Origin of the sequence: Sphingomonas sp. SAFR-052 (assembly GCF_051965015.1) — a bacterium.
GTDB lineage: Bacteria > Pseudomonadota > Alphaproteobacteria > Sphingomonadales > Sphingomonadaceae > Sphingomonas.
In genome coordinates, this window is record NZ_JBQCMO010000005.1 from 114,725 (window position 1) to 169,449 (window position 54,725).

The 54,725-nt window shown below is 67.1% G+C and carries 56 protein-coding genes and 1 tRNA gene (2 of these 57 running past the window's edge); 33 read left to right on the forward strand and 24 right to left on the reverse strand.

Annotated elements, in window-relative coordinates:
- The 3 genes in view from ACTHQV_RS10305 to ACTHQV_RS10315 are tightly spaced (at most 2 nt apart) and all read right to left on the reverse strand, a layout consistent with a single transcriptional unit that may run on beyond the window.
- Window positions 1-445, reverse strand: the start of a protein-coding gene (locus tag ACTHQV_RS10305; RefSeq protein ID WP_440490095.1) for a tetratricopeptide repeat protein. Its footprint begins 782 nt before the window's first position; the window shows 445 of its 1,227 coding nt (coding positions 1-445); the start codon lies at window positions 443-445; the stop codon falls past the left edge of the window.
- Window positions 442-813: a hypothetical protein gene (locus ACTHQV_RS10310; protein WP_440490097.1), complete on the reverse strand. Its 372-nt coding sequence runs from the start codon at window positions 811-813 to the stop codon at window positions 442-444. The genes ACTHQV_RS10305 and ACTHQV_RS10310 overlap by 4 nt, the downstream gene beginning before the upstream one ends.
- 2 nt (window positions 814-815) lie before the next feature.
- The gene (locus ACTHQV_RS10315; protein ID WP_440490098.1) at window positions 816-1,520 is read right to left on the reverse strand and encodes an AAA family ATPase; all 705 of its coding nucleotides are present in this window, start codon (window positions 1,518-1,520) and stop codon (window positions 816-818) included.
- Between the two features lie 153 nt (window positions 1,521-1,673).
- Between ACTHQV_RS10315 and ACTHQV_RS10320 the strand changes: the two genes are divergently transcribed.
- A complete protein-coding gene (locus ACTHQV_RS10320) occupies window positions 1,674-2,567 on the forward strand; it encodes an SPOR domain-containing protein (protein WP_440490100.1) in 894 nt (297 codons plus the stop codon).
- 4 nt (window positions 2,568-2,571) lie between these two features.
- Here ACTHQV_RS10320 and serB read toward each other — a convergent pair whose 3' ends face one another.
- Entirely contained in the window at window positions 2,572-3,453 is an 882-nt protein-coding gene (gene serB / locus ACTHQV_RS10325; protein WP_440490101.1) for a phosphoserine phosphatase SerB, read from the reverse strand.
- On the opposite strand from serB, the gene miaA reads away from it, so the two are divergent.
- From miaA to ACTHQV_RS10350, 5 genes are all read left to right on the forward strand, one after another.
- Window positions 3,452-4,384 (forward strand): tRNA (adenosine(37)-N6)-dimethylallyltransferase MiaA, encoded by a 933-nt coding sequence (gene miaA / locus ACTHQV_RS10330; protein ID WP_440490103.1) that lies wholly within the window; start codon window positions 3,452-3,454, stop codon window positions 4,382-4,384. The genes serB and miaA overlap by 2 nt on opposite strands.
- Before the next feature lie 88 nt (window positions 4,385-4,472).
- Entirely contained in the window at window positions 4,473-6,218 is a 1,746-nt protein-coding gene (locus tag ACTHQV_RS10335; protein ID WP_440490104.1) for an acetolactate synthase 3 large subunit, read from the forward strand.
- Between the two features lie 145 nt (window positions 6,219-6,363).
- Window positions 6,364-6,879: an acetolactate synthase small subunit gene (gene ilvN / locus ACTHQV_RS10340; RefSeq protein WP_056505494.1), complete on the forward strand. Its 516-nt coding sequence runs from the start codon at window positions 6,364-6,366 to the stop codon at window positions 6,877-6,879.
- A 122-nt stretch (window positions 6,880-7,001) separates the two neighbouring features.
- Window positions 7,002-8,021 (forward strand): ketol-acid reductoisomerase, encoded by a 1,020-nt coding sequence (ilvC, locus tag ACTHQV_RS10345; RefSeq protein WP_440490105.1) that lies wholly within the window; start codon window positions 7,002-7,004, stop codon window positions 8,019-8,021.
- A 251-nt stretch (window positions 8,022-8,272) separates the two neighbouring features.
- Window positions 8,273-8,878 (forward strand): YceI family protein, encoded by a 606-nt coding sequence (locus ACTHQV_RS10350; RefSeq protein WP_440490107.1) that lies wholly within the window; start codon window positions 8,273-8,275, stop codon window positions 8,876-8,878.
- Window positions 8,879-8,896: 18 nt separating this feature from the next.
- Here the strand turns inward: ACTHQV_RS10350 and ACTHQV_RS10355 are convergent, their stop codons facing one another.
- Window positions 8,897-9,280, reverse strand: coding sequence for a BLUF domain-containing protein (locus tag ACTHQV_RS10355; protein ID WP_440490109.1), 384 nt, complete (start codon window positions 9,278-9,280; stop codon window positions 8,897-8,899).
- Between the two features lie 257 nt (window positions 9,281-9,537).
- Between ACTHQV_RS10355 and leuA the strand changes: the two genes are divergently transcribed.
- Window positions 9,538-11,214 (forward strand): 2-isopropylmalate synthase, encoded by a 1,677-nt coding sequence (gene leuA, locus ACTHQV_RS10360; RefSeq protein WP_440490110.1) that lies wholly within the window; start codon window positions 9,538-9,540, stop codon window positions 11,212-11,214.
- Window positions 11,215-11,329: 115 nt separating this feature from the next.
- Here the strand turns inward: leuA and ACTHQV_RS10365 are convergent, their stop codons facing one another.
- From ACTHQV_RS10365 to ACTHQV_RS10380, 4 genes are all read right to left on the reverse strand, one after another.
- Window positions 11,330-12,061, reverse strand: a complete 732-nt coding sequence (locus ACTHQV_RS10365; RefSeq protein ID WP_440490111.1) for a TorF family putative porin — start codon at window positions 12,059-12,061, stop codon at window positions 11,330-11,332.
- Window positions 12,058-12,504: a hypothetical protein gene (locus ACTHQV_RS10370; RefSeq protein WP_440490112.1), complete on the reverse strand. Its 447-nt coding sequence runs from the start codon at window positions 12,502-12,504 to the stop codon at window positions 12,058-12,060. Before ACTHQV_RS10370 ends, ACTHQV_RS10365 begins: the two co-directional genes overlap by 4 nt.
- Before the next feature lie 215 nt (window positions 12,505-12,719).
- Entirely contained in the window at window positions 12,720-12,992 is a 273-nt protein-coding gene (locus ACTHQV_RS10375; protein WP_055761337.1) for an SWIB/MDM2 domain-containing protein, read from the reverse strand.
- 160 nt (window positions 12,993-13,152) lie between these two features.
- Complete coding sequence (locus ACTHQV_RS10380; RefSeq protein ID WP_440490114.1) at window positions 13,153-15,804, reverse strand: TonB-dependent receptor; 2,652 nt, start codon at window positions 15,802-15,804, stop codon at window positions 13,153-13,155.
- A gap of 204 nt (window positions 15,805-16,008) precedes the next feature.
- On the opposite strand from ACTHQV_RS10380, the gene folE reads away from it, so the two are divergent.
- The 3 genes from folE (at window position 16,009) to ACTHQV_RS10395 (ending at window position 17,335) form a co-directional block, all read left to right on the forward strand.
- Complete coding sequence (gene folE / locus ACTHQV_RS10385) at window positions 16,009-16,632, forward strand: GTP cyclohydrolase I FolE (protein ID WP_440490402.1); 624 nt, start codon at window positions 16,009-16,011, stop codon at window positions 16,630-16,632.
- 34 nt (window positions 16,633-16,666) lie between these two features.
- On the forward strand, window positions 16,667-17,212 hold the full coding sequence (locus ACTHQV_RS10390; protein WP_440490116.1) for a hypothetical protein: 546 nt from the start codon (window positions 16,667-16,669) through the stop codon (window positions 17,210-17,212).
- 46 nt (window positions 17,213-17,258) lie between these two features.
- Window positions 17,259-17,335 (forward strand) — tRNA-Arg (locus ACTHQV_RS10395).
- Window positions 17,336-17,353: 18 nt separating this feature from the next.
- On the opposite strand, the gene ACTHQV_RS10400 is transcribed toward ACTHQV_RS10395, so the two are convergent.
- Genes ACTHQV_RS10400 through ACTHQV_RS10415 form a run of 4 tightly spaced genes read right to left on the reverse strand, consistent with a single transcriptional unit; the run spans window position 17,354 to window position 19,621 of the window.
- Window positions 17,354-17,782 (reverse strand): DUF1178 family protein, encoded by a 429-nt coding sequence (locus tag ACTHQV_RS10400; protein ID WP_440490117.1) that lies wholly within the window; start codon window positions 17,780-17,782, stop codon window positions 17,354-17,356.
- Complete coding sequence (locus ACTHQV_RS10405) at window positions 17,779-18,606, reverse strand: carbon-nitrogen hydrolase family protein (protein ID WP_440490119.1); 828 nt, start codon at window positions 18,604-18,606, stop codon at window positions 17,779-17,781. The genes ACTHQV_RS10400 and ACTHQV_RS10405 overlap by 4 nt, the downstream gene beginning before the upstream one ends.
- Window positions 18,603-18,857 carry a glutaredoxin 3 gene (gene grxC, locus ACTHQV_RS10410; protein ID WP_440490120.1) on the reverse strand — a complete coding sequence of 85 codons (255 nt, stop codon included), beginning with the start codon at window positions 18,855-18,857 and terminating at the stop codon, window positions 18,603-18,605. Before grxC ends, ACTHQV_RS10405 begins: the two co-directional genes overlap by 4 nt.
- A 32-nt stretch (window positions 18,858-18,889) precedes the next feature.
- Window positions 18,890-19,621: a double zinc ribbon domain-containing protein gene (locus ACTHQV_RS10415; RefSeq protein ID WP_440490403.1), complete on the reverse strand. Its 732-nt coding sequence runs from the start codon at window positions 19,619-19,621 to the stop codon at window positions 18,890-18,892.
- Window positions 19,622-19,664: 43 nt separating this feature from the next.
- Between ACTHQV_RS10415 and ACTHQV_RS10420 the strand changes: the two genes are divergently transcribed.
- Window positions 19,665-20,495, forward strand: a complete 831-nt coding sequence (locus ACTHQV_RS10420; protein ID WP_440490121.1) for a class I SAM-dependent methyltransferase — start codon at window positions 19,665-19,667, stop codon at window positions 20,493-20,495.
- On the opposite strand, the gene ACTHQV_RS10425 is transcribed toward ACTHQV_RS10420, so the two are convergent.
- Window positions 20,488-20,922: a (deoxy)nucleoside triphosphate pyrophosphohydrolase gene (locus ACTHQV_RS10425; RefSeq protein WP_440490404.1), complete on the reverse strand. Its 435-nt coding sequence runs from the start codon at window positions 20,920-20,922 to the stop codon at window positions 20,488-20,490. The two genes, ACTHQV_RS10420 and ACTHQV_RS10425, sit on opposite strands and share 8 nt — an antisense overlap.
- Window positions 20,923-20,957: 35 nt before the next feature.
- Here ACTHQV_RS10425 and ACTHQV_RS10430 point away from each other — a divergent pair, with 35 nt between their 5' ends.
- Together ACTHQV_RS10430 and ACTHQV_RS10435 are read left to right on the forward strand one after the other, a co-directional pair.
- Window positions 20,958-21,149, forward strand: coding sequence for a Flp family type IVb pilin (locus ACTHQV_RS10430; protein ID WP_440490122.1), 192 nt, complete (start codon window positions 20,958-20,960; stop codon window positions 21,147-21,149).
- 131 nt (window positions 21,150-21,280) lie between these two features.
- The gene (locus tag ACTHQV_RS10435; protein ID WP_242117625.1) at window positions 21,281-21,460 is read left to right on the forward strand and encodes a Flp family type IVb pilin; all 180 of its coding nucleotides are present in this window, start codon (window positions 21,281-21,283) and stop codon (window positions 21,458-21,460) included.
- A gap of 64 nt (window positions 21,461-21,524) precedes the next feature.
- Here ACTHQV_RS10435 and ACTHQV_RS10440 read toward each other — a convergent pair whose 3' ends face one another.
- The 4 genes from ACTHQV_RS10440 to ACTHQV_RS10455 are packed head-to-tail and all read right to left on the reverse strand — an operon-like array spanning window position 21,525 to window position 25,303.
- The gene (locus ACTHQV_RS10440) at window positions 21,525-22,472 is read right to left on the reverse strand and encodes an acetyl-CoA carboxylase carboxyltransferase subunit alpha (protein ID WP_440490124.1); all 948 of its coding nucleotides are present in this window, start codon (window positions 22,470-22,472) and stop codon (window positions 21,525-21,527) included.
- 11 nt (window positions 22,473-22,483) lie between these two features.
- The gene (locus ACTHQV_RS10445) at window positions 22,484-23,383 is read right to left on the reverse strand and encodes a tyrosine-type recombinase/integrase (RefSeq protein ID WP_440490406.1); all 900 of its coding nucleotides are present in this window, start codon (window positions 23,381-23,383) and stop codon (window positions 22,484-22,486) included.
- 5 nt (window positions 23,384-23,388) lie between these two features.
- Complete coding sequence (locus tag ACTHQV_RS10450; protein WP_440490126.1) at window positions 23,389-25,185, reverse strand: hypothetical protein; 1,797 nt, start codon at window positions 25,183-25,185, stop codon at window positions 23,389-23,391.
- Window positions 25,166-25,303 (reverse strand): hypothetical protein, encoded by a 138-nt coding sequence (locus tag ACTHQV_RS10455; protein WP_200909539.1) that lies wholly within the window; start codon window positions 25,301-25,303, stop codon window positions 25,166-25,168. The genes ACTHQV_RS10450 and ACTHQV_RS10455 overlap by 20 nt, the downstream gene beginning before the upstream one ends.
- 91 nt (window positions 25,304-25,394) lie before the next feature.
- Here ACTHQV_RS10455 and ACTHQV_RS10460 point away from each other — a divergent pair, with 91 nt between their 5' ends.
- The 4 genes from ACTHQV_RS10460 (at window position 25,395) to ACTHQV_RS10475 (ending at window position 28,410) form a co-directional block, all read left to right on the forward strand.
- On the forward strand, window positions 25,395-25,946 hold the full coding sequence (locus ACTHQV_RS10460; RefSeq protein WP_440490127.1) for a shikimate kinase: 552 nt from the start codon (window positions 25,395-25,397) through the stop codon (window positions 25,944-25,946).
- Window positions 25,943-27,043 carry a 3-dehydroquinate synthase gene (gene aroB, locus ACTHQV_RS10465; RefSeq protein ID WP_440490128.1) on the forward strand — a complete coding sequence of 367 codons (1,101 nt, stop codon included), beginning with the start codon at window positions 25,943-25,945 and terminating at the stop codon, window positions 27,041-27,043. Before ACTHQV_RS10460 ends, aroB begins: the two co-directional genes overlap by 4 nt.
- A complete protein-coding gene (locus ACTHQV_RS10470) occupies window positions 27,043-27,204 on the forward strand; it encodes a DUF2256 domain-containing protein (protein WP_440490130.1) in 162 nt (53 codons plus the stop codon). Before aroB ends, ACTHQV_RS10470 begins: the two co-directional genes overlap by 1 nt.
- Before the next feature lie 87 nt (window positions 27,205-27,291).
- On the forward strand, window positions 27,292-28,410 hold the full coding sequence (locus ACTHQV_RS10475) for a diguanylate cyclase domain-containing protein (protein WP_440490132.1): 1,119 nt from the start codon (window positions 27,292-27,294) through the stop codon (window positions 28,408-28,410).
- A 4-nt stretch (window positions 28,411-28,414) separates the two neighbouring features.
- Here ACTHQV_RS10475 and ACTHQV_RS10480 read toward each other — a convergent pair whose 3' ends face one another.
- Window positions 28,415-28,819: a hypothetical protein gene (locus ACTHQV_RS10480; RefSeq protein WP_440490134.1), complete on the reverse strand. Its 405-nt coding sequence runs from the start codon at window positions 28,817-28,819 to the stop codon at window positions 28,415-28,417.
- A gap of 109 nt (window positions 28,820-28,928) precedes the next feature.
- Here ACTHQV_RS10480 and ACTHQV_RS10485 point away from each other — a divergent pair, with 109 nt between their 5' ends.
- From ACTHQV_RS10485 to lexA, 6 genes are all read left to right on the forward strand, one after another.
- Window positions 28,929-29,513 carry an anthranilate synthase component II gene (locus ACTHQV_RS10485; protein WP_440490136.1) on the forward strand — a complete coding sequence of 195 codons (585 nt, stop codon included), beginning with the start codon at window positions 28,929-28,931 and terminating at the stop codon, window positions 29,511-29,513.
- Window positions 29,510-30,502: an anthranilate phosphoribosyltransferase gene (gene trpD, locus ACTHQV_RS10490; protein WP_440490137.1), complete on the forward strand. Its 993-nt coding sequence runs from the start codon at window positions 29,510-29,512 to the stop codon at window positions 30,500-30,502. The genes ACTHQV_RS10485 and trpD overlap by 4 nt, the downstream gene beginning before the upstream one ends.
- Window positions 30,499-31,275, forward strand: a complete 777-nt coding sequence (trpC, locus tag ACTHQV_RS10495) for an indole-3-glycerol phosphate synthase TrpC (RefSeq protein WP_440490139.1) — start codon at window positions 30,499-30,501, stop codon at window positions 31,273-31,275. The genes trpD and trpC overlap by 4 nt, the downstream gene beginning before the upstream one ends.
- Entirely contained in the window at window positions 31,272-31,739 is a 468-nt protein-coding gene (gene moaC, locus ACTHQV_RS10500) for a cyclic pyranopterin monophosphate synthase MoaC (protein ID WP_440490141.1), read from the forward strand. The genes trpC and moaC overlap by 4 nt, the downstream gene beginning before the upstream one ends.
- 275 nt (window positions 31,740-32,014) lie before the next feature.
- Window positions 32,015-33,193: a molybdopterin molybdotransferase MoeA gene (locus ACTHQV_RS10505; protein ID WP_440490142.1), complete on the forward strand. Its 1,179-nt coding sequence runs from the start codon at window positions 32,015-32,017 to the stop codon at window positions 33,191-33,193.
- Window positions 33,194-33,246: 53 nt separating this feature from the next.
- On the forward strand, window positions 33,247-33,909 hold the full coding sequence (gene lexA, locus ACTHQV_RS10510; RefSeq protein ID WP_440490143.1) for a transcriptional repressor LexA: 663 nt from the start codon (window positions 33,247-33,249) through the stop codon (window positions 33,907-33,909).
- A gap of 344 nt (window positions 33,910-34,253) precedes the next feature.
- On the opposite strand, the gene ACTHQV_RS10515 is transcribed toward lexA, so the two are convergent.
- On the reverse strand, window positions 34,254-36,392 hold the full coding sequence (locus ACTHQV_RS10515; protein WP_440490145.1) for an alpha-glucuronidase family glycosyl hydrolase: 2,139 nt from the start codon (window positions 36,390-36,392) through the stop codon (window positions 34,254-34,256).
- A 209-nt stretch (window positions 36,393-36,601) separates the two neighbouring features.
- Between ACTHQV_RS10515 and ACTHQV_RS10520 the strand changes: the two genes are divergently transcribed.
- Window positions 36,602-37,828: an MFS transporter gene (locus ACTHQV_RS10520; RefSeq protein ID WP_440490407.1), complete on the forward strand. Its 1,227-nt coding sequence runs from the start codon at window positions 36,602-36,604 to the stop codon at window positions 37,826-37,828.
- Window positions 37,825-38,985: an endo-1,4-beta-xylanase gene (locus ACTHQV_RS10525; RefSeq protein ID WP_440490146.1), complete on the forward strand. Its 1,161-nt coding sequence runs from the start codon at window positions 37,825-37,827 to the stop codon at window positions 38,983-38,985. Before ACTHQV_RS10520 ends, ACTHQV_RS10525 begins: the two co-directional genes overlap by 4 nt.
- A 480-nt stretch (window positions 38,986-39,465) precedes the next feature.
- On the opposite strand, the gene ACTHQV_RS10530 is transcribed toward ACTHQV_RS10525, so the two are convergent.
- Window positions 39,466-43,692 (reverse strand): translocation/assembly module TamB domain-containing protein, encoded by a 4,227-nt coding sequence (locus tag ACTHQV_RS10530; protein ID WP_440490148.1) that lies wholly within the window; start codon window positions 43,690-43,692, stop codon window positions 39,466-39,468.
- Window positions 43,692-45,827, reverse strand: a complete 2,136-nt coding sequence (locus ACTHQV_RS10535) for a BamA/TamA family outer membrane protein (protein ID WP_440490149.1) — start codon at window positions 45,825-45,827, stop codon at window positions 43,692-43,694. The genes ACTHQV_RS10530 and ACTHQV_RS10535 overlap by 1 nt, the downstream gene beginning before the upstream one ends.
- A gap of 199 nt (window positions 45,828-46,026) precedes the next feature.
- Between ACTHQV_RS10535 and ACTHQV_RS10540 the strand changes: the two genes are divergently transcribed.
- On the forward strand, window positions 46,027-47,031 hold the full coding sequence (locus tag ACTHQV_RS10540; protein ID WP_440490151.1) for a YihY/virulence factor BrkB family protein: 1,005 nt from the start codon (window positions 46,027-46,029) through the stop codon (window positions 47,029-47,031).
- On the opposite strand, the gene ACTHQV_RS10545 is transcribed toward ACTHQV_RS10540, so the two are convergent.
- Window positions 47,025-47,423 (reverse strand): MarR family winged helix-turn-helix transcriptional regulator, encoded by a 399-nt coding sequence (locus tag ACTHQV_RS10545; RefSeq protein ID WP_440490152.1) that lies wholly within the window; start codon window positions 47,421-47,423, stop codon window positions 47,025-47,027. The two genes, ACTHQV_RS10540 and ACTHQV_RS10545, sit on opposite strands and share 7 nt — an antisense overlap.
- A gap of 166 nt (window positions 47,424-47,589) precedes the next feature.
- On the opposite strand from ACTHQV_RS10545, the gene gntA reads away from it, so the two are divergent.
- Together gntA and ACTHQV_RS10555 are read left to right on the forward strand one after the other, a co-directional pair.
- The gene (gntA, locus tag ACTHQV_RS10550) at window positions 47,590-48,276 is read left to right on the forward strand and encodes a guanitoxin biosynthesis heme-dependent pre-guanitoxin N-hydroxylase GntA (protein WP_440490153.1); all 687 of its coding nucleotides are present in this window, start codon (window positions 47,590-47,592) and stop codon (window positions 48,274-48,276) included.
- Complete coding sequence (locus ACTHQV_RS10555) at window positions 48,273-48,860, forward strand: DUF1989 domain-containing protein (RefSeq protein WP_440490155.1); 588 nt, start codon at window positions 48,273-48,275, stop codon at window positions 48,858-48,860. The genes gntA and ACTHQV_RS10555 overlap by 4 nt, the downstream gene beginning before the upstream one ends.
- Here ACTHQV_RS10555 and ACTHQV_RS10560 read toward each other — a convergent pair.
- Window positions 48,857-49,609 (reverse strand): prepilin peptidase, encoded by a 753-nt coding sequence (locus tag ACTHQV_RS10560; protein WP_440490156.1) that lies wholly within the window; start codon window positions 49,607-49,609, stop codon window positions 48,857-48,859. The two genes, ACTHQV_RS10555 and ACTHQV_RS10560, sit on opposite strands and share 4 nt — an antisense overlap.
- A gap of 95 nt (window positions 49,610-49,704) precedes the next feature.
- On the opposite strand from ACTHQV_RS10560, the gene ACTHQV_RS10565 reads away from it, so the two are divergent.
- From ACTHQV_RS10565 to ACTHQV_RS10585, 5 genes are all read left to right on the forward strand, one after another.
- Window positions 49,705-50,889 (forward strand): acetyl-CoA C-acyltransferase, encoded by a 1,185-nt coding sequence (locus tag ACTHQV_RS10565; protein ID WP_440490158.1) that lies wholly within the window; start codon window positions 49,705-49,707, stop codon window positions 50,887-50,889.
- Between the two features lie 64 nt (window positions 50,890-50,953).
- Window positions 50,954-53,233 carry an FdhF/YdeP family oxidoreductase gene (locus ACTHQV_RS10570; RefSeq protein ID WP_440490160.1) on the forward strand — a complete coding sequence of 760 codons (2,280 nt, stop codon included), beginning with the start codon at window positions 50,954-50,956 and terminating at the stop codon, window positions 53,231-53,233.
- A gap of 10 nt (window positions 53,234-53,243) precedes the next feature.
- Window positions 53,244-54,023 carry a formate dehydrogenase accessory sulfurtransferase FdhD gene (gene fdhD / locus ACTHQV_RS10575; protein WP_440490162.1) on the forward strand — a complete coding sequence of 260 codons (780 nt, stop codon included), beginning with the start codon at window positions 53,244-53,246 and terminating at the stop codon, window positions 54,021-54,023.
- Complete coding sequence (mobA, locus tag ACTHQV_RS10580) at window positions 54,020-54,559, forward strand: molybdenum cofactor guanylyltransferase (protein WP_440490163.1); 540 nt, start codon at window positions 54,020-54,022, stop codon at window positions 54,557-54,559. The genes fdhD and mobA overlap by 4 nt, the downstream gene beginning before the upstream one ends.
- Window positions 54,560-54,592: 33 nt before the next feature.
- Window positions 54,593-54,725 carry the 5' end (the start) of a chemotaxis protein CheW gene (locus ACTHQV_RS10585; RefSeq protein ID WP_440490164.1) on the forward strand. 341 nt of this gene lie beyond the right edge of the window, so 133 of the gene's 474 nt are visible here — the first part of the coding sequence; the start codon lies at window positions 54,593-54,595; its stop codon lies off the right edge, out of view.

Below are 54,725 nucleotides of genomic sequence, written 5' to 3' on the forward strand. Positions count from 1 at the left end.
CCGCCAGCGCCAGGGCGAGCCCGCGATCCCCGTCAGTCATGCGCGCGGCATGGGCGGTCAGCGTCTCTCGCGCCGCGACCCATTCGCCGGTCGCCGTCTGCGCCAGCGCAAGGTTCAGCGCGGCCCGACCATCGGCGGGGTTCAGCGCCAGCACGTCGCTGAACGCCTGCGCCGCCGAGGCGAAGCGACCCGCCTGCAGATAGGCCTTGCCGAGCAGCGTGCGATACCCGGCATCGCGCGGCAGCAGCGCCACCGCCTGCTCGGCTAACGTCACCGCTTCGTCGCCGCGGCGCTTGGCCAGCGCCTTCGCCGCCTTGCCGGCCAGCTTCTGCGCCATGCCCTGCTCGGACGACGCCACCGCCATGGTGCCGCTGGCAACGAGCGCCAGCGAACCGCCAAGCATGGTTGCCGCAAGGCCGATCGATACGAACAAATGGGTCTTCATTGCGTGCCCTTTGCGGCCCCATCGGGGGCTAGGCGCTGAACGAGCGCCGCGATGTCGGAAGTCGACGGGAGGGACCGATCGAGCGCTTCGCGAACGAAGGCTTCCGGGGAAAGGTTGCAGACCGTCGCCGCCAGCCGCAACCGCAGCAGTCGGTCGGCGTCGAGCGACAGGGTGACGGTTTCGCCGCTTGCCGCCTGCAGTTTCGCGCGCTCCTGCAACACCGCCGGCACCGCCACCGTCTCGCCCAGGTCGTTCCAGCCGAGGTCGTCGGCCGCCCCCGTCCCATGCGGCCGCATTGCCGGGCGTGCCTCGCCCTTGCGCGCCAGCAGGCCGGGATTGATCTGCGACGGGTGGCGCGGGGTCGTCATGACTAGCCCCGCACCCGGCGGCCGAAGCCGCCCGCCGCGCGCGGACCGCCCGGCAGCGTCGGCACCGCGAACACGGTGCGACGGAAATTCTTTTCCAGCCGGTCGTGGATATAGCTCCACAGCGCCTCGATCTCGGCGCTCGACTTCGACGTCGGATCGATCTCCATGACCGTGCGCCCGTCGACCATCGACGATGCGAAATCGACGCGGTGATGGATCGTCACCGGCGCGACGGTGCCATGCTGCGACAGCGCCATGGTTGTCTCACCCGTGATCTTCGCCCCCGGCGTCGCGGCATTGACGACGAACACCAGCGGCTTGCCGGCACGGTCGCACAGGTCGACCGTCGCTCCCACCGCGCGCAGGTCGTGCGGGCTGGGCCGGGTCGGCACGACGATCAGTTCGGCGACGGCGATCACGCTCTGGATCGCCATGGTGATCGCCGGCGGCGTGTCGATCACCGCCAGCTTGAAGCCGTGCCCGCGCAGCGTCTCCAGATCGGCGGCCAGCCGTGCGACCAGCGTGTGTGCGAAGGCCGGTTCGTCGGAGACGCGCGCATTCCACCAGTCGGCCAGCGACCCTTGCGGATCGATATCGACCATAACGACCGGCCCGGCGCCCGCCCGTTCGGCCTGCACGGCGAGGTGCCCGGACAAGGTCGTCTTGCCCGATCCGCCCTTTTGCGATGCCACCGCCAGAACGCGCATGCCGCCAACGTCTCCCTTCTCTTGGCATCGGGAATCGCATGGTCGTCGCTAAAATGCGGTTAACGTCCGGTACGGGGACGACGAAACGCGAAAGCCGTTCCGCCGACGAACAAGCGCTGATAGTGAAGCGGCATGATCGCAAGGGGAATGTGGATGCGCGCTGCGACGGGGCTCGCGGTGGCGATGCTGGCGGCACCGGTGCTGGCCGATGTGAAGGCCGGGGTCGAGGCGTGGTCGCGCGGCGACTGGGCGACGGCGGTGCGCGAATGGCGCGAGCCGGCGGTCGCGGGCGACGCCGATGCGCAGTTCAATCTGGGGCAGGCGTACAAGCTCGGCCGCGGCGTGCCGATGAACCTGACCGAGGCCGAGCAATGGTATGCCCGCGCCGCGCAGCAGGGCCATCGGCAGGCCGAGGACAATTACGGCCTGATCCTGTTCCAGAACGGCAAGCGCGCCGACGCCGTCCAGTGGCTCGAGAAATCGGCGGATCGTGGCGAAGTCAGAAGTCAGTTCGTCCTCGGCACCATGCTCTTCAACGGCGATGCGGTGACCAAGGATTGGCGACGTGCCTATGCGCTGATGACGCGCGCGTCGTCGGCCGGATTGCCGCAGGCGTCGGCGACGCTGGCGCAGATGGATCGCTACGTCCCGCTGCCCGATCGGCAGGCGGCGTTGGCCATGGCCCGCGATCTGGAACGCAGCGCCGGACGTCCCGCCTTGCCGACCACGCCGATCCAGCAGGCACGACCGGTCACGGTGAGGCCAACGCCTGTCGCCAAGGCACCCCCCGCCCCCAAACCCGTCGCCGCATCGCCGGCTCCGGTCGCCGGCGGCAATTGGCGGGTCCAGCTCGGTGCGTTCCGCGATGCCGGCAATGCCCGGCGGCTGTGGGGCGAAGTCTCGGGCAAGTTCGCCGGTCGCCAGCCCTTTTACGACGATGCGGGCGGCGTCACCCGGTTGCAGATCGGCCCGTTCGCCAGTAGCGCCGAGGCGAGCCGCGCCTGCGCCGCGATCCGACCGACGACCTGCGTGCCGGTCAAGCGGTGATCGATTACTCCGCCACCCAATCGGCGGACGCGATCCCCTGCATATAGAGCAGCGCGGTCAGGTCGTTGTGATCGATCCGCACGCCGGCTTCGGCGGCGACGATCGGCTTGGCGTGGTAGGCGACGCCCAAGCCGGCGCGGCGGATCATCGGCAGGTCGTTGGCCCCGTCGCCCACCGCCAGCGTCGCCGCCGGATCGATCCCTAGTTCGTCGATCGCTTCGAGCAGTGTCACTTCCTTGGTCGTCGCATCGACGATCGGCTTGCGCACCTTGCCGGTCAGCCGCCCGTCCTCGATCAGCAGGCGGTTGGCGATCATGCGGTGGAAGCCCAGTTCGGTCCCGACCGGCTCGGCGAAGCGGGTGAAGCCGCCCGACACGAGAATCGTCGTGGCGCCACGTGCGCGCATCGTGCGGATCAGCGTCCTGGCGCCGGGCATAAGTTTCACCCGTTCGTCGAGGCAACGCTGGATCGCGCTTTCCTCCAATCCTTCCAGCAACGCCACCCGCGCATCGAGTGCCGAGGCGAAGTCGAGTTCGCCGCGCATCGCGCGTTCGGTCACGTCGGCGATCTGCGCCTTGATCCCGGCATAGTCGGCGAGTTCGTCGATGCATTCGACGGTAATCATCGTCGAATCCATATCGGCGACCAGCAGCTTCTTCTCACGGTTAGCGACGAGTTGGACCGCGACATCCGTCCCGGCGAAGACGCCTTCGATCGCGGTACGCGCGGCAACCGGATCGCTGGCGAAGCGGATATCGGCCGCGCGCCCTTCATCGATCCACGTCCAGCCCTCGACCAGACAGCCCGCCGCGTCCAGGCGGTCGGCGGCGGCGGAAATATCGCCCGCGGCGATCGATTCGGCTGCTATCAGCGTGGCGATGAACATGGCGAATTCTCCTGACCGTCCGAGGGTGGCGCTCATCGCAGGCCCGACCGCCAGCGGCAAGTCCGCGCTGGCGATAGCCATCGCCCGCGCCCATGACGGCGTCGTGATCAATGCCGACAGCGCACAGGTCTATCGCGACCTGCGCATCCTGTCCGCCCGCCCGTCGGAGGAAGAGGAGGCGCAGGCGCCGCACCGGCTGTTCGGGCATGTCGACGGCGCGGACAGCTATTCCGCGCCGGCATGGTCGAAGGACGCGACACGCGAGATCGACGCAGCCCACGCCGCGGGCAAGCTGCCGATACTGGTCGGGGGCACCGGCCTGTATCTGCGCACATTGATCGACGGGATCGCGCCAGTGCCCGAAATCGATCCCGCCATCCGCGACGTGGTCCGCGCAATGCCCGTGGCCGACGCCGCCGCAGCATTGCGCTCCGCCGACCCGCAGGCCGCCGCCCGACTGAACCCTGCCGACACGACCCGCATCGCCCGCGCGCTGGAAGTGGTGCGATCGACCGGCCGAACCCTCGCGGACTGGCAGCGCGACCGGACCGGCGGCATCGGCGATCGCATCGCCATTTCGGCGATGATCCTCCTGCCCCAGCGCGACTGGCTGACCGAGCGCTGCGACCGCCGCTTGTCTGCGATGTTCGATGGCGGCGCAGTCGAGGAGGTCGCGGCATTGCTCGCCCGTGACGACATCGCTCCCCAAGCGTCGGTCCGCCGCGCGATCGGCGTCATCGAGATCGAACGCTGGCAACAGGGCGAATGGACCCGCGACGATGCATTGCGCGAAGCCCGTTTCGCAACGCGGCAATATGCCAAACGGCAATATACCTGGTTCCGCAATCAGCCGCCCGCCGACTGGCTTCGCAGCAGCGAAACCGAAACATGCGCGCTTTCTTGCCAATTCGACACTTTATTACGCAAATGATGGTTGACACGTACATTTGTGACGACTAGCGACACCGCTCCAGCGGTGCTATTCGCGCCTGCGAAATTGCTTGAGGAGTTGAAGACCCATGACCGAGAAGAGTGGAGCCGCCATTTTGGTCGAGGCCCTCGTCGACCTCGGCGTGGAAGTCGTATTCGGCTATCCGGGCGGCGCGGTCCTGCCGATCTATGACGCGCTGTTCGAACATAGCCGGATCAAGCACATCCTCGTCCGCCACGAACAGGCGGCGACCCATGCGGCGGAGGGCTATGCGCGCTCGACCGGCAAGCCCGGCGTCGTGCTGGTCACCTCGGGCCCGGGCGCGACCAATGCCGTCACCGGCATCACCGATGCGCTGCTCGATTCGATCCCGATGGTCGTCATCACCGGCCAAGTTCCGACCGGCCTGATCGGCACCGATGCGTTTCAGGAGGCTGATACCGTCGGCATCACGCGTCATTGCTGCAAGCACAACTATCTGGTGAAGGACCCGGCCAAGCTCGGTCATGTCATTCACGAGGCGTTCCATATCGCCACCGCCGGCCGCCCCGGCCCGGTCGTGATCGATATCCCGAAGGACGTGCAGGTCGCGACCGCGCGCTATACCAAGCCCGGCCCGATCCAGCACAAGACCTATCGCCCGAAGGTGAAGGCTGACCGCGCGGCAATCGAACAGGTCGTCGACATGCTGGCCGCGGCCGAGCGTCCGGTGCTCTACACCGGTGGCGGCATCATCAATTCGGGTCCGGGCGCGTCGCAATTGCTGCGCGAACTGGCGCGGATTTCGGGTGCGCCGGTCACCTCGACGCTGATGGGTCTGGGCGCCCTGCCCGCTTCCTCGCCGCAATGGCTGGGGATGCTCGGCATGCACGGCACCTATGAAGCCAATATGGTGATGAACGAGGCCGATCTGGTCGTCGCCATCGGTGCGCGCTTCGACGACCGTGTCACCGGTCGGCTCGACGCGTTTTCCCCGCGCAGCCGCAAGGTCCATATCGATATCGACCGATCGAGCGTGAACAAGATCGTTCGCGCCGATCTCGGCATCATCGCCGATGCGGGGCACGCGATGGAGGACATGGTCCGCGTGTGGAAGGCACGGCAGCATCCCAAACCCGACCTGTCGGCCTGGTGGTCGAAGATCGAGGGCTGGCGGGCGAAGCGCTGCCTCGACTTCCCCGAAGGCGGCAAGGAGATCATGCCGCAGCGGGCGATCCGTGCGCTGTACGAGGCGACCAAGCATCGTGCGCCGATCGTGTCGACCGAGGTCGGCCAGCATCAGATGTGGGCTGCGCAGCATTTCGGCTTCGAAGCACCCAACAAGTGGCTGACGAGCGGCGGTCTCGGCACGATGGGCTATGGCCTGCCCGCCGCGATCGGCGCGCAGCTCGGCAATCCGGGGGCGCTCTGCATCGACATTGCCGGCGAAGCGTCAATCCAGATGAATATCCAGGAACTGGCGACGGCGACGCAGTATCGCCTGCCGGTGAAGGTGTTCATACTCAACAACGAATATATGGGGATGGTCCGCCAGTGGCAGGAACTGACCTATAGCTCGCGCTATTCGAACAGCTATTCGGACTCGTTGCCCGACTTCGTGAAGCTGGGCGAGGCCTATGGCTGGAAAGGCATTCGTATCGAGGACCCGGCCGATCTGGAATCGGGCATTCAGGCGATGCTCGACCATGACGGCCCGGTGATCGTCGACTGCCTGGTCGCGAAGCTCGCCAACTGCTTCCCGATGATCCCCAGCGGCGCGGCGCATACCGACATGATCCTGCAGGCCAACGAAGTCTCGGGCGAAATGGACGACGAGGCCAAGGCGCTGGTTTGACAGATTAGATCCTCCCCGCTCGCGGGGAGGGGGACCGCTCGAAGAGCGGTGGAGGGGGATCGCCTCATACGTATCGCCGGTGGAGGTCCCCCTCCACCAGCCTGCGGCTGGTCCCCCTCCCCGTGCCGGGGAGGAATTTTTCAGAATGCACATCAAGACCGAACAGACCGAACGGCACACGCTGGCCGTGCTCGTCGACAACGAACCCGGCATCCTCGCGCGTATCGCCGGGCTGTTTTCGGGGCGGGGCTACAACATCGAAAGCCTGACCGTGTCGGAAATCACCGCCGACAAGGCGGTCAGCCGCATCACCATCGTCACCAGCGCGTCGCCGCCGGTGATGGAACAGATCATCGCCCAGCTCGACCGGCTGGTGCCGGTGCACAAGGTCGTCGACCTGACCGTGCAGGGCGCGCATGTCGAACGCGAACTGGCGCTGGTCAAGGTCGTCGGGACCGGCGAGCACCGGATCGAGGCGCTGCGCCTGGCGGAAGTCTACCGCGCCCGCGTGGTCGATGCGACCGTGTCGAGTTTCGTGTTCGAGGTCACAGGATCGATCGAAAAGATCGACAAGTTCACCGAATTGATGGCCGAAGTCGGTCTGGTCGAGGTCGCTCGTACCGGCATCGCCGCCATCGCCCGCGGACGAGAGGCCGCCTGAAAACATTCGCCGTAAACCGTCACTCCAGCGCAGGCTGGAGTCTCTCTCCACGAACCCCGCACTTGCGGACGGAGACCCCGGCCTTCGCCGGGGTGACGAACCTGATCTGAAAGGGAACCCACATGCGTGTCTATTACGATCGCGATGCCGATCTGAACCTCATCAGCGACAAGAAGATCGCGATCCTCGGCTATGGTTCGCAGGGCCATGCCCATGCGCAGAACCTGCGCGATTCGGGCGTGAAGAACGTCGCCATCGCGCTCCGCCCCGGTTCGGCCAGTGCCGCCAAGGCCGAAGGTGCGGGCTTCAAGGTGATGCCGAACGCCGAAGCCGCCGCATGGGCCGATATCCTCATGATCCTCGCCCCCGACGAGCATCAGGCCGCGATCTATGCCGCCGACATCCACGAAAACCTGCGTCCCGGCGCAGCGCTCGCCTTCGCCCACGGCCTGAACGTGCATTTCGGGCTGATCGAGCCGCGCGCCGATGTCGACGTCATCATGATCGCGCCGAAGGGTCCGGGCCACACCGTGCGCAGTGAATATGTGAAGGGCGGCGGCGTGCCCTGCCTCGTCGCGATCCATCAGGACGCGTCGGGCAACGCGCACGACATCGCGCTCGCCTATGCATCGGGCGTGGGCGGCGGTCGTTCGGGCATCATCGAGACCAATTTCCGCGAGGAATGCGAAACCGACCTGTTCGGTGAACAGGCCGTGCTGTGCGGCGGCGTCACGCACCTGATCCAGGCCGGCTTCGAAACGCTGGTCGAGGCGGGCTATGCCCCCGAAATGGCGTATTTCGAATGCCTCCACGAAACCAAGCTGATCGTCGACCTGCTGTATGAAGGCGGCATCGCCAACATGCGCTATTCGATCTCGAACACCGCCGAATATGGCGATATCGTCACCGGTCCGCGCATCATCACCGAAGAGACCAAGAAGGAAATGAAGCGCGTGCTCGCCGACATTCAGTCGGGCCGCTTCGTCAAGAACTTCGTCCTCGACAACCGCGCCGGTCAGCCCGAGCTGAAGGCGGCGCGCAAGCAGGCGGCGGCGCATCCGATCGAAAAGACCGGTGCCGAATTGCGAGCGATGATGCCGTGGATCGGTGCGAATAAGTTGGTCGATCAGTCGAAGAATTGACGGAGCGCAGCGGCCACGCCGCTGCACTCGAAAATTCTTCGACCGGCCGGCGCGACAAAGCCCGCCCTTCGGGGCGCGGCTTTGCCGCGACCGACGGGCGGGCGGCGACTGGAAAGCGCATTCCGCACTTAAGCCCCCAACCCACGGCACCCAAACCGAAACCGATCGTTTCGCATCCGGTATTTGACCCGAAGCCCGGTGCCGCCGACAAGGGCGGCATCCCGACTTCGCCTCAACCGGAGAGCCAATCGATGCGCACCCCCCTGATCCTCGCCGCCGCCCTCTTCGCGGTCGCCGCACCGACCGTCGCCCAGATGCCCGGCGCGCCCGACAAGGCCCGCGTCACCGCCGGCAACTACACCGTCGACACCGCGCACACGCAGGTTGCGTGGCAGGTGAACCATATGGGCTTCACCATGCTTGATGGCCTGTTCGGCGCGACCGGCGGCATGGCGACGATCGATCCCAAGAACCCGGCGGCCAGCAAGGTCAGCATCGACTTCAACGTCGCCGATTCGCTGACCGTCACCAGCCCGCAATTTGCGAACCACCTCAAGTCGAAAGACTTTTTCGACGTCGCGACCTATCCGACCGCGAAGTTCGTCTCGACCCGCATCCAGCCGATGGGTGACCACTGGATGATGACCGGCAACCTGACGATCAAGGATCAGACGAAGCCGGTGCAGCTGACCGTCCGCTTCATGGGCGCGGGCGAGAATCCGATGAATAAGAAGAAGAATATCGGCTTCACCGCGACCGGATCGATCAAGCGCAGCGACTTCGGTCTCGGCATGGCCGCGCCGGTCGTGTCGGACAAGGTCGACCTGACGATCAACGCCGCCTTCGTCGCTGCCTGACCGGTCGCTGCGCGCGGTTCAGGCCGCGCGCAGCCCGGCAAATCCCTCGAAGGTGCCGCGCACGCTGGGTGCGGCACCTTCGACCAGGGTCGCCACCTGCGCGACCACGTCGCCGCTGCCGTCATCGGCGGCCATCGCCCAATCGCCGAACTCGCGCGCGGTGACCGAACGGCGCGACAAGATGACCAGCGCGAAATGTCGCGGATCACCGGCGATGCGGGCATAGGCCGCTTCGACCTTTCCGGCGTCGCCCTCCAGCGCCTGCAGAAACCGCCGTCCCTTCACGTGCAGCAGCCCGGTGATCCCGTCGCGCCGGTTGTTACGCCGCGACGTGGCAAGGATGTTGTCGAGATCGATCGCGTCGCCGTTCCGCGCCGTACTCACATAGATTAGTTGCAGCATGACATCCCGATGCGTTCAATTCCAAGATATTGGCTTTGAACCGGAAAATCTTACCAACTCGTATCGCCGTCATCGGCGCTGGACTTTCGGGCGGCTTTTGCCCACAGACGCGTTATGGTCCGCGCGTTCGCCAGCCTGCTACGACTTAGCCGCCCTTAGGGCAGGATCGCGCGCGCGTGCGCCTTCCCTGAGGGAGTATCGAACCTTTTCGGCAGATACCGGCGTCCGGACGACGCCCCAGACAGGCTGTAGACGACATGTTGCGCGATCCTTCGACCAAATACCGCCCCTTCCCGACCGTCGACCTGCCCGACCGGCAATGGCCGTCGCGCACCATCACCCGGCCCCCACGCTGGCTGTCGACCGATTTGCGCGACGGCAATCAGGCGTTGATCGACCCGATGGGCGCGGAGAAGAAGAACCGCTTCTTCGACTTGTTGCTCAAGGTCGGGCTGAAGGAGATCGAGGTCGGTTTCCCCTCCGCCGGGGCGACCGAATTCGACTTCATCTCGGGGCTGGTCCAACAGGATCGCATCCCCGACGACGTATGGGTCCAGGTGCTGACCCAGTCGCGCCGCGACCTGATCGAGCGCAGCTTCGAAAGTCTGGACGGCGCGAAGCAGGCGATCGTCCACCTCTATAACGCGGTCAGCCCGGCATGGCGGCGGATCGTGTTCGGCATGGAGCGCCCCGAGGTCAAGGCGATCGCGGTAGCCGGCGCCAAGGTGCTGCGCGACGAAGCGGCCAAGCGCCCGAACACCGACTGGCGGTTCGAATACAGCCCCGAAACCTTTTCGACCGCCGAGCTCGATTTCTCGGTCGAGGTATGCGCGGCGGTGATGGAGGTGTTGCAACCGACGCCGGACAAGCCGCTGATCCTGAACCTGCCGGCGACGGTCGAGGCCGCGACGCCCAACGTCTATGCCGACCAGATCGAATGGTTCTGCCGCAACGTGCCGAACCGCGACAGCGTCGTCATCTCGCTGCACACCCATAACGACCGCGGCACCGGCGTCGCCGCCGCCGAACTGGGGCTGATGGCCGGCGCCGACCGGGTCGAGGGCTGCCTGCTCGGCAATGGCGAGCGGACCGGCAATTGCGATCTCGTGACCGTCGCGCTCAACCTCTACACGCAGGGCGTCGACCCCGCGCTCGACCTGTCGGATATCGACGAGGTCGTGAACACGGTCAATTACTGCACCGCCCTGCCCGTCCATCCGCGCACGCCCTATGCCGGCGATCTGGTGTTCACCGCCTTTTCGGGCAGCCATCAGGACGCGATCAAGAAGGGCATGGCGGCACAGGCGGTGCGCAACGACGGGCTGTGGGAAGTCCCCTATCTGCCGATCGACCCCGCCGATCTCGGTCGCAGCTACGAAGCGGTGATCCGCGTCAATTCGCAGTCGGGCAAGGGCGGCGTAGCGTGGGTGCTGGAACAGGACAAGGGCCTGAAACTGCCCAAGCGGTTGCAGGCCGATTTCAGCCGTCATGTGCAGGCGATGGCCGATCATCTCGGTCGCGAACTCAACGCCGCCGACATCTGGACCGCATTCCACGACGCCTATCTGCCGCAGGGCAAGGATCGCTATGCGCTAATCGACTATGCCGAGACCCATGCGCCGGGCGGCGGCCCGCCGCGCACCTTCGTCGGCCGCGTCCGGCTGGACGGGGAGGAACGTTTGATCTCGGGCAAGGGCAATGGCCTGCTTTCCGGGCTGCTCGCGGCCCTGCGCGAGGAGGGCGGGATCGACATGGACGTCGTCGATTACAGCGAGCATGCAATCGGCCATGGCGCCGATGCGCAGGCCGCCGCCTATCTGGAATGCAGCCTGCCCGACGGCCGGCGCGTGTTCGGGGTCGGCATCGACGGCGACGTCGCGACCGCGACGGTGCGGGCGGCGCTGAGCGCGGCCAACGCGGCGGCGCGCGACTAAGGCGCAACTCCACCCCGGATTCCCGCGCAGGCGGGGATCCGGGGCCAAGATCGCTATCGTCGCGCTTGCTACTTTGGATCCCCGCCTGCGCGGGGATACGACTATCTCGCGAAGGTCAGAAAGTGACCCGTGCCCGCGCAAGCACGCGGTCGCCGCTGTTGCCGCGATCCCCGATAGCGCGGGCCGGTCGATCCGCATTTAGGTCGGTCCCGACATAATCGAGCGCCAGCGTCAGCGGTCCGGTCGTGTGCTCTACGCCCAGCCGCCAATCGGTATAGGTGCCACCGGGCCGTAGCCGGCCGGCTCGCGCGGGATCGTCGACGGTGCCGGACGATCGCCCGACCCCACCGACGACCGTGAACGGCGTCGCTGGTATGCCGACAAGAGCCAGTCCCGACAGATACAGGTTGCTGCCGCCGATCGCGTCTTGCGGCGGGGCGTAGAGCGCACCCGCCGTCAACTCGACCGGCCCCAGCGTGTAGCGGGCGTCCCCGCCGATCTCGCCATAGTCCATCGCGCTTCCGGCCCCGGCAAAGACATGGCCGATCGCCCGCGCGCGAAGCTGGAACGGGCCGACCCCGGTCACGAACGCCGCGCCCAGATCGGCGACCGCATCCGCACCGTCATGCCGCACCGATCCGCGCAACGCCGCGACCCGCGCGTCGAGTTCCATCGCGCCTAGCGTGACGGCAACATCGCCCGACGCCGACGCCCGTCCTTCGCTCCAGCTAAGCCCGCGGCGTCGTTCATCGATCGTCGCCTCGACCCCCGCCGATGGCAGGGACTGCGCATGCGCCGCAGCTACAGGTAGCAGCGACGCCGCGCTCAACACGATCCGGCCGATCATCCGGCCTGGGTCGTTCCGTGCAACCGGTCGATCTCGGCATGCAGCACGTCATGATCGTCCTGCGCCAACCGGACCAGCCGCTCGCGCAACTCGGGCTGCCGGGCGGCGACCTCCTGTGCGATCGAACTGCGCTGGGCACTGCACCAGCCAGGGCGGCTGCCCTCGACGACGCCGTCATGTGCGAAGGATCGCGCCATGGTCGACCCCGAAGCGTGCCGCGCCTGCCGGTCGACGACCAGCCCCGCCTGCCACAGGCAGCGCAGCGTCGAAGGGCGACCGCCGGCACCGACCGTGCCGACCTGCTTGTGGGTGATGCGCACATCGGCGCGATATTGCGACTCCACCACGCCGCTGCGGTGGTCGATGCGGACACTATGTTCCATGCCGCTATCCGGCGCGGCCACCATTGCACTCAGCAACAGCCCGACCATTCCGAACGTCATTCCGGTTCTCCTTGTCCTTCCGCGGATGGTTCCGGCCTATGTTGGCCGGTGACCCAAATCGGACTTTTGTCCGATACGTACATAACCGATTGCTGCCATGTCGCGTTCCGAATTTCGAACCAGCAACCAATTGTTACGAAACCAAAAACGCCGCCCGGCATCAGCCGGACGGCGTTCGGTTCGTAACGGCGACGCCGCGCGGGCGCCGGACGTCGTTACTTCATGTGAGCGCTGAGCAGCTTGTTCATCTCGAACATCGAGCACGACTTCTTGCCGAACAGCTTTTCCAGCGTTTCATCGGCAAGAATCTCGCGCTTGTCCTTCGGGTTCTGAAGGTCGTGCTTCTTGATATATTCCCACATCTTGCTGACGACTTCGCTGCGGGGCAGCGGGTCGGATCCGGTGATCTTCGCCAGATCGGCCGACGGCGTCACCGGCTTCGCGATTCCGCCCCGGGCGCCGCCGGTCGTCGTGGTTTCCTTGGCCATATTATTCCTCCTATCCCCCTGCAGGGCCGCACCCCGTGGGCACGGCAGGCCCACGGTTATGCAAGGTTACGATGCGGTTGTCGCGGGGGAAAAGCGACAAACCGCACCAACGATTCCACGAAATCCCCCCGCGAACCAGCGTATACCGCCTGCCGCGACGTCAGAAACCGAACCGGGCGCGCACGCCATAGAAGCGCGGCATCGCCGGATAGACGCCATAGGTCCCGGTCTGTTCGGGGATCGCGAAGCCCGAAATGTTGTAATATTGGTTGGTGATATTCTCGACGAAGAACTCCAGCTGCTTGCGGCGATCGTCGGTCGCGATGCCGATCTTGCCGTTCAGTAGCGGATAGCCGTCATTGCCGACCGTCGTCGTGCCCGTCCCGTCGCGGACGATCGACACGTCGCTGTTATAGCGCATGTCGACATGGAACAACGCGTTGAGCGTGCTGGTCAGGCGCGGCTGCCACGTCGCCGCCACCGTCACGACGTTGCGCGGCTGGTTCAGGAACTGGCGACCCTGCTGGTTCTGAAGCGGGGTGCCGCTGAAATCATTGTCGGCATCATAGGACGCATCGAGCAGCGTGTAGCCGAAGCGGAAGCTCAGTTCGCGGATCGGCTGGATCAGCGATTCAAGCTCGACGCCCTTGGCAGTCGATTCAGGCACATTCTGCACGACGAAGCTGTTGCCGGCAAAGATCAGCGACTGCAGCCCCTTGAACTTCTGATAGAAGAAGGCGGCGTTGAACGAGAATTGCCGGGTGACGCTGGTCTTGAAGCCCAGTTCGTAGCTGTCGACCGTCTCCGCGCCGAATTCCAGATCGGTCGCCTGCGCGCCGTCGCCGCCCAGGACCCGCGTGTCGAAGCTCGCCTGGTCGAGATTGTAGCCGCCCGATTTGAAACCGCGATCGTAGCTCGCATAGCCGAGGATATCGGGCGTGAACTTGTACGCGAGCTTGGCGGTGCCGGTCAGGCGGCTTTCCGACCGGTCATGGTTGTAATTGCCGTTGAATTCGCTCGACACCGCCGGGTTGCAGCTGAGCAGGAACAGGTTCTGGAACAACGCCGGGCTCGCCGCGCGGATCGCGTTGCGATAGGTCACCGCACGCGGATCGTTGCCGAGGAAGAAGCCGCACGCTGCCGGATTGCTGTTGACCGTCGCCGCCAGTTCCTTGAGCTCGTAATTGTAGCGCAGGCCGAGCGTCAGCGACAGTTGGTCGGTGATGCTGACGATATTGTGGCTGAACAGCGCGAAGGCGTTGGTATCGACCTGGAAATCGTCATTATTGTTGCCCTGCCCCGCGACGTTCGGGGTCAGCGGCGTGTTCAGATAGGTGAACAGCGCCGAACCGGGAGGCGCGGCCGCCTGCAACTGTGGGCTCTGCGCATAGAGGAGCTGCGAGAACAGCGGCACCGTCCCTGCCGGCAGCGCTGGCCCGCCACGCAGCGCCGTCACCAACTGCGTAAAGGTCGGCACGTTGAAACTGCCATAGAATTGTGCCGCCCGACCGATCCCGCCCGCCGAAGCCGGCTGGCCCAACACGCCCGCCAGCAGCGTATCGACATAGCGATTGGCGTCGTTACCGAGCCGCACCGTATCGCGCAGCTTCAGCTGTTCGTTGAGGTAAAAGCCGCCGACGAGGAAATCGAGCTTCCCGTCGAACAACTGCCCCTGCAACCGCAGCTCCTGCGTGATGTTGCGCAGCGAGGATCGGTATCCGTCGCGATAGGCGCGATCGATCCCGGAATAGTCGATGTCCTGGTTCCGCAGCACGCGGAAATCGCGATAGGCGCTGATCGAGGTCAGCTTCATCTCGCCGACATCGCCGTTGATCTCACCCGACACGCCCCAGTCACGCACCGCCTCGCCATAGTCGCGGTTGGGCGACGCCGCCATGCGCCGGTCGGACGGCGGACCGGTATAGATGCCGGTGCGACCCTGCTGCGCGGCGATCGCCTGGATCGCCGGGGCGGTCGCGCCGCGCGTGCTGCTGACCACGCCGCAGCATTGTTCGTCGGTCTTGTAGTAGTCGCCGATCAACCGGAAGCTGAACGCCGACGTGTCGTACAGCGCCTGTCCGCGCACATACCAGCGATTGATATCGTTGAACGCGCGGTCGGAATTGACGTCGTCGATATAGCCGTCACGCTGCCGCCAGCCGCCGTCGATGCGCAGCGCCAGTTGTTCGGACACCGGTCCGGTCAGCGCGCCCTTCAGTTCATAGGCGTTGTAGTTGCCATATTCGCCCTCGACATAGCCGCCCAGATCGAACTTCGGCATCGCCGTGGTGATCGACAGCGCCCCGGCCGAGGTATTGCGACCGAACAATGTGCCCTGCGGACCGCGCAGCACCTCGACCCGCTCGACCTCGGGCAGCTCGGCAATCGCGATGCCGGCACGCGCGCGGAACACGCCGTCGATGAACACCCCGACCGCCGGTTCGAAGCCCGGATTGTCGCCAGCCGTGCCGACCCCGCGAATCGACAGCGACGTCGCGGTCGCCGACGACTGGCCGGTCGTGGTCTGAAGCGAGGGGGCGAGCTGTTCGAGGCCACGGATATCGCGCACCCCGGCATCGTCGAGCAACTGCGCATTCACCGCGGTCACTGCGATCGGCACGTCCTGGATCGGCTCGGCGCGGCGGTTGGCGGTGACGATGATCTCGTTGCCCCAGTCGTCGTCGGTCGTCGCGGTCCCCTCGGACTGGACGGCGGCGGATGCGGTCGGCGGAGTCGTCGTCTGGGCGATCGTCGGGGTGGCCCCGGCGACCATCGAGAGTGCGGTTGCAGCCAGCAGTTGGAACTTCGTCATGACATCCCCTCATCCGCGCTGCCGATATCGTCCGGCTAATGCAGTTGGCATTTGGTGACGGAGCATCTATCCCGCGTCAACGGGCAACCTGCATCGTGGCCGCGTATTTATCGGCGAACGGGTATGGAAGCCACAGTCACGCCGATGCAGGGCAGCCTTGCGGCAGTAGCGAACAAGTTCGAAGATCGGGAATGGACCACGACGATGTGTGACGCGAATGACGATGCCGGCACCGGCGACTTGGTGACGTCGTCGCCGAAAATTCCGGTGCCCGATGACGTGGTCGAGGCGATCCGCACCCTGATCCGCTGGACCGGAGAGGATCCGGGCCGCGAAGGGCTGGTCGAAACCCCCCTGCGTGTCGCCCGCGCATGGAAGGAATATACGCAGGGCTATGCCGACGATCCCGCCCGCCATCTCGAACGGGTGTTCGAGGAAGTCGGCGGCTATGACGAGATCGTCCTGTTGCGCGACATTCCGTTCCAGTCGCACTGCGAACACCACATGGCCCCGATCGTCGGCAAGGCGCATATCGCCTATCTGCCCAAGGACCATGTCGTCGGCATTTCGAAACTGGCGCGCGTCCTGCACGGCTATGCCCGGCGGCTGCAGGTGCAGGAGCGGCTGACCGCCGAAGTCGCCGACTGCATCTGGAACGGGCTACAGCCGCGCGGCGTCGCGGTGGTGATCGAGGCGACGCATGGCTGCATGACCTCGCGCGGGGTGCGTACGCCCGGCGTCACGATGACGACCAGCCGCATGATGGGCGTGTTCCGCGACGACGAACGTAGCCGCAAGGAAGTGCTGGCGCTGATGGGGCGCGGCTGACGGAACGGCGGCAACTCCGCGACGTTTTCGGACGATGATCCGCCCGCTCACCCTCCTGGTCCCGTTCGCCCTCGCCGCCTGCTCGGCCGATCTGCCTGCCGACGCCAATGCGACGCAAGCCGCTATGCCGGTCGGCTCGCTAGGCGGAGTCGATCCAGCCGCCAACGGGGCGGTGGCATCAACGCGGGGCGTGCCGACGTCGCCGCCACCGCATGCGGCGTCGGACCTGCAACCAATGGTCCATGACGATTTCAAGGACAAGAATCTGCTGGGCTCCGGCTGCGCCTTCCATGCCGGTGCTGGGGCGCCGACGCTGCTGATGGTCCGTGACGAAGGCGACGGGTTGGTCAAGTACGACAAGCGCCTTCGCCGGATCACCGCCGCCACGCCGGGACGCGAGGCTATACAGGGCGGGGCGATCCTTGCCGGCGACGGGGTATCGTTCACCGTTGTCCGCCAGCCCGGCAATCCGGTGCAGGCAAGCGATTTGACGCAAGCCTGGCCAGCGACGCTGACCATGCGCACCGCCGACGGGGGCGAGCGCATCTACCGCGACGGTAACTGGGAATGCGGCAGCTGATCGCCGCCGTTGCGTCGCGCGCGGCGGCATTCTACAGCGCGTCGATGGCCTCGTAGCTCAGCTGGACAGAGCGCCGCTTTCCTAAAGCGGGCGTCGGGGGTTCGAGTCCCTCCGAGGCCACCAGTTTCCTACCGACCTGCGCTAATTCGCCCGCTCGGGCGGCACCACCGGCAACAGCAGCGGAGCCACGGCCACGCCCTCCTCGACCAGCGCCTTCGCCTCGGCCCGCGTCGCCTGACCATGGATCGTCGCCGGTTCGGCGTCGCCGACATGCATCGCCCGCGCGCGATCGGCAAAGGCGGTGCCGACCCATTCGCTGTTCGCGAGCGCCGCCTGCTGTGCCTGCGCCAGCGCGTGCAGCGCCGCCTTCACCACCTCCGGCGCGGGTCCCGCCGGGCGATCGCCCTTCGGCGCGATGTTCGGTGCCATCACCGCCTTCTCGACCGTCGCATCGCCGCAGATCGGGCACTGGATCAGCCCCTGCTTGCGCTGTTCGGCATAGGCATCGCTGGAGGCGAACCACGCCTCGAACACATGCGCTTGGCTACAGCGCAGGTCGAACACGATCATGCGACGGTGCCGATCGGCGGGATCGCCCGGCGATGGTCGAGCACGGGAATACGCGTGCGCACCGCATCAACCTGGCTCATATCGATCTCGGCAAAGCCCAGCCCGGCCGTCTCGCCCATATCGAGCAGCACCGTGCCCCACGGATCGACGACCAGCGAATGCCCGTAGGTCGTGCGCCCATCGGCATGCTGCCCGGCCTGCGCGGCGGCGACGACGAACGCGCCGCTCTCGATCGCGCGCGCCCGGAGCAGCACGTGCCAATGCGCCTCGCCGGTCGGCACCGTAAAGGCCGCAGGCACTGCCAGCATCGTCGCACCGGCATCGCTCAGCGCCCGAAACAGGTCGGGAAAGCGCAGGTCGTAGCAGATCGCCAGCCCCAACCGCCCGGCCGGCGTCGCCACGACGCTCGCCGAATCACCCGGCGCGTAGCTGGCCGATTCGCGCCAGCTTTCACCCGTCGGCAACGTCACATCGAACAGGTGCAGCTTGTCATAGCGCGCCCGGACAGCGCCGGTCCCGTCGATCACATAGCCGCGATTGGCGAGTCGCCCGTCCGCGCGCCGCACCGCTAGCGAGCCCAGATGCACCCAGATGCCGGCCCGCGCCGCCGCCTCGCACACCGACCGCAGCACCGGGTCGGCGTCTTCGGCGACGATCGATGCCGCGGCGCGTTCACGGTCGCGATCGATCAGGCCCGACATTTCGGGCGTGAACAACATCGCCGCCCCACCGGCCGCCGCGCGGTCGACCGCATCCACAAGCACCGCCGCATTGGCCTGCAGATCGATGCCCGCCGTCATCTGCAACAGCGCGATGCGAGTCACGCTAGAAGCGCGTCCAGCTTGCCCGCCCGCTCCAGCGCCGCCAGATCGTCCGATCCGCCGACATGGGTGTCGCCGATGAAAATCTGTGGCACCGTCGTCCGACCGTTCGAACGCGCCAGCATCTCCTGCCGCTTCGGTCCGCCGAGCGTGATGTCGATCTCGTCATAGACGGCGCCCTTTTCGTCGAGCAGCCGCTTGGCGCGGGTGCAATAGGGGCAGAACGCCTTGGTATAGATGATGATGTCAGCCATGGGGGATGAGGTGTGTCCGCCGGCCGGGCTTGTCAATCGTCCACCCCGACGACGCGTGCCCAGCACAAGACCATGACCCGCGTAGCGCCTGCCGCGCGCAGCACCCGGGTACAGGCGGCGACGGTCGCGCCGCTGGTATGAACATCGTCGACCAGCACGACCGACCGGCCAGCTACCCGCGCCGCATCGGTGACGACGAACGCCCCGCGCACCGCACGCGCCCGCCGCCGCCCGTCCATGCCCTTCAGCGGCGGCGTCGCGCGGGTCCGGCGCAGCACGTCGCGCGCGATCGGCACGTTCGACGCCCGCGCCAGTTCGGCACCGATCAGCAGCGCCTGATTATACCCACGCGTCCAAAGCCGGCGGCGATGCAGCGGCACCGGCACGATCAGCGTCGCGTCGCCGGGCATGTGCCGCTGCATCAGCCGCGCCATCGTCCGCGCCAGCGCCAGCCGCCCGCCATATTTCAGCTTCAGCGCCACGTCGCGCGCGACCGGGCCATAGGCGACGGCGGCCCGCACCCCATCATGGACCGGTGGTCGCGACAGGCAGGCGCCGCACCGCGTGCCCCCGCCCCGATCGAACCCGAACGGCGCGCCGCAACCGGCACAGGCCGGATCGCCCAGAAACCGCAAACCCGACCAGCAGCCTGCGCAGAACCGGTGATCCGCATCGACTACTGTCCCGCATCCCGGGCAGCGCGGCGGCAATGCCAGCGCGACCAGTCGAGCAAGCAGGGCGACGGGGGCGCGGGCGAGCAGCATCGCCCCCTTGTCGCCATGCGCGCCACCCGGCACAAGCGGGCGCGTGACCGCCCCCGACATCTTCGATCGCCAGCGCCGCCGCCTGCACCGCGACCGCGCCCAGCCCCGCTTCGCCCACGCCGATTTCCTGCACCGCTACATGCTGGAGGGGATCGAGGACCGGTTGCAGGCGGTGACCCGGCAGTTCAGCGACGTGCTCGACCTCGGCTGCCACGACTCGGCCTTCACGCCCCCATCTGGCGCGCGCATCGCCCGCTTCGATCCTGGGTTTGCCTTTGCGCAGGCGGCGAGCGGAGTGCAGGGTGACGAGGACCGGCTGCCATTCGCCGATGGTGCGTTCGATCTGGTGGTGTCGGTCAACGTGCTCGACAGCGTCAACGACCTGCCCGGCGCGCTGACGCTGGTCCGGCGGACGCTGCGCCCCGACGGCCTGTTCCTTGCTGCCTTCACCGGCGGACGGACGCTCGCGACGCTGCGCCAGTCGCTGCTCGCCGCCGAACCCGACCGTCCGGCGGCGCGCGTCCATCCGCAGATCGACCTGCGATCGGCCGGCGACCTGCTGGTCCGCGCCGGCTTCGCGCTGCCGGTCGCCGATTCGGAAACGCTGACCGTGCGCTATGCCGGGATCGGCCGTCTGGTCGAGGATCTGCGCGGAATGGGTGCGAACGGGCTGCTCGAACCGGCGCCGCTGGGACGCACCACCCTGATCGCGGCGGCCGACGCCTTCGCCGATCGCGCCGATGCCGATGGCCGCACCGCCGAACAGTTCGAGGTCATCTACCTGACCGGCTGGGCCCCTGCCCCGAGCCAGCCACAACCGGCCCGCCGCGGGAGCGCCACCGCGTCGCTCGCCGAGACGCTGCGCCCTAGATGAGCGCTTCGAGCAGCCCGATCAGCGGCCGATCGGCGGGCGGCATGGCAAGCGCGTGCAACTGCACCGGCCGCAGCCACTGCAGCGCGGTCGCGTGGCGCGCGACCGGTATCCCCTGCCATTTGCGCAGGGCGTAGAGCAGCAGCAGCAAATGCCGTTCGCCCAGCGCCTCGCTGGCAAAGGCAGCGGGCGCAAGGCAGCTGTGATCGACGACGATCCCCAGTTCCTCGTCCAGCTCGCGGACCAGTGCCGCCTCGGGCGTTTCGCCGGGTTCGATCTTGCCGCCGGGAAATTCCCACAGGCCGGCCATCGCCGTCCCCGGCGGGCGTTGCTGCACCAGCACGCGACCGTCGCCGTCGATCATCGCCGCGGCGGTTACCATCAGAAAGTCGGATGTCGGAATCGACAATTTCTTAACCTCGCCTGCCATAAGGACCGGATCGATCATAGCGGAGTAGATGGTCCATGCGTTGCACTCTGCGCCCGTTGCGCGGTCTCCGGCGGGACCGGCGCGGGGCGACGGCCATCGAATACGGCCTGATCCTCGCCATGGTCGCGATTGCGATCGCCGCCGCCATCGCCGGGCTGGGCGACATCAATGGCGGCATCTGGAACGGCGTCGCGACCAACGTCATCCAGCACAGCCGCGTTGGTTAACCATTAAAATATCGTCGGTAACCGTCCTGCTTAAAACTTTATCAACCGAGTTCTTCGTACACTTCGCGTGCTGACCGGGCATCGTCCGAACGGCCGGGAAAATTGAAGCACGCAGAACCACGGAGACCGATATGCAGAAGATTCGCACCTTCCTGAAGAACAGCAAGGGCGCGACCGCGATCGAATACGGCCTGATCGCCGCGCTGATCGCCGTTGCCGCCATCACCGCCATGCAGGGTCTGGGCAACCAGCTCAGCAAGACCTTCAACAACGTTTCGGGCCAGATGGCCGCGACGAAGGCCGGCGGCTGATCTTTGCGATCACCGAATGCAAATGGGCGGCGGGACTTCGGTTCCGCCGCCCTTTTCATGTCCGTTACAGCCGGCCCATCTTCAGGAACTTCTGCCGCCGCGCCTGACGCAGCGATGCGGCCTCCATGCCCGACAGTTCGCCCAGCGCCGTGTCGATCGCATCGCCCAGCGCCGCGATCGCCGCGCCATTGTCGCGGTGTGCCGCGCCCAGCGGTTCGGCGACGATCCGGTCGATGACGCCCAGCGACTTCAGGTCCTGCGCGGTCACCCGCATCGCCTCGGCCGCTTCGGGTGCCTTGTCGGCGGTACGCCACAGGATCGACGCACAGCCTTCTGGCGAGATCACCGAATAGACCGCGTGCTCCATCATCAGCACGATATTGCCCGCCGCCAGCGCGATCGCACCACCCGATCCGCCCTCGCCGAGGATCGCCGACACCATCGGCACGCCGAGGTTCAGCGCCGCCTCGGTCGAGCGGGCGATCGCCTCTGCCTGGCCGCGCTCCTCGGCCTGGATGCCCGGAAACGCGCCCGAGGTATCGACCAGCGTCACCACCGGCAGCGCGAACCGGTCGGCGAGCTGCATCAGCCGGATCGCCTTGCGATAGCCCTCCGGCTTGCCCATGCCGAAATTGTGGCGGAGGCGGCTGGCGGTATCGTCGCCCTTCTCATGTCCGATGACCACCACCTTGCGCCCGCGGAACCGCCCGATCCCGCCGAGGATCGCCGAATCGTCGGCAAAGGCGCGGTCCCCGCCCAGCGGCATGAAATCCTCGACCAGCGAGGCGACATAGTGCTTGAAGTGCGGCCGCTCGGGATGGCGGGCGACCTGCGTCTTCTGCCACGGGGTCAGCTTGGCATAGGTTTCGCGCAGCAGGCGGTCGGACTTGGTCTGCAACCGGCCGATCTCGGTCGCGATGTCGAGCTCGCCATCGGCGGCGGTATCGCGCAGTTCGTCGATCCGCGCCTGCAATTCGGCGATGGGTTTTTCGAAATCAAGGAAGCTTGCCATGGGTCCGCGCCCTATGGCCGTGTCCGCCCGGCGTCAATCAGGGGGTGCCGCTCGTTGACCAGCCGCACCAGCCGCGACGCATCGACATGGGTGTAGATTTCGGTCGTGGCAATATCGGCATGGCCCAGCATCGCCTGCAACGCGCGCAGGTCCGCACCCCCCTCCAACAGGTGCGTGGCAAAGGCGTGGCGCAGTACGTGCGGGCTGATCCGGTCGGGCGCGATCCCCGCCTCCCCGGCCAGCGCGCGCACGATCTGGTACAGCCGCATCCGGCTGAGATGCTTGCCGCCCGACGGGAACAGCCACGGACTGCCCGCCGGCACATGCGCGCGCCAGCGGACGACGGCGGCGCGCGCCCGGTCCGACAGGGGCACCATCCGCTCGCGCCCGCCCTTGCCCTTCAGGATCAGATAGGGGCGATCCGACACGATCGCCCCGCGCGGCAACGACACCAGCTCGGTCGCGCGCAGCCCCGATCCATAGAGCAGCTCGAACAAGGCCGACAGCCGCAGGTCGTTGCGATCGGGCGGCACCCGCTGCATCCGCGCCTCGATCGCGGCGAACATCGCGCTGATATCGCTGCTCGACAGCGTCTTGGGCAGCGGGCGCGACGTGCCCGGCCGGGGCAGCGCACTACCCGGGTCGTCGGCGCGCAGCCCTTCATCGGCTAGGAACGCAAAGAACCGCCGCAGCGCCGCCGCCTTGCGCGCGACGGTCGACTTGGCGAGATCGCCCCAGCCATCGGCCAGCCGCCCGATCGCCGCAGCATCCGCCTCGGCCAGCCGCCCGCCCAGTGCCTCGGACGCCAGCGACAGATCGGTGCGATAGGCGGCGACGGTGTTGCGCGCCGCCCCCGCCTCCGCCGACATCATTTCAAGGAAACGGTCGATCAGCGCCCGATCGCCGCCGATGCCGCTCACGTCCGCGCGATCGCCTCGGCGGCGATCATCCGCGCCTCGCCCTCGCGCCCGGCCGCGCGCAGCGCCGCGACGATGTGGAACAGCGCCACCGGCGACACGCCGCGCCAGTCGCGGGTCTGCATTCCGCAAGCCGCCAGCAGCAGCACCGTGCCGGCTTCCCCCCGCACGCCCGACCGGTCGATCGCATCGGTCCACGCATTGCGCGCGCCGATCGCGACGTTCAGGTCGCGGGCCAACCCCTGCACCTGATCCTGCGGCAACCGGCCAAGGCCCGCCAGCCCGGCGAACAGCAACTGCCCCTTGCGTGCATGCTGCCCGGCATAGTCCGATACCGCGCCGACCGGCACCGACCGCCCCATCGGATCGGCCAGCGCCAGCATCGCCCAGCCGTCGCTGCCGACCGGCACCACCGACCCCCAGCGCAGCGCCGGCAGGTCCAGTCCCGCCGTCAGCATCGACGCGATCAGCTGATCGGCATCGCCGACATGATCGGCGACCGGCGCGATCATCGCTGCCGCCCGCGCGGTCAGCACCCGCCGCGCATGGCCGAGCGGCGTGGTCGCCGCCGGTTCCCAGAACTGACGCAGCATCGTCAGGCGCTGATCGTCATTGCCGGTAAAGGCCGTCCGCAGGTCGCTCGCCAGCGCGGTCTGCGCACTGCTCGCATCCTCATCCGCCAGCAACTGCGCATACAGGTCGACCAGCGCCTCGCTCGACAACACGCCCTGCGCCGCCGCGAACTCGCCATCGCCCAACCGGACATTGGGGGCGAATTGCGGCGCGGTCGCGTGCCAGTAGCGGACCTGCGGCCCGACCCCATCGAACAGTTCCGCCGGCACCGGCGTCGCACTGGCGGCGGCCATGCCATATCGCCATGCGGTCAGCCGGTCGACGCCGTCCCATTCGATCGTCGCCGCCCGCCTGCCCTGCGCGCCCTTGCCGACCAACTTTTCGGCGAGCGCCACGTCGATTGCACCGCCGCCCGGCGCCTGACGCCGTGCCTGGTCGACGATCCGCCCCGCCTCGCGTGCCTCGCCCTTCAGGCCGAGGCAGACGGCATTGGCCAGCCGCCATCCGCGTTCGTTCGACACCCGCATTGCCGATGCGACAAGCGGGCACATGCCGCCCGGATCGCCGGTCGCCAGCAGCGCCTGCATCGCGATTTGATAGAGTTTGGGGGTATAGTTATCGAGATCGACCGACTGAACCAGCGCCCGCGCCGCCGGCCCCTCGCCCATCCGCACCAACAGCCATGCGCGCTCGGCGGCAAAATCCGCGCCATCGACATCGCCCGGAGTGTCGATATCGGCGACCAGCGCCCGGCGCAGCGCGATCGAGACCCAGCGCGAGGCGACCGGCGCGTCGAGCGAGCGCATGATCCGCTCCAGCCACGGACCGTCGGTCCCGCCGAACGCATCGCGCGCGAAATCGCTGCCCTGTCCGGCGATACCGATATTGGTCAGCGATCGGCGGGCGAAATCCGGCAGCTCATATTGGCGCAGCGCCTCGGCATCGATCGGCACCGTCGATGCCGACGGGGTCGGCGTGGGCGTCGGCGTCGCGCCGGGCAGTCCCGGGATCGGCTGGACGATCGCGGCGGGCGGTGCGAGATTCGGCCCGCCCGGCACCGCCGACGCACTGGGTCGCGGCGTCGGCGTCGGGGCTGGCGCATCGCCGAACCCCGGCGGCAACAGCGATTCGGGCACGTCCTGACCCGTAGCCGGTACTGCGATCGCGATCAGCGCCGCGGCGGCGACCCCGATCCGCAACCGGTCAGTTGGCGAGATTTTCAAGCGAGACCGCCTTTTCGATCTGGGTCGGCTGCTGCTCGGTCGAACGTCCCGCCAGCAGGAACATGCCCGCGATCAGCGCGACCACGACGACGAGAAGGATGACAAGCGAACGCGACATGGATCAGATCGTCCCGGTAATTTGGTTCGGACAGAAGAAGGCGAAGCGCCTTTTGCCCGATCGGCTGGGCGGCTGTATAGCCCATCGTTCGATGCTGCAAATTCAAGAATCCATCCCTCAACCGCCGCCGCCCTGGACCGGACGCCCGATCGTCCTGGTCGGGTTGATGGGCGTCGGCAAATCCACGGTCGGCCGGCGGCTGGCCCAGCGCATGAAGCTCGATTTCGTCGATGCCGATCACGAGATCGAACATGCCGCGGGCATGACCATCTCGGAAATCTTCGAACGCTTCGGCGAGGCGCATTTCCGCGATGGCGAACGCCGCGTTATCGCCCGCCTGATCGACGGCATGCCAAAGGTCATCGCGACCGGCGGCGGCGCATTCATGCAGGAGGAGACGCGCGCGCTGATCCTCGACCAGTCGCTCGCGATCTGGCTCGACGCCTCGCCCGAGGTGCTGGCCGAGCGCGTCCGCCGCCGCGACACGCGCCCGCTGCTGCGCGGCAAGGATCCACGCAAGGTGCTGACCGAACTCGCCCGCGTCCGCAATCCCGTCTATGCGCTTGCGCCGATCCATGTCGTCAGCCAGCACGCGCCGCACGACGCCACCGTTACCGCGATCCTGAAAGCCATCGGCCAATGACCGTCATTCCCGTGCCCTTGGGCGAGCGCAGCTACGACATCGTGATCGAGGACGGCGTGCTGGCGCGCGCCGGCGACCACCTTGCCCCCATCGCCCGCGGACGGCGGATGGTGATCGTCGCTGATGCCAATGTGCCGATGCACCTCGCCACGCTGCGCGGGTCGCTGTCGGCAGCAGGCGTGCCGAGCGAAGCGATCGAGATTCCGGCCGGCGAAGGCTCGAAAAGCTGGGCGACGCTCGAACGCCTGCTCGATTCGCTGCTGGCGCTGGGCGTCGAGCGCGGGGACCATATCGTTGCGCTCGGCGGCGGGGTGATCGGCGATCTTGTCGGCTTCGCTGCTGCGATCCTGAAGCGCGGCTGCGGCTTCGTACAGGTGCCGACGACGTTGCTCGCACAGGTCGATTCGTCGGTCGGCGGCAAGACCGGGATCAACACCCGCGCCGGCAAGAACCTCGTCGGCGCCTTCCTCCAGCCGGCGCTGGTTCTGATCGACCCGACCACCCTCGACACGCTGCCGCCGCGCGAAGTCCGCGCCGGCTATGCCGAGGTCGTCAAGTACGGGCTGATCGACGATCCCGACTTCTTCGCATGGTGCGAAACGAACGGCACGGCGCTGTTGGCCGGCGACCCCGCTGCCCGCGCCCATGCCATCGCCCGTTCGGTTTCTGCCAAGGCGCGGATCGTCGGCGCCGACGAACGCGAGACGACCGGCACCCGCGCGTTGCTCAATCTCGGCCATACTTTCGGCCATGCGCTGGAGGCCGAGGCCGGGTTCGACGGATCGCTGCTCCATGGCGAGGGCGTCGCGGCCGGCATGGCGCTGGCCTTCGCCTACTCCGCCGAACAGGGGCTGTGTGCGCAAGAAGATGCCGACCGCGTCGCCCAGCATCTGCGCGCCGCCGGCCTGCCCGACGGCCTCGCCGCTGCCGGCATCGCCGCGTCGGGCGAGGCACTGGTCGCGCATATGCTGCATGACAAGAAGCGCGAGGGTGGCACACTGCCCTTCCTCCTCGCGCGCGGCATCGGTGCAACCTATCTCGACCGCTCGGTCGATCTGGAACGGGTCGCGGCCTTTCTGAATCGTCAGCCCCGCTGATGCCGCAGGGCGTCGCGAAGCGCGATCTGCCGACGAAAAACTGTGCGGTCTGCGAGCGTCCGTTCGCCTGGCGCAAGAAATGGGCGCGCGACTGGGACAACGTCATCTATTGCTCCGACCGCTGCCGCCGCACCGGACGCGCGTTAACGGATCCGAAGTAGCGACGTGCTAAACGCCCGGTCTCCAACGTATCGTACGGGGCCGGCGTCATGGATCATCAGCGAAGGGCGCGGTTGAGCAATAGCTCGATGCTCGCCTGGCTCGTCGATCCCACGACCGACATTCCTGCCGAGACACGTCCAATCCTGCTCGGTTCGTTGCTGGCGGCGCCCGGCGTCGTGCTGGCCGGGGCGCTGTCGGGCATCGTGATTGCCATCGGCGCGGCGCTGCACACCGGATCGCCGCAATTCGCGGTGTTTGCTGCGATCGAGATCGCGCTGATGCTGCTCCGCCTGCGCGCGATTCAGCGAAGCGAGCGTCATTATCGCGCCGGGACGCTGCCGACCGTCGATCGTTCGGTCCTGCTGACCCTCGGTTGGTGCACGCTGCAGGGGATCACAGCCTTCGCCATCGCCCTGACCGGCAATCTGGCGATGATCGTCATCGCGACGGCGTTCATCCTCGGCCTGGTCGCGCCGATCTGCGCGCGCCATCACGCCGCGCCGCGTCTTGCGGTCCTGCTCGTCATGCTGTGCGACATTCCCTTCAAGATCGGCATCCTGTTCGCCGGTCAGCCGCTGCTGTGGATGCTGCTCCCGCTCTGCCTGCCCCTGTTCGCCAGCGTGCGCGTCCTGTTGCGCAATTTCACGACGATCACCGCCGCTTCGTTCAACGCCGCCGAACATAGCCGCTTCCTCGCCGGTCATGATGCGCTGACCGGCCTTGCCAACCGCTACGGCCTCGACGAGCGGCTGGCGCTTCTGACCACAGGTACCGACCGGTCGCTGGCGCTGCTGTGCCTCGACCTCGACCGGTTCAAGCCCGTCAACGACCGTCACGGCCATGCCGCTGGTGATGCGGTGCTGGTCACGGTCGCGGATCGATTGCGCGAAGTTGCCGGGGCGGCCGCGCTGATCGTGCGTCTCGGCGGCGACGAATTCATGCTCGCCGTGCCCGACCAGTCACCCGCCCGGGTTCACGATCTGGCCGAACGGGTCGCGCGCGCGGTCTCGGGACGCAGCTACCGGATCGATGGCGGCGAGCGGATCGAACTGGGGGTGAGCCTGGGCTATGCCTGTTTCCCGGAGGACGCCGAAACGGTGGCGCACCTTCGCAACCATGCCGACGCCGCGCTCTATGCCGCAAAGCGCGACGGCGGCGGCGTCCGCCGGCATCGGGCACCGGCGGCGCTCACCGACGCCGCCTGACGGATCAGGGAATATCGCGCTCGGCCGCCTGTTGCTGGCGCCGCTCGGCGAACCATTGCCGCAGCATCGCCTGGGTACAGCCGGTCTGCCCGCCGGTGCCGATCACCGAACAGCTGTTGGGTCGCGTCGCCCGCGCCGCCTCCATCGCGACGTCGGCGCGCTGCGCCCAGCTCGCATCGGCCGATCGCTGCGACGGCGGATCGCGGAAGCGCTTCGGGATTCGATAGCGTTCGTTCTCGTTCAGCCGCGCGCACACCACGATCTCGTCGTCGCTATCGGGCTTGGGACATTGTTCGTCGCCATAGACGGTCGCGTTGCGCACCCGTTGCGGCGGATCGGCCGGCGCATCCTGCGCGATTGCCGGCCCCGCGATCGCCAAAGCCAGTCCCGCCAATACCCAACGCGCCATCGCAACTCTCCTCGCTCGCCACCATGAAGGCCGTCGTGGATTAGCCGGGGGTGAACGCGCGACGATTTCGGGACGTTGCACGCGCGACACAGAACGCTATGGCGGTGCCATGATCCTCGTCATCGACAATTACGACAGCTTCACCTGGAACCTCGTCCATTACCTGATGGAGCTGGGCGTCGAGGTCCGCGTCGAACGCAACGACGCGATGACCGCCACACAGGCAATCGCCAGCAATGCGCAGGGCTTCCTGATCTCGCCCGGCCCCTGCACCCCGACCGAGGCGGGCATCTCGCTCGACCTCGTCGCCGCCTGCGCCGAAACCCAGCGCCCGCTGCTCGGCGTCTGTCTGGGGCATCAGGCGATCGGCCAGCATTTCGGCGGAAAGGTCGTGCGCGGCGGGTTGATGCACGGCAAGACCTCGCCGATCGAGCATGACGGCACCGGCCTGTTCGAAGGGCTGCCCTCGCCCTTCACCGCCACCCGCTATCACTCGCTGATCGTCACCGACATTCCCGACAGCCTTGCCGTCAATGCCACCGCGTCGGACGGCAGCGTGATGGGCTTTCGCCACCGCGACCTGCCGATCCACGGCGTGCAGTTCCACCCCGAAAGCATCGCCACCGAACATGGCCATGCCATGCTCGCCAACTTCCTGAAGGACGCGGGGCTGCCCGCGACGATGCCGGCATGACCGTCACCACCCTGCTCCCCGATCCGTCGACCCCGCTCAGCCATGAGAGCGCCGCCGAAGCCTTTGCCGCGATCCTCGACGGCACGGTCGGCGATGATGCCATCGGCACCTTCCTGACCGACCTCGCGATCCGTGGCGAGACCAGCATCGAGATCGCCGAGGCGGCGCGCGCACTGCGGGCGCGGATGATCCCGATCGCGCCGGTGCCAGGGGCCATCGACGTCTGCGGCACCGGTGGCGACGGGCACCACACGCTCAACGTCTCGACCGCCGTCAGCCTCGTCGTCGCCGCCTCGGGCGTGCCGGTCGCCAAGCACGGCAACCGCGCCGCCAGCAGCAAGGCGGGCGCCGCCGACACGCTCGAGGCACTCGGCCTCGACATGGGCGTAGCCGGAGCAATGGCCGAATCGAGCCTGCACGATATCGGCATCGCGTTCCTCTTCGCCGCCAACCACCATCCGGCGATGCGTCGCATCACCCCGATCCGCCGGCGCATCGGCCGCCGCACCATCTTCAACCTGATGGGCCCTCTCGCCAATCCGGCACGCACCACCCGCCAACTGATCGGCATCGCCCGCCCCGACTATGCGACCGTCTATGCCGAGGCGATGGAGCTGCTGGGCGCCGAAACCGCGCTGATCGTGTCGGGGGAGGAAGGGCTCGACGAGATCTCCGGGGCCGGCCCGACCATCGTCGTGCCCGTCGGCATGACCATGGCCGACCGCATCATGCCCGAGGACGCCGGCCTGCCCCGCCATCCGATCAGCGCGATCCGCGGCGGCGACGCGGCGCACAACGCCGCCGCCCTGCGTGCGCTGCTCAAGGGCGAGCGCAGCCCGTACCGTGACGCGGTGCTGCTCAACGCCGCCGCCGCCCTCCTCATCGCCGACGCCGCCACCGACCTGCGCGACGGGGCGGAGCGTGCCGCCGACACCATCGATTCCGGCGCGGCTGACCGGCTGCTCGACCAATGGATCGCCTACGCATGACGATGCTCGACACCATCCTCGCCACCAAGCGCGCCGAGGTCGCCGAGCGCAGCGCTCACGCGAGCATCGCCGATCTCGACGCCCGCGCGTCCGAACGCAGCGCCCCGCGCGGCTTCCGGGCCGCGCTCGATGCCCAGCCCGGCCACGCGCTGATCGCCGAGATCAAGAAGGCCAGCCCGTCCAAGGGCCTGATCCGCCCCGATTTCGATCCCCCCGCCCATGCCCGCGCCTATCAGGCGGGCGGTGCCGCGTGCCTGTCGGTGCTGACCGATATCGACTATTTCCAGGGTGCCGACGACTATCTGGTCGCCGCCCGCGCCGCATGCGACCTGCCGGTGCTGCGCAAGGACTTCAACGTCGATCCGTGGCAGATCGCCGAGGCCCGCGCACTCGGCGCCGACGCGATCCTCATCATCGTCGCCGCCCTGTCCGACGCACAGATGGTGGAGATCGAGGCGGCAGCGATCGAACGCGGCATGGACGTGCTGGTCGAGGTCCACGACCGCGCCGAACTAGACCGCGCGCTCCAACTCCGCTCGCGCCTGATCGGGGTGAACAACCGTAATCTCAAGAACTTCTCGGTCAGCTTTGACCGGACCTACGAACTGGTCGGCCATGCCCCGGCCGGCTGCACCTTCGTCGCCGAAAGCGGCCTCAGCACTCGCGCCGATCTCGACGCGATGGCCGAACACGGTGTCCGCTGCTTCCTGATCGGCGAAGCGCTGATGCGGCATCACGATGTCGAGGCGGCGACGCGGGGGATGATCGGATGAGCCTCACCCATCTCGACGCCGATGGCAGCGCACATATGGTCGATGTCGGCGGCAAGGCAGTGACCCAGCGCATCGCGGTTGCCACCGGCCGCATCACTATGTCGGCCGAAGCCCTTGCCGCGATCCACGACGGCCTGGTCAAGAAGGGCGACGTGCTCGCCGTCGCCCGCGTCGCCGGCATCATGGCCGCCAAGCGCACCAGCGACCTGATCCCGCTCTGCCACCCTCTCCCGCTGACGAAAGCATCGATTGACTTCGCGTTCGAGGACGACGCGATCCGTGTCGGCGCGATCGCCGCGACCGAAGGCAAGACCGGCGTTGAAATGGAAGCATTGACAGCAGCTTCCGCCGCATTGCTCACCATCTATGACATGGCCAAGGCGATCGACAAGACGATGGTGATTGAGGGCGTCTGCCTGCTAGAGAAACAGGGCGGCAAGTCGGGCGACTGGGCGCGGGGGTGATCGGCCCCGCGCCTTGCGATCGTTATTCCGGCGAGGGATAACCCAGTGCGAATGTTCGCCCCCGCGTGTCCTCGCGAAGGCGGGGACCCAGAGCCAAAGGAGCAAGCGTCTGTTTTGCTTGGCCCTGCCCTCCGCCGGGGTACGGCGGGCGCCGGGGATGGGCGTGGACTTTTGTGAAAGTCCCATCTTAGCAGGAATGACCCTGCCGGATTGATCGATCCTCGGTGACCCGCATTCTACCGTCGATCATGTCCCGTACCGAATAGGCCCGACCCATGTCCCTCCTCCCCGTCGCCGAAGCCCAGACCCGCGTCCTCGCGCTCGGCCGCGCACCACTGGCAGAAACCCTGCCGATCGCCGACGCGATCGGCCGCTTCGCCGCCGCCGACGTCGTCGCCCGTCGCACCCAGCCCGCGCGCCCGCTCTCAGCGATGGATGGCTATGCGATCCGCTTCGACGACCTGCCCGGCCCATGGCAGGTCATCGGCGAAAGCGCCGCCGGTGCCGCCTTCCCCGGCACGGTCGGGGAAAGCGAGGCGACCCGCATCTTCACCGGCGCGGCGATGCCGACCGGCACCGATTGCGTGCTGGTGCAGGAGGAAGCGACCCGCGATGGCGACCGTCTGCAATTGTCCGGCGAAGGCCCGGTCCGCGGCGGCAATGTCCGCCGCGCCGGTCTCGATTTCCGCGAGGGCGAACTGCTGATTGCCGCCGGTGAGCGCATCACCCCGGCCCGCGCCGCGCTGGCGGCGATTGCCGGCCACGGCACGCTAGAGGTCGGCCGCCGTGTCCGCGTCGCCATCGCCGCGACCGGCGACGAACTGGTCCCGGCCGGGCAAGCGATCCGCGACGACCAACTGCCTGAAACCAACGGGTTGATGCTCGCCGGGCTGCTTGGCGACCTGCCGGTCGATCGCATCGATCTCGGCATCCTGCCCGACCGGATGGACGCGCTGATCGATGCCTTTACCGGGGTCGATTGCGACCTGCTGGTCACCACCGGCGGCGCCTCGGTCGGCGATCACGATCTGGTCCGCCCTGCGCTGGCGGCGGCGGGTGGAACGCTCGATTTCTGGCGGATCGCGCTCCGCCCGGGCAAGCCGATGCTCGCGGGAACGCTGCGCGACGCCGCCGTGCTCGGCCTGCCTGGCAATCCCGTCTCGTCCTACATTACCGCCTTGCTGTTCGTCCGCCCGTTGGTCGCACGCCTTGCCGGCGCGACCGATCCGCTGCCCCGCACCGTTCGCGCGACACTCGCCCATCCGCTACCGGCCAACGGACCACGACAGGACTATCTGCGCGCGACTCTGGTCGACGGACAGGCATCGACCGCCGCCATCCAGGACAGCTCGATGTTGCGGACGCTGGCGCGTTCTGACTGCCTGATCGTCCGTCCGCCGCACGCCCCGGCGGCCGATACGGGCGACTCGGCGGAAATCCTGCAACTCGCTTGACGGCAAGCAAATCGTTTCCTATTGGTTCCACGTCTGTTCCGACGGAGGACCCCATGCTGACCCGTAAGCAGCACGAGCTGATCTGCTTCATCGACGACCGGTTGCGCGCGACCGGCGTATCGCCTTCGTTCGAGGAGATGAAGGAAGCGCTCGATCTCAAGTCCAAGTCGGGCGTCCACCGCCTGATCTCGGCGCTGGAGGAACGCGAATTCATCCGCCGCCTGCCCAACCGCGCCCGCGCGCTAGAAGTGTTGCGGATGCCCGAGCGGCCGGTTGCGAAGAAGGCACCGGCGAAACCTGCCGCGGCCCCGCGCCCTATGCCCCAGCCGGCGAACGACGTCATCGAACTGCCGCTGCACGGCCGCATCGCCGCCGGTGTTCCGATCGAGGCGATCGAGGGACAGGCGACGCTCCCCGTCCCCGCGGCATTGCTCGGTGCCGGCGATCACTATGCGCTCGAAGTCGCCGGGGATTCGATGGTCGAGGCAGGCATTCTCGATGGCGACTATGCGCTGGTCCGCCGGACCGAGACCGCCCGCGACGGTGAGATCGTCGTGGCACTGATCGAGGATAGCGAGGCGACGCTAAAATATTTCCGTCGCGAAGGGGCGATGATCCGCCTCGACCCTGCCAACCGCAGCTACAACCCGCAACGCTATCGCCCCGAACAGGTCCGCGTACAGGGCAAGCTCGCCGGCCTTCTCCGCCGCTACTGATCCGAGTCTATCTCCCGGCGGAAGACGGACGGAGCGGCAGATCGGCGAAATGGTAAGGGTGAACGCAATCCGCAAACGGCATCATAGGCTATGACGCCATCCGCCCGATCCGTTCGTCCTGAGTAGCCATTGAGCTTGTCGAAATGGCGTATCGAAGGACCGTCTGTGGCGGATGCCTCGATACAAGTCTTCGACATCGCCCAGCGCCACTCAGCAGGCACGGCTCTAACTGCTGTCCTTATGCTCTAAAAACCAATCGCAACTCCGCATAGCCTGCGTGCGAGCGTGAATTCAGTGAACTTCGGCGCCCCGCCCGGCTTTTCCAACCGGGCGGGGCATTGCCATTACTTCCCGTTCCCCGGCGCCCACGGCGTCCGTATCGCCTTGTAATAGCTCGCCGGATGCGGCGGCGGTGTCACCCCGCCCGGAATCGGACGGCCCGACACCTCGGCAAAGTATGCGATGCACGCATCACGCCACCACTGCGCCTCCTGCCGCTGGATCGCCAGGAACTGGCTGACCTCGGCAAAGCGCTGGGCATCGACCTGTCCCTGCATCGCTGCCCATTGCGCCTGCATCACCGCGACCTCGGCCACGCCCCGGTCGTAATGTGCGACCAGTTCCTCCCACAACGTCCGCCCCGACGCCATCCGCCGGTCCCACGACACATGATGGAACCATAGCAGCAGGTTCTCGGGCACCGCTTTGGGGTCGCTGAACTTTTTGGCCAGCACCGGCGCATATTGTGCAGCCGCATTGCTGCCCGACGGCGTCCGATCGAACCCGATGCCGTTCCGGTCCGCCTTGTGGAAATAGACCGGGTTCCAGTCCTCGCGCGCCAGATCGTCGACCCACGGCCCCGGCCCGTAATGATGTCCGGTCGCGAACAGGTGATTGAGCCCCAGCGGCATCATGTAATCGACGACCGCCTCGTGCGATCGCATCATCATCGCCACGATCGGTTCCGCCGCTGCCTGCCCCCACGTCATCGCTGCCCAGTCGTGCGCGATCTCCCGGGCGTCGCCATCGGGGTTCCACGCCAGCCGCCCGAACGCATACCAGTTCGCCTGATCGAACTGTGATCCCGACCAGTTGCGGTCGGTGCCGATGTTTGACACCCCCGCCATTCCGGTCAGCGCACCGGGACGTACCGGCGTGTCGAGCACATCGGCGACGGTCGTGCCCTTGCGCGGGCGATAGGTATCGCTGCGCAACACCTCCTGCCACATCGTGCCGAGATAGACGAGGTGCGTGGCGAACCCCATATATTCCTTGGTGATCTGCACTTCCATCATCAGCGGCGTGTGCGGCATCGCCCCGAACAGTGGGTGGAACGGCTCGCGCGGCTGGAAATCGATCGGCCCGTTTTTGACCTGCACGATCACATTGTCGGCGAACTTTCCGTCGAGCGGTTCGAACTCGCTATAGGCCTGCCGCACCCGATCCTCGGGCTTTTCGTTGGCATAGACGAACGCCCGCCACATCACGATCCCGCCGTGCGGCTTGACGGCACGGGCCAGCATGTTCGCGCCATCGGCATGGCTGCGCTTGTAATCGCCCGGCCCCGGCTGCCCTTCCGAATTGGCCTTGACCAGGAACCCGCCGAAATCGGGAATGCGGGCATAGATTTCGTCGGCCTTCGCCTTCCACCACGCCGCGACCTGCGGGTCGAGCGGGTCGGCGGTCTTCAGCCCCCCGATCTCGATTGGCGCCGAAAACCGCGCCGACACATAGACCTTGATGCCCCATGGGCGGAAGATGCTGGCCAGCTTCTCGATCTTGCCGAGGAATTCGGGCTTCAGGATATCGGCGCTGGCATTGACGTTGTTCAGCACCGTGCCGTTGATCCCGACCGACGCATTGGCGCGCGCATAATCGGTGTAGCGCGGGTCCGAAAACCCCGGCAGCTTCTGCCAATCCCACAACGACCGCCCAGCATAGCCCCGCTCGACATAGCGATCCAGATTGTCCCAATGGTTGAGCATCCGCATCCCAACCCGCGGCCGATCCCTAACCGACACCCCGGCAAGACTGCCCGAGGTCTGCGCGATTCGCAGCAGCCGGAACGCCCCGTACAACACGCCGATCGGACTGTTCCCGGCGACGACAGTCGCCCGCTTGCCATCGATCGTGACCGACCGCAGCACGAACCCTTCGCGACCCAGCCCCTGCAACGGCAGCCGCAGCGCCGCGATCCGCGCCGACGCCGCCGTTCCGATCACGATCGCGCCATCGGTTACCGGGCCGGCGGCAACAGTCCGACCGGTCAGGCCCGACAGCCCGCGCTCCAGTTCGGCCGCGGCTAGGTCGATCGTCGGATCGCGCTCGTCGCGCACCACCGCGACGGCACGCTCGGCGATTGCCCCTGCCTGCGGCGCCGGCAACGGCCGGTACCGCAGCCACAGATCATAGCCATCCTCGGCCCGCGCCGGCGCGGCCCATAGCGCGCCGACCAGTGTGATCCATCCCAACCATTTCAGCATCCGGCATCCTCTTTCCGTCCCGTCTGACCGACAGCGTTGACACAGGCATATCATGCCGACCATGGTAGCGCTACCACGTCCAAGAGCGTGGAATCGGAGAGTGTATGACCCTGAATCCCCCCGATCGCGCGGGTGCATCCACAGTAGCGGCCAGCTCGTTGCCGCCGATCGCCAAGCCTGCGGGGCGGGTACGCTGGATCGTCTGCGCGATGCTCTTCTTCGCGGTGGTCCTCTCATACGTCGACCGGCTGGTGCTGGCGGTACTCAAGCCCGACCTCGCGCAACAATATGGCTGGTCCGAGACCGGCTATGCCGACCTCGCCTTCTATTTTCAGCTTGCCTACGGCATCGCCTATGTCGTCGCCGGGCGGATCGTCGACCGGATCGGGGCGAAGGCCGGCTATGCGCTGGCGATGATCGTCTGGACGGTTGGCCATGTCCTGCACACGGCCTTCACCTCGACCAGCGGCATGATCCTTGCTCGCATGCCGCTGGCCGCGGGCGAGGCCGGCACCTTCCCTGCCGCGATCGCCGCGACGAACGAATGGTTTCCTAGGCGGGAGCGGGCGTTTGCGATTGGGATATTCAACGCGGGGTCGAATGTCGGGGCGTTGCTGACGCCGTTGCTGGTGCCATTTATCGTTGTGACACTGGACCTTGGCTGGCGAGCGGCGTTCTTCGTCACCGGCGCGCTGTCGGTCGTGTGGTTGGCGGCGTGGTTCGCATTCTACCGCCGTCCGCGCGAAAAAGCGTCGCTGTCGGCGGAGGAACTGGCGTGGATCGAGGCCGATCCGGTCGAGCCGCAGCGCCACGTCCCCTGGGCGCGGATGTTCCGCATCCGCCAGACCTGGGCCTATATCGCCGGACGGTTCCTGATCGACCCGATCTGGTGGACCTTCCTGTTCTGGCTGCCGGACTTCTTCTCCAAGTCGTTCAACCTGTCGATGAAGGAATTCGGGCCGCCGCTGATCGCCGTCTATCTGCTCGCCGATGTCGGGTCGGTGGCGGGCGGATGGCTGAGCACCCGGCTGATCGGGCGCGGCATGTCGATCGGACGCGGGCGCAAGACGGCGATGGTCTGCGCCGCGCTGTGCGCCGTGCCGATCGCTGGCGCGACCTATGCACCGAGCATGTGGGTCGCGGTCGGGCTGATCGGGCTCGCCTGTGCCGGGCATCAGGGCTTCTCCGCCAATCTCTATGCGCTGCCCGGCGACCTGTTTCCGCGTTGGATGGCGGGATCGGTCGTCGGCATCGGCGGCCTGGCCGGGGCGGTCGGCGGCATGCTGATGGCGAAGTTTGCCGGCGCGATCCTCGAAACCGTCGGCAGCTACCAGCCGATCTTCATCGTCGCCGCCTGCGCCTATCTGCTCGCGGTCGCGGTCATTCACCTGATCGTACCCGACTACACCCCCGTCGATGGAAAGGCCGTCGCATGACCATGATCGATCGTCGCAGCATGCTCGCGGGCAGCGCCGCGCTCCTTGCCGCCACCACGGCCCGCGCCGCCGACGCCCCCGCCGATACGCTGAAGGCCGCCGCCGCCAGCAAGGGCCGCCGGTTCGGTTCGGCCTTCGCCTGGAGCCCGCTGGGCGCCGATGCCGGATCCTTCGCCAACCCGGCCTATGCCGCGCTGCTTAAGCGCGACTGCGATGTGCTGGTCCCCGAAAACCAGATGAAGTGGCAGGCGATCCGCCCGTCCGCCGACCGGTTCGATTTCAGCCGCTTCGATCCGATGGTCGAATGGGCCACGGCGAACGGCTTCGCGCTGCGTGGTCACACGCTGCTCTGGGCCTATTCGAAATGGTTTCCGGCATGGCTCAACACCTATGATTTCGGCCAGCGCCCGGCGACCGAAGCGGCCCGCATCCTCGACACGCATATCGACACCGTCACCAAGCGCTATAGCCGCAAGATCGACAGCTATGACGTCGTCAACGAGGCGGTCGATCCCGATACGGGGGGCTTGCGCGAAACGTCGCTGTCGCGGGCGATGGGCGGCACCGCGACCGTGCTCGACCATGCCTTCCGCACCGCGCGTGCCGCCGCGCCGCATGCCGAGCTGGTCTATAACGACTATATGAGTTGGGAGGACGGCAATGCGAAGCACCGTGCGGGCGTGCTGTCGCTGCTGGAGGAATTCCGCCGTCGCGGCACGCCGGTCGATACGCTGGGCGTGCAATCGCATATCGGGCTGTTCAAGCCGACGACCGATGCCGGCGCGGTCGCGAAGCGGCTGGAACCCGAATGGCGCGCGTTCCTCGACCGGGTGACCAGCATGGGGTACCGGCTGATCGTCACCGAGTTCGATGTGCGCGACAAAGGGTTGCCGGCGGCCATTGCCCCCCGCGACAAGGGCGTCGCGGATTTTGCGCGCGCGTATCTGGATATCATGCTGTCCTACCCACAGCTCGGCGACGCCCTCGCCTGGGGGATGAGCGACCGGTATAGCTGGCTGCGCGGGTTCGAGCCGCGCACCGACGGGGTCATCGCGCGCGGCTGTCCCTATGATGAGGATTTCAAGGCGAAGCCGCTGCGGGCTGCGATGCTGGCGGCATTGGCGGGTGGCGTACCGCGGGCAATTCCGGGGCAGTAAGGGGGCGGTGCGAGCGATCGTTCGTTGATCGCGGTCCTGTAAGCGATCGATCTTCGGTGAACTACACCCATCCGGCCAAGGTGGGTTGAGCGGTGGGTAGGATCGGCGCGGGCCTAACGCTTCGTCGCGGGCCGCCCTACCCCCGACCTCCCTTACTCAGGGAAGGAAAGACAACCGCCCTATGCGAGCCACTGTTTGCTTGGCTCCGGCCGCCGCCTTCGCGGGACCTCCGCGAAATTCCACTGCCTTTTCTGGACCCTTGCGTACCCCCGCGAAGGCGGGGGTCCAGAGCCAAGCAAAACAAAGGCTTGCGGACATCGCCCTGGGTCCCCGCCTTCGCGGGGACACGGTACGTCCGACTTTAGCGAAGGTCCCGCCTTCGCGAGGGTACGGATGAATTTGCGTAGGCGGAGACCTACCGTAGCGTTGCCAGATATATCCGCAACAGGACCGGAGCGCCGAAGGCACCCCGGTCCTTCCTCAATAATCCCGGCTGTAGCGTACCGAGGCGTTCGATCCGCCGAACGATCCGGTCTGCGACAACACGCTGAGCGTCCGGGTCAGGGCGATCTGGATCTGCGTGGCGGTGAAGCCGCGGGCGTCGGTGATGATCTCGATATATATGTCGTCGGTCAAATATTTGCCCGCCGCCAGCGAGGTACCACGGCCGGTGGCCTCGTCGCCGCCCAGCACGCGCAGCCGGTCGAAGCCGGTCGCCGAGCGGAGCTTGCCGAGCGGGTTGAGCCCGCCCCCGCCCGAGCCGCGCAGCGAGTTGAGCGCAGCGGCCAGCTGGATCGCCTCGGTCGCCGACAGGTTGGTGACCGAGCTGCCGAACAACAGCCGCGACAACACCTCGTCCTGCGCCAGCGCCGGGGTCGAGTTGAACGCAATCTGCGGTGCCTGTGCGGTGCCAGTGACGTTGATCGAGGCGGTGATGCCCTCGGCGGTCGTGGTGGCGGCGATGTCGATGACGGGGTTGGTGTAATTCTCCCCTTCGAAGCGGATGATGCCGCGTTCGACCTCGAACCGCTTGCCGGCGAAGGAATAGGTGCCGCGGACCAGTTGCAGCTGGCCGTTGATCGTCGGCGCGGCGGAGGTGCCGCCGATGCGCAGATCGGCCTCCCATTCCGATTCCAGCCCCATGCCCGACACATAGAGCCGGTTGTCGGCACGGACGCGCAGCGCGAGGCGGAACAGCCCGGCCGATGCCGCCTGCTGCTGCGGGCGGGTAGCGGCCGGACGATTGGCGTCGCTCTTGCGCCGGACGCCGGTCAGTTCGGGGACTTCGGCAGCACCCTGGCGGATGATCTGATAACGCGCCTCGGGAATGGTGAGGTCGCCCAAGATCAGACCGCCATCGGCACCGTTCTGGATGCGGATGTCGCCGGTCGCCGATGCGCCGAGCGCGTCGCTGCGCGCCAGTTGCGCGTCACGAAGCTGGGCGCGGATGTCGATCGGGAAGCCGCTGTTCGAGGCGAGGCCGACGGTCCCCTGTGCGGCGATCGTGCCGTCGCCAGCGCGCGCGCGCAACTGGGTCAGTTCGAACCGATCGTTGGTGAAGCGGCCGTTGATGCCGAGATTGGTCAGCCGGGTGCCCAGCGTCTCATTTTCGTAGGTCAGGTTGTTGGCCCGGACCACGCCGGTGAGTTGCGGCGCCTGTACCCGGCCGCCAAAGTCGGCGGCGATGCCGATCGGTCCGCTCAACTGCTGATCGGCGAGCCCTGCGAAGGAGAACAGCACGCCCGCCGGGCCATTGTAGCGGATGCCGCCCGACAGCGGTGCCGCCAGCATGCGCGTGACCCACGAACCGCTGCCCGGCGGGAGCGGCCGCAGGTTGGCGACCATCCGGCCGACCGTGGTCGTGCCGCGCCGGATCAGCGCCCGCCCGCTGCCGCCCTCGGGCCGCAGGTCGCCCGCGAACACGATGTCGACCGGTTCGGAGACCGAGGCGAGGCTGGTCCGCTGGAAATTGCGGATCGTCAGCCGGGCATCGGCGCGCGGGAAGCTCTGATCGGCGGCCTGCGCGAAATCGAGGCTGCCGGTCGCGGTGCCGCCGATGCCGGTGCCGGGCATGAAGGCATTGATGATGCTCAGGTCGAGCCGGTCGAGCCGCGTCTGGATCGACATGCCGTTGCCATAGACGCCGGCAGCGCGGATCGACCCCTGCGCGAAATCGATGCGCGTCGGGTAGAGGCGATAGCCGCCCGGTGCCGACACGATCCGCGCCGGATTGACCGTCTTGAACGGGATCGAATTGGCGACCCCCTGCAACGCGACCAGATAGTCGTTCGGACGCAGGCGCGCATTGGCGGCGACACGGAACGGGACGCCCGACGATCCCTCGGCGAACAACTGCGCCGTGCCGTTGCCGCCGCGATAATTGACCTTGGCGCGGCTGCGTTCGAGCAGGAAGTCGCCCATCGACAGGTTCGCGACCTGCGCATCGGCGACGATTTCAGGCTGATCATACAACACGGCGGTGGCGGTGACGATCGCGCGGCCGATGCGAATGCCCATGTTGCCGGGGATCGCGGCGTTCGATGCCTGTGCATTCACATCGGCGCGCTGGTAGCGGCCCTGTGCCGACAGGCGGGCGATACCGGCAATGCCCGATCCGGCGAAGTTGATGCGGCCGGCGAACGGCCCAGCATTCGTCGCCTCGACCCGGCCATCGATATTGACGCCGGCAAAGGTCGCGGAGCGGATATCGGCGACGAGCCGCGGTGCGGTCGACACCAGCACATCGGCGCGGAACGGGCCGTAGTCGGTACCGCCGGTCGCTTGGATCGCATAGCGATCGCCCTGCCCGCGCACCCGCGCCTCGAGGTTGACGAGACCGACGCCGACACCCGGCCGCGCCGCACGCAGCAGCACCTGCGGGGCGGCGACCGATCCGGTCACCCGTGCCGACAGCGGGCCATATTGCGTCGAATAGGCATCGGCATTGACCAGCAGCGGCCCGGCCGGGTCGTAGCGCCCCGAGCCATTGGTGATGCGGAACTGCGGTGCGTTCATCCGCAGGTTGGAGAAGGTGATGATCCCATCCGGCGCGACGCCGACATCGACGCGGGTGGTCGAGACATTGCCGCCGAGGAAGTTGCGGACGCCTTCGTTGAACAGGCGCGTGGTCTGGGCCACGACGCGCCCCTTGATGCCAAAGCCGCCGTTCGGCGCGGCATAGAGGCTGGCGTCGGTCGACAGGTTGAGGATGCCGATGCTGGCGACCTCATAGTCGTTGATCCGCCCCTTGATCGCGCCGGTATAGCGGCCGGTGGTCAGGTTGGCGGCGACGATCGCGGTGGCATCGATCCGGTCGGAACGGATGCGCAGATTGTCGGACAGCACCTGATCGCCCGAAATGGCGAGGTCGCCATTGATCGCGACGTTGGTGACCAGCCCGCCAACCGCGGCGTTGAGTCCGGTGATGCGGCGCGCCTTTGCCGCGATCGGGATCAGGATGCGGTCGGCGTCGACGGTCGCGCGGCCCTCGGCATAGAGCTGTTCGACCACGGTCTCGCCGAAGCCGAGCGCCGCGGCCTGTATCTTGTAATCGACGGTCGGGGTGCCGAAGCCGCCGTCGAGGACCACGGCGGCACGGACCGAGCGGCCGTTGAGGTTGGGCAGGATCGCGCCGGGGGTGAGCAGCATCGCTTCGGTGCGGAAATTGCCGAAACGGCTGTTGCCAAGATCGAGCAGGCCGGCGGCGTTGACCGCGAGCGCGCTGGAGCGCAGCTGGATGCGGGTGTCGGCCTTGCGGTCGGCAAGGGCTGCGTCGATCGCGACGTCGAGGCGCGGTGCGGTCAGCCGCTCGACCGGCCCCTGCAGGATCAGCCCCGGACGGGTCGATCCGCGCACGGTGAAGCGACCGTCGCGACCGGTCACCGCCAGATCGGCAAACTGCTGCCCGCCAAGCGTGCCGGCCAGCCGGCCGCGCCAGTTGTTCCAGTCGCCCTGCCCGTCGATCGTCGCGGCGATCGGTGCGGTCAGGCCGGCCATGCTGGCGATCATGCCGTTCGCCGGGCCGTTGATGCGGGCATCGATGTCGAAGCGATTGTCGTCGGGGACGGCGTCGAGTTTCAGCGCAACGCTGTCGCCGCCGGCCACGCCCGGCGCGGCGATGGTCGCGGCGTTGGCGGTCACCTGCGCACGGCGGTCGGCAATATGCACTTCGCCGTCGAGGCGGGCGATATGGCGCTGGCCGGTCACCGCCGGGCCGACCTCGATCCGGTCGACGCGCAGGCGGTTCACGTCGATATCGTAATCGGGCAGCAGCGGCGCGTTCGGGTCGCCCGGCGGCGTGTCCTTGAGCACCGGGTTGCGGGCATAGCGGACCAGCGGGCTGGTCAGGCTGCGGATATCGACATGGCCGTTGGCGAAGGCGAACGGCCGCCAGTCGAGCGCGATGGCGGGCGAATAGGCGAAGACGCCGCGCGTATCGCTCAGCCGCAGGTCGCGGATCGTCATCGCACCGTAGAGCGATCCGTCGATCCGACCGATATTGACCTTGAGGCCGGAAGCGGTGGTGTAGCCGTCGAGCTTGCTGACCAGGAAGCCGCGACCGGGTCCGGTGTTCAGCGCGAAGACCAGTACGACTACGAGCAGCAGCAGCGCGACGATCGCGATGCCGATCCATTTCAGGATGCGGAGCCAGAGCGGGCGGTCGCGAACCACGACGGTGTCGGCGGCGGGCAGTTCGGCGTCGGTCATCAGAAGGCCTGCCCGATCGAGATGTAGAGCGCGATCTTCGATTCCCCCGGCCGCCGGGCGATCGGCGTGGCGACATCGACGCGCAGCGGCCCAAAATTGGTGTAGAAGCGGCCGCCGATACCGGCACCGAAGCGGAGGTCCGAACCCTTGGGCAGGCTCGATTCATAGACCTGACCGGCGTCGAGGAACGGCACGATCCCGAAATTGCCGAAGCGGTAGCGCGCCTCGATCGCAAATTCGTTGAGGCTGCGCCCTCCGATCGGACGGTTCAGGTTGTTGCCATCCTCGTCGACCTCGGGGGTGCGGGGGCCGAGTTCCTGAAAGCCGAAGCCGCGCACCGATCCCCCGCCGCCGGCATAATAACGCCGCGAGGGGGCAAGGTCGTCGCGGGCGATGCCCTGGATCGATCCGGCGCGGGCGCGGCCGGCGATGACGATGCTCTCGCCGATCGGGTAATAGCCGGTGCCCTCGACCATGAACCGGCCATAGGGACGCGCGGCGCCCTGCACCGATGCTTCGGGGCTGACGTTCAGTTTCAGGCGGAAGCCCTTGGTCGGGTTGAGCAGATTGTCCGACGTGTCGAACCCGGCGAACAGCGGCAGCGCCGCGATGCCATAGGTTTTGCGACGACGCCCGCCGACATCGAAGTCATAGGTGTCTTCGTTGGTACCGATCAGTTCGGCGCCATAGGCATAGGTGAAGCGCTTCTGCCAGATCGGGGTCGAGTCATAGGACCAGCGGATGCCGAGCGTGCCGGTGAATGCCTCGAACGCGTCGTAATTGGTGCGGCTGGCATTGGCGAGGATTTGGAACGTCCGGTCACGGCGGCCGGCGTTCGAACGGCGGAAGGTGACACCCGCGCCCTGTTCCTGCGTACCCGCTACACCGCGCACGATCAGCGCGCCTTCGGGCGGGAACAGGTTGCGATGGGTCCACGACCCTTCGAGGCGGATGCCCTGTCCGGTGCCATAGCCGCCTTCGCCCGCCAACGTCCGCGGTGGCCCGGCGTCCTGCCGCACCAGCAGGTTCACATATTCGGTACCATCGGGCGCAAGCTGCCCGGTCCGCTGCGGTTCGACCGAGACGCTGGAGAACAGCCCCGTCGATACGAGCGCGGCGCGAAGATCGTCGACCTTGCGGTTGTCGTACAGTTCGCCCTGTTTGAACCGGGCAAGCACGCCGACATGCTCGGCATCGAACGCCAGTTTGCCGGTGGTCGAATAGGTACCGAAGGACGAACGCGGCCCGGTGGCCACTGGCAGGGTATAGGCGCCGGTATAGGCGGTATCGTCGAGTAGGATGTCGCGCTGCCCGACCTCGACGAAGGGATAGCCCTGTTGCGGCAACTTCAGGCTGACATTCGCCTCGGCCGCCTGGATGCGTTCGGCATCGACCGGATCGCCAACCTTCAGCGGCAATTCGCGCTGGACGAGGTTCGGCGGCACGGTCGGCTGAGTATCGATGCGGATCGAACCCAACGTGAACTGCTTTCCCGGGATGGCGGTGACGACGGCGCGAATGCGTTCGCCCGGCGGCGTTTCGATCGCGGAGGTTGCGGTGCCGTCATAATAGCCCTTCGCCCGCATGATCCGAATGGCGAGTTGTTCGTCTTCACGCGCGCGGGCCTGCACCATCGTCGCATTCGCGGCCTTGCCCTTGCCCTCCTCCAGCGACGACAGCGCCTTGAACTGCGAGGTCCCGTCGATGTCGTCGAGCCCGCGGATGACGGTGTCATAGCGGATTTCGACCGCACGCTTGTCATCGACGCCCGCGACCTCGACCGGGGTGACGTCGAACGACGACAGCGGCGGTAGCGGCTGCGCCAGTTCGGGCGCCTCGGGCAAGACCGCATCGGGCAGGGTTTCGGGGGGGACGGACGCTTCGGTCGCGGGTGCCCTTGGCGGGGTGACAGCAGGCGGCGTCGCCGTCTCGGGGGTCGGCGAGGCGGGCGCATCGAAGCCCGACATCGGTTCGAGCGGCGCGTTGATGTCGCCTGACAGCGTCGGCAGCGCCGCTTCGAATTCGGGTTCGGGCACGATCGCGCCATCGGCAGGCTGACTCTGCGGCGCCGTCGGCGTGGTCACAGGCGGTGGCGAGGTGGGCGTCGTCTGGGCCAGTGCGGCCGGGGCGGTCATCGTTCCCGCCAGCAACATACAGATCGTCCGCGCGCGAAAATCCCCCAACGTACCGTCCCCGTCCCCTTTGCCCCGGTCATTGCAGCGCACAATCCCCGGCGTCCTCGAAAACGCCGAACCAAAGAATTGGTTCATATTGTAAATCCGCTGCATCCCAACAAAGCGGAACGCGTTGGTATCGCGAGCCAAGGGGAAGTATGTGACCGACAACGCGACATCGATAGATCCGGCAACCATTCCGGGCAGCCAGTCGGCCCATCCATGGGCGCATCCATGGGCCGCATGGCGGGCGATCCTGTTCCGCGTCTACACCATGGTCGGCTATCACAATCTGACGCTGATGGCGGCGGGGGTCGCCTTCTACGCGTTCCTGTCGTTCGTGCCGCTGCTAGGTGCGATCGTCATGACCTATGGCCTGGTAGCCGACCCGTCGACGGTGTCGCGGCATATGCAGACCATCTTCGAACTGGTGCCCGCCGATGCGGCGCGGCTGATTTCCGACCAGTTGATCGCGGTGGTGACGACCGCGTCGTCGCAGGCGGGGCTTGGTCTCGCCGTCGCGCTGCTGCTGTCGGTCTATGGCGCGATGCGGGCGGCCAGCGCGATCATCCAGGCGCTGAACGTGATCTACGAGGAGGAGGATGAGCGCAGCATCATTACCACCACCCTGTTGTCGGCGATGATAACGGTAGCGGCGATCTTCGCGGCGCTCGTCGGTATCGTCTCGGCGGGTGTGCTGACGTGGATCCGCAGCCAGACCGAGTTTCTCGGCACCGCCGGGGCGATCTTCATCCAGGGGGCGACGTGGCTGGTCGCCGGGTTTATCGCCAGTGCGGCAATCGCCTTCGCCTATCGCTACGGCCCCGATCGGGCGCGGGCGCAGTGGCGCTGGCTGTCGGTCGGGTCGGTCGCGGCGACGTTGCTATGGCTGCTGGCGACGGTGCTGTTCGGCGTCTATGCCGCGAACTTCGCCGATTACAATGCGACCTATGGCGCACTGGGCGCGGTCGTCGTGCTGCTGATGTGGCTGTTCGTGTCGAGCTTCGCGATCCTGATCGGTGCAGAGATCAATGCCGAAGCCGAGCGGCAGACCGCGATCGATTCGACCGTCGGCCATCCCCGGCCGATGGGTCGGCGCGGCGCGCGATTGGCCGATACGCTGCCGACGAAGCACCAGGCCAAACCGCGCCGCGACCGTTACTGATCGATCGTTCGCTGCTCCATCGCGTCGGCGGCGTTTTGCACCCGTTCGAGCATGTCGCGCAGCACCTCGATCTCCGTCGCCGTGAACGACGCGAACAATTCCTGTTCGATCAGCAACGCCTTGGGCGCGACCTGTTCGTACAGGGCGCGGCCCGACGGGGTGAGCCGCAGCAGGTGCGAGCGTTGGTCGCCATCATTGGCGCGCCGTTCGACCAGCCCGCGATCGACCAGCGCGATCGCGCCGCGGCTGACCGTCACCTTGTCCATGCGGGTGGCAACGCACAGCGATTGCTGGGTAATCCCGTCGCTTTCGGCGATAACCGTGACCAGCCGCCATTCGGGAATGCGCAGCCCGAACAGCGATCGATAGGTCGATGCGATCGCATCGGACACTCGATTCGAAGCGATGGACAGCCGGTATGGCAGGAAGTCGTCGAGAAGCAGGCGTTTGTTCACGGACCGGATTGTTGCCGCCCCGTCGCCGCCCGTCAACCGGCGCGGAACCGGTGTCAGGGGCGAAACGTACTGTTGATCCAATAACCGGGTCGGGACCTCCGCAATGTTCAACTGGAAACACGAAGCGCAGGATCGCCTGCAGGCGATGCTGTTCGGCCATGTCGCCGATCGCGACTTTCCCTGTGTCGGGGCCAAGTCGGCGATGGCCAAGGGTACGCTGGACGTGCTGGCCTGCTCTCGCATCGACAGCGCATGGGACGATGTCCGCATTCACGATTCGCTGATGCGGCTGGCCGAGAATTACCGGCGCGACCGGGCGATGTATCGCAGCTTCGCGGTGATCTTCGACGGACCGGACGACCTGAGCGAGGCGCAGTTCGAGCGCGCGTTGTGGCAGCGGGTCCAGTCGCTGTCCGACAAGGATGTGTGGCGCGGGCAGGACTATGACGCGCGGGTCAGCGCCGATCCCGACAATCCGCATTTCTCGCTGAGCTTCGGCGGAGAGGCATTCTTCATCGTCGGGCTTCATCCGCGCGCCAGCCGGCCGGCGCGCCGCTTCGACCGGCCGACATTGGTATTCAACCTGCACGACCAGTTCGAACGGCTGCGCGCCGAGGGCAAGTACGAGACGATGCGCGAGAAGATCCTGGTGCGCGACGAGGCGCTGGCCGGCAGCCGCAACCCGATGCTGGCGCGCCACGGTGCGGCGAGCGAGGCGCGGCAATATAGCGGGCGGCAGGTTGACGATCGCTGGGCCTGCCCGTTCCATTATTCGGGGGAGGCGAAGTGAACCACGTCATCCCCGAACGTTCGGGCACCGCCTTCCGCTTGCGGGAGGGCGAGACGCTGGTGGTGGTCGATCCGCGCGGCTGTCAGGTCGCCGACCTGCTGGCGTTCAATGCCGACGATCTGGACGAGGTCATCTCGTCGGGGCGGACGCTGGATTATGCCGAGACGATCCGGCTGACGACCGGGCACAAGCTGTATTCGAACCGCAGCCGGGTGATGCTGGAGATCGTCGACGACATGGTCGGCACGCATGATTTCCTGCTGACGCCCTGTTCCTACGACACCTTTCACCATTTCTACCCCGACCTGCCGCCGCATCGCGGGTGTTTCGGCAATCTGGCGGCGGCGCTCGAACCCTATGGCGTACAGCCGGACCGGATACCGGTGGCGTTCAACTGCTTCATGAACGTGCCGGTCGACGGCGCGACGGGGAAGCTGAGCGTGCTGCCGCCGATCAGCAAGGCCGGCGATACGATCACCTTTCGCGCGGCCATGGACCTCGTGATCGGGCTGACCGCCTGTTCGGCGCCGGCATCGAATGGCGGCAGTTTCAAGCCGATCGAATATCGGGTCGAGGCGGCCTAGGCCGACAGCGCCCAGCAGAGAAAGGCGGCGCCGGCGAGCAGCGTGCCGAGCGGCAGGCGGTCGGTTGCGGTGGGGCGTCGGCCGGCAACCGCCATCGCGAGCACGACCGCCAGACCTGCCAGCGAGGCGATGAGCAGCACGACCGGCAAGGCGCGCCAACCGAGCCACAGGCCGATCGCGCCGAACAGCTTCGGGTCGCCGCCGCCCAGCCCGGTCCGGCCGCGGACCTGCCGGTACAGGGTTGCGACGAGCCACAGCGTCGCGAAGCCCCCCGCCCCGCCGATCAGCCGGTCGGTCATGCCGGGACCGGCGCCGCCAAGGCCACCGACCAATGCGGCCACGGCAAGCGTGAGCGTCAGACGATCGGGAAGCCAGAAGGCGGCAAGATCGATCGCGCCCAAGGCCAGAAGCAGCCAGCCGCAGACGGCGCCGGCAACGCCGTTGAAACCGGGCGCGACGAGTCCCGCTACGATCCCTATCGCTGCACCGAGCAACTCGGTCACGACATGCGCCAGCGCTATCCGGGCACCGCAGCTACCGCACCGGCCGCGTAACGCGACGAAACTGAGCAACGGCACCAATTCCGTCACGCGCAACGTCCGGCCGCACCCGTCGCAGGCCGAACGCCCGATCGCGATCGACCTTCCCTCCGGCCACCGGATCGCGAGCGTCGCGATGACGCTGCCGAACACCGCGCCGAGGATGCCGAGCAGAATTGGCCAGAAAGACGGGGGGAGCGCAGCGGCCATCGCCCGCCCCTATCTGCAATTCCCGGCATTTGCGAGGCGGCGGCACAACCCCTAGATATGATATCAAACGAAACCAGAATCGGTTGGAGAGCCGCATGTCCGATCCCGTCGTCATCCTGTCCTATGCCCGCACGCCGATGGGAAGTTTTCAAGGAAGCCTGACCGGGGCGAGCGCGACCGAACTGGGCGCGGCGGCGGTCGGTGCGGCGGTGGCGCGTGCCGGGCTGTCGGGCGAGGCGGTCGAGCGCATCTATATGGGTTGCGTGCTGCCTGCCGGCCTCGGTCAGGCGCCGGCGCGGCAGGCGGCACTGGGCGCGGGCCTGCCGCAGCATGTCGAGGCGACGACAGTCAACAAGATGTGCGGATCGGGGATGCAGGCGGTGATGATGGCCGCCGATACGATCGCCGCCGGATCGGCCGACATCATCGTCGCGGGCGGCATGGAAAGCATGACCAACGCCCCCTATCTGTCGCAGCGGCACCGCAGCGGCGCGCGGATCGGACACGACCGGCTGCTCGACCATATGTATCTCGACGGGCTGGAGGACGCCTATGAACCCGGCCGGCTGATGGGCAGCTTCGCCGAGGAAACTGCCGCCGCCTATGGCTTCACGCGGGAGGCGCAGGATGATTTCGCCATCGCGTCGCTGACCCGGGCGCAGGCGGCGCAGGCATCGGGCGCGTTCGATCGCGAGATCGTGCCGGTCGAGATCGCCGGGCGCAAGGGCAACACGACCGTCCGCACCGACGAACAGCCCGCGCGCGCAGACGTGTCGAAAATTCCGACACTCAAGCCCGCCTTTGCGAAGGACGGGACGATCACCGCCGCCAACGCATCATCGATTTCCGACGGTGCGGCCGCGCTGGTGCTAGCGCGTGCGTCGGTTGCCGATCGGCTGGGGCTCACCCCGGTCGCGCGGATCGTCGCCCATGCCGGCCATGCCCATGCGCCGGCCCGCTTCGCGACCGCTCCGGTCTTCGCGATGCGCCGCGCGCTCGACCGGGCGGGCTGGGCGAGCGGCGAGGTAGACCTGTTCGAAGTGAACGAGGCTTTCGCCTGCGTGACGATGGCGGCGATGCACGACCTCGGCCTGCCGCACGATATCGTCAACGTCCATGGCGGTGCGTGTGCGCTCGGCCATCCGATCGGCGCAAGCGGGGCGCGGGTGCTGGCGACATTGCTGTCGGCGCTGGAAACCCGCGGATTACGGCGCGGCATGGCGTCGCTGTGCATCGGCGGCGGCGAAGCCACGGCGCTTGCGGTCGAAATGGTCCTTTAAATACTGGAACTTTCCCGCGTCTTGCGGCGTACCTTGCGCCAGACGGCGTGGCGAAGGGACGGATGTGGCGGATCGGGATGATGTGGTGGGCTATGACGGCCCCGCCGGCGGGTGGGGTTCGGTCAAGGGGATGTCCAAGATCCTCGGCAAGGAACGCAATCGTCCTGCCGCGCTCGCCCAGCTCGCCCGCCAGAACAAGCCCAAGGGTTTCATGTGCACCTCCTGCGCATGGGGGAAGCCCGCCGAGCCGCATCCGTTCGAATTCTGCGAGAATGGCGCCAAGGCGACGCTGTGGGACCTGACGCCCAATCGCTGCACGCCTGAATTCTTCGCCGAACATTCGGTGACCGAGCTCAAGGGTTGGAAGGATTTCGATCTCGAGCATCAGGGCCGGCTGACCCATCCGATGCGTTACGACCATGCCACCGATCATTATGTCGAATGCAGCTGGGACGAAGCCTTTGCCGCGATCGGCGCCGAGTTGCGCGCGATCGATCCCAAGAAGGCGATCTTCTACGCCTCGGGCCGCGCCAGCTTGGAAACTTCCTACCTCTTCGCACTGTTTGCGCGCCTGTACGGGCACAACAACCTGCCCGACAGCTCGAACATGTGTCACGAAACGACTTCGGTCGCGCTGAAGAAGACGATCGGTGCGCCGGTCGGCACCTCGATCCTCGACGATTTCGAACATTGCGACGCGATGTTCTTCTTCGGGCAGAATACCGGATCGAACAGCCCGCGCTTCCTCCACCCTTTGCGCGATGCGGTGAAGCGCGGTTGCAAGGTAGTGACGTTCAACCCGGTCAAGGAACCGGGCCTGATCGCCTTCACCGACCCGCAAAACCCCTTCGAAATGGCGACGCGCAGCGAGACGAAGATTTCCTGCCAATATCACCAGGTCCGGCCCGGCGGCGACGTTGCCGTCATGATCGGTCTCGCCAAGCATGTGCTGGCTGCCGAAGACAAAAGCTGGGCGGAGCACAAGGTCCACGTCCTCGACGTCGATTTCATCGAGCAGCATACCGACGGCTTCGCGGCGTTCGAGGCGATGGTGCGCGCGACCGAATGGGCCGACATCGAACGCGAGAGCGGGTTGAAGCGCGCCGATATCGAGGCAGCGGGACAGGTCTATGTCGAGGCGGATCGGACGATCGGCATCTATGGCATGGGCCTGACGCAGCAGGTCAACGGGTTCGACAATGTCGCGACCTATGTGAACCTGCTGCTGATGAAGGGGAATATCGGGCGCGTCGGCACCGGCATGTCGCCGGTCCGCGGGCACAGCAACGTGCAGGGGCAGCGCACCGTTGGCATTTCGGAGAAGCCCGAGCTGGTGCCGATGGACCGTCTGCGCGAACTATATGATTTCGAGCCGCCGATGGAGCATGGCCACAACACCGTCACCGCGGCGCAGGGCGTGCTGGACGGCGAGATCGAGGCGTTCGTGTCGCTCGGCGGCAATTTCCTGCGCGCGATCCCTGATTTGGAGCGGGTTGAGGCGGCATGGCCAAAGCTGCGCCTGACGGTGCAGATCGCGACCAAGCTGAACCGCAGCCACCTCATCAACGGCAAGACCGCCTATCTCCTCCCCTGCCTCGTCCGTACCGAGGTCGACAAACAGGCCGGTGGCGAACAGATCGTCACGATCGAGGATACGTTCAGCCATATCCATGGATCGATCGCCACGCACGAACCGGCGAGCGAGCATCTGAAATCCGAGGTCGCGATCGTCGCCGGCATGGCGAAGGCGACGCTGGATCCCAACCCGAAGGTCGACTGGGACGGCTGGACCGGCGACTATGCCAAAATCCGCAAGCAGATCGAGGCAACCTATCCGGAGGAGTTTCACGACTTCGAGGAACGCATGTTCACGCCCGGCGGCTTCTATCGCGGCAATTCGGCGCGCGAGCGGGTGTGGAAGACCGAAAGCGGCAAGGCGGAGTTCACCGTGCCGCGCTCGCTGTCGGGCACGACGATCGAAGATGCGCCAGGACGGTATCGGCTCGTGACGCTCCGTTCGAACGATCAGTTCAATACGACGATTTACGGCTATGACGATCGCTTCCGTGGCATTTCTGGAACGCGCGACGTGTTGATGATGAACCCGGCGGAAATCGCGAAGGCCGGCCTGCACAAGGGGCAGATCGTGACCGTGGTCGGCGATGCCGAGGACGGTGTCGATCGCCGCGTCGCGGGATTGAAGGTGGTGCCGTTCGACCTGCCCGATGGCTGTATCGCGGGCTATTATCCCGAACTCAATCCGCTGGTCCCGCTCGACTGGCACGATCATGCGTCGCAGACGCCCGCTGGCAAGGCGGTGCCGGTCCGTATCGTCGCCGGATGAGCGCCGCCGGATGACGAATGTCGAGACGACCATCCGGCGGTTCGACCGGGTGGCTTCAGGAGGGGAACGCACCGGTCACGACCGCGCCGTCGCGGTTGAGGCGCCGGTGGCGATCGAGGTGAACGGACTGGGTTATGCGGTGCTGATGACGACACCGGGCGATCTGGTCGATTTGGCGCACGGATTCGCGTTGGCCGAGCGGCTGGTCGATAGCGTCGACGAGGTTATCGAGGTGAGCGCGCACGCGACGGATGCCGGTACGCTGTTGCGCGTGACGCTGGTGCCCGAACGCCATGATCGCGTCGCCGATCGGGTGCGGCATCGTGTGTCCGAATCCTCGTGCGGGCTGTGCGGGATCGAGAATCTCGAACAGGCGCTGCGGCCCCTTCCTTCGCTACACGCCCGATCGCGAGCGGATGACGCGGCGCTGTTTGCTGCCGCCGCCGCGCTGCGCGATCATCAGCCGCTGGCACAGGCGACCGGCGCGACCCATGCCGCGGCGCTGTGCAGCGTCGACGGCGCGATCCGGCTGGTCCGCGAGGATGTCGGCCGGCACAACGCCTTCGACAAGCTGATCGGCGCGATGCGCCGCCAGGGGCTGGACTGGGACGGCGGCTTCGCGCTGCTGTCGTCGCGTTGTTCGTTCGAACTGGTCGAGAAGGCCGTGCTGGCCGGGTGCCCGCTGCTCGCGACCGTCTCCGCCGCTACGACTCTCGCTCTCGACCGGGCGGCGGCGGCCGGGTTGGCGCTGCGGACGCTGGTACGGGCCGATGCGATGCTGGCGTCATGAAGCGCATCCTTGGCGCCATCCTTGCCGGCGGCCGGTCGAGCCGGTTCGGCAGCGACAAGGCGCTGGCCGCGATCGACGGCCGGTCGTTGATCGACCATGTCGTCGAAGCGGTCGCGCCGCAGGTCGATGCGCTGATCGTCGTCGGACGCACCCATGCCGGGTTGCAGGGGGTTCCCGACCGCCCCGCCCCCGACCTCGGACCACTCGGCGGCATCGCGGCGGCACTGCATCATGCCTGCGCGCACGGGTTCAGCCATGTGCTGACCGTACCGTGCGACACGCCGTTCGTGCCGCGCGACCTGCACCTGCGCTTGTCGGCGGTCGGACCGGCCGCTTATCTGCCCAACCTGCCGGTGGTCGGGCTGTGGCCGGTCGATGCGAACCTGACCCTGCATGCGATGCTGCGTGGTCCGGGATCGCGATCGGTGCGGGCCTTTGCCGACTGGATCGGGGCCGAGCCGGTGACGGCCGGCGTCGAGATCGCCAACGTCAACACCCCCGACGACCTTGCGCGGCTGGCCGCGCAACGCGACTGACAGCGGGGCGCGCCTGCGATATAGGTCGTGTCGATGACCGCATCGTTCCTGATCCTGCGTATCGGCGATACCCGTTTCGCACTGCCACTGTCGGCGGTGCGTGAGGTGCTGCCGATGCTGCCGATCGATGCGGCACCGGGGCTGCCCGCGCCGGTGCTGGGCTTCG

Excerpts from the sequence above, each read along its gene's own strand:
- ACTHQV_RS10370 (WP_440490112.1), bottom strand. The coding sequence starts at position 12,504 with ATGACGTTCGGAATGGTCGGGCTGTTGCTGAGTGCAATGGTGGCCGCG.
- ACTHQV_RS10335 (WP_440490104.1), top strand. The coding sequence starts at position 4,473 with ATGACCGAGAAGAGTGGAGCCGCCATTTTGGTCGAGGCCCTCGTCGAC.
- ACTHQV_RS10520 (WP_440490407.1), top strand. The coding sequence starts at position 36,602 with ATGCTCTTCTTCGCGGTGGTCCTCTCATACGTCGACCGGCTGGTGCTG.
- serB (WP_440490101.1), bottom strand. The coding sequence starts at position 3,453 with ATGTTCATCGCCACGCTGATAGCAGCCGAATCGATCGCCGCGGGCGAT.
- ACTHQV_RS10355 (WP_440490109.1), bottom strand. The coding sequence starts at position 9,280 with ATGCTGCAACTAATCTATGTGAGTACGGCGCGGAACGGCGACGCGATC.
- ilvC (WP_440490105.1), top strand. The coding sequence starts at position 7,002 with ATGCGTGTCTATTACGATCGCGATGCCGATCTGAACCTCATCAGCGAC.
- ACTHQV_RS10350 (WP_440490107.1), top strand. The coding sequence starts at position 8,273 with ATGCGCACCCCCCTGATCCTCGCCGCCGCCCTCTTCGCGGTCGCCGCA.
- ilvN (WP_056505494.1), top strand. The coding sequence starts at position 6,364 with ATGCACATCAAGACCGAACAGACCGAACGGCACACGCTGGCCGTGCTC.
- ACTHQV_RS10455 (WP_200909539.1), bottom strand. The coding sequence starts at position 25,303 with ATGTCGCGTTCGCTTGTCATCCTTCTCGTCGTCGTGGTCGCGCTGATC.
- ACTHQV_RS10440 (WP_440490124.1), bottom strand. The coding sequence starts at position 22,472 with ATGGCAAGCTTCCTTGATTTCGAAAAACCCATCGCCGAATTGCAGGCG.
- folE (WP_440490402.1), top strand. The coding sequence starts at position 16,009 with ATGTGTGACGCGAATGACGATGCCGGCACCGGCGACTTGGTGACGTCG.
- ACTHQV_RS10320 (WP_440490100.1), top strand. The coding sequence starts at position 1,674 with ATGCGCGCTGCGACGGGGCTCGCGGTGGCGATGCTGGCGGCACCGGTG.
- ACTHQV_RS10380 (WP_440490114.1), bottom strand. The coding sequence starts at position 15,804 with ATGACGAAGTTCCAACTGCTGGCTGCAACCGCACTCTCGATGGTCGCC.
- aroB (WP_440490128.1), top strand. The coding sequence starts at position 25,943 with ATGACCGTCATTCCCGTGCCCTTGGGCGAGCGCAGCTACGACATCGTG.
- ACTHQV_RS10315 (WP_440490098.1), bottom strand. The coding sequence starts at position 1,520 with ATGCGCGTTCTGGCGGTGGCATCGCAAAAGGGCGGATCGGGCAAGACG.
- ACTHQV_RS10530 (WP_440490148.1), bottom strand. The coding sequence starts at position 43,692 with ATGACCGACGCCGAACTGCCCGCCGCCGACACCGTCGTGGTTCGCGAC.
- mobA (WP_440490163.1), top strand. The coding sequence starts at position 54,020 with ATGAAGCGCATCCTTGGCGCCATCCTTGCCGGCGGCCGGTCGAGCCGG.
- ACTHQV_RS10430 (WP_440490122.1), top strand. The coding sequence starts at position 20,958 with ATGCGTTGCACTCTGCGCCCGTTGCGCGGTCTCCGGCGGGACCGGCGC.
- miaA (WP_440490103.1), top strand. The coding sequence starts at position 3,452 with ATGGCGAATTCTCCTGACCGTCCGAGGGTGGCGCTCATCGCAGGCCCG.
- ACTHQV_RS10560 (WP_440490156.1), bottom strand. The coding sequence starts at position 49,609 with ATGGCCGCTGCGCTCCCCCCGTCTTTCTGGCCAATTCTGCTCGGCATC.
- trpC (WP_440490139.1), top strand. The coding sequence starts at position 30,499 with ATGACGATGCTCGACACCATCCTCGCCACCAAGCGCGCCGAGGTCGCC.
- lexA (WP_440490143.1), top strand. The coding sequence starts at position 33,247 with ATGCTGACCCGTAAGCAGCACGAGCTGATCTGCTTCATCGACGACCGG.
- fdhD (WP_440490162.1), top strand. The coding sequence starts at position 53,244 with ATGACGAATGTCGAGACGACCATCCGGCGGTTCGACCGGGTGGCTTCA.
- ACTHQV_RS10525 (WP_440490146.1), top strand. The coding sequence starts at position 37,825 with ATGACCATGATCGATCGTCGCAGCATGCTCGCGGGCAGCGCCGCGCTC.
- trpD (WP_440490137.1), top strand. The coding sequence starts at position 29,510 with ATGACCGTCACCACCCTGCTCCCCGATCCGTCGACCCCGCTCAGCCAT.
- ACTHQV_RS10400 (WP_440490117.1), bottom strand. The coding sequence starts at position 17,782 with ATGATCGTGTTCGACCTGCGCTGTAGCCAAGCGCATGTGTTCGAGGCG.
- ACTHQV_RS10310 (WP_440490097.1), bottom strand. The coding sequence starts at position 813 with ATGACGACCCCGCGCCACCCGTCGCAGATCAATCCCGGCCTGCTGGCG.
- ACTHQV_RS10435 (WP_242117625.1), top strand. The coding sequence starts at position 21,281 with ATGCAGAAGATTCGCACCTTCCTGAAGAACAGCAAGGGCGCGACCGCG.
- ACTHQV_RS10375 (WP_055761337.1), bottom strand. The coding sequence starts at position 12,992 with ATGGCCAAGGAAACCACGACGACCGGCGGCGCCCGGGGCGGAATCGCG.
- leuA (WP_440490110.1), top strand. The coding sequence starts at position 9,538 with ATGTTGCGCGATCCTTCGACCAAATACCGCCCCTTCCCGACCGTCGAC.
- ACTHQV_RS10415 (WP_440490403.1), bottom strand. The coding sequence starts at position 19,621 with ATGCTGCTCGCCCGCGCCCCCGTCGCCCTGCTTGCTCGACTGGTCGCG.
- ACTHQV_RS10515 (WP_440490145.1), bottom strand. The coding sequence starts at position 36,392 with ATGCTGAAATGGTTGGGATGGATCACACTGGTCGGCGCGCTATGGGCC.
- gntA (WP_440490153.1), top strand. The coding sequence starts at position 47,590 with ATGTTCAACTGGAAACACGAAGCGCAGGATCGCCTGCAGGCGATGCTG.
- ACTHQV_RS10460 (WP_440490127.1), top strand. The coding sequence starts at position 25,395 with ATGCTGCAAATTCAAGAATCCATCCCTCAACCGCCGCCGCCCTGGACC.
- ACTHQV_RS10485 (WP_440490136.1), top strand. The coding sequence starts at position 28,929 with ATGATCCTCGTCATCGACAATTACGACAGCTTCACCTGGAACCTCGTC.
- ACTHQV_RS10565 (WP_440490158.1), top strand. The coding sequence starts at position 49,705 with ATGTCCGATCCCGTCGTCATCCTGTCCTATGCCCGCACGCCGATGGGA.
- grxC (WP_440490120.1), bottom strand. The coding sequence starts at position 18,857 with ATGGCTGACATCATCATCTATACCAAGGCGTTCTGCCCCTATTGCACC.
- moaC (WP_440490141.1), top strand. The coding sequence starts at position 31,272 with ATGAGCCTCACCCATCTCGACGCCGATGGCAGCGCACATATGGTCGAT.
- ACTHQV_RS10480 (WP_440490134.1), bottom strand. The coding sequence starts at position 28,819 with ATGGCGCGTTGGGTATTGGCGGGACTGGCTTTGGCGATCGCGGGGCCG.
- ACTHQV_RS10470 (WP_440490130.1), top strand. The coding sequence starts at position 27,043 with ATGCCGCAGGGCGTCGCGAAGCGCGATCTGCCGACGAAAAACTGTGCG.
- ACTHQV_RS10505 (WP_440490142.1), top strand. The coding sequence starts at position 32,015 with ATGTCCCTCCTCCCCGTCGCCGAAGCCCAGACCCGCGTCCTCGCGCTC.
- ACTHQV_RS10390 (WP_440490116.1), top strand. The coding sequence starts at position 16,667 with ATGATCCGCCCGCTCACCCTCCTGGTCCCGTTCGCCCTCGCCGCCTGC.
- ACTHQV_RS10535 (WP_440490149.1), bottom strand. The coding sequence starts at position 45,827 with ATGACCGCCCCGGCCGCACTGGCCCAGACGACGCCCACCTCGCCACCG.
- ACTHQV_RS10475 (WP_440490132.1), top strand. The coding sequence starts at position 27,292 with ATGCTCGCCTGGCTCGTCGATCCCACGACCGACATTCCTGCCGAGACA.
- ACTHQV_RS10425 (WP_440490404.1), bottom strand. The coding sequence starts at position 20,922 with ATGGCAGGCGAGGTTAAGAAATTGTCGATTCCGACATCCGACTTTCTG.
- ACTHQV_RS10365 (WP_440490111.1), bottom strand. The coding sequence starts at position 12,061 with ATGATCGGCCGGATCGTGTTGAGCGCGGCGTCGCTGCTACCTGTAGCT.